The sequence below is a fragment of the Bacillus sp. FDAARGOS_527 genome (genome assembly GCF_003812125.1).
GTDB classification, from domain to species: domain Bacteria; phylum Bacillota; class Bacilli; order Bacillales; family Bacillaceae_G; genus Bacillus_A; species Bacillus_A paranthracis.
Genome location: NZ_CP033795.1, coordinates 4,067,844 through 4,125,514 on the forward strand (window position 1 = coordinate 4,067,844; position 57,671 = coordinate 4,125,514).

Genomic DNA, 57,671 nt, shown 5'->3' on the forward strand with positions numbered 1-57,671 from the left:
TATGAACATTACTGAAACAGTTGAAATTGTCGGCCGTTTCAAACGTATATAAAAAAGGTCAATACATGAAAGGGCATCACATATTATATGTGATGCCCTTTGTTATTCAACTCACGCACCTTTTAGCATAATACAATCACTACGTTTATTACTACAAATCGGAGGATAGCATTCCATATACAATACTATCTGTCCATTCATCTTTATTCCAGAAATCTTGTATGAAATGTGCTTCCTTTCTCATGCCTATTCGTTCACACAATTTTTGTGAAGCTGTATTTCGTGCATCAAGATTAGCTTGTATACGGTGTACATTACATTCATGAAATAATTTAAATACCAAACGACTTACTGCTTCTGTTGCCAAACCTCTTCCAGTTACTTCATTTGAAAAACTATAACCAATCTCGACAGTGTCTTTCATATTTGTGTACCATACGGATAAATCACCAACTACTTTCGTTTTGTATATAACCGCCAAACTTAATACTGATTCTTTAGTAAGCACATTGTTTTCTAGCTTCTTATTAAATCTTTCCTGCATGTCTTCATAAGTCCACTTATTATGTAATAGGAACTTACATGTATCCTCACTATTATAAATAGCAAATACATCCTGTAAATCAGTACTTTTAAAAGGTCTAATTATTAATCTTTCTGTTGTGAACTCCAAGTTAGCTCTCCTCCCTTACATTACATGCATGCCATAAAACATTTTTTATCATATTTAAGTCTACTTAGATCTCACTTTGATTACATATTTCATCAAAATAAATGAAACTCCTTCTTCTACTAAACCGCACCGTTAATGGTATTTCCTTGCGTTTTTTATTTTTTACACTTATTACAAAATCAGATAATTCTATTATTATGTCTCTAAATATGTTATAATGAAAACAGACGCACAAAAAAAGAGTATATAGACTTGGAAGTTTCTCATATTTTACAAACAAAAAGAAACGAGCAGTCAGGTATATTTCAGACACCATACACGTAACGGTTTAAATAACCGATCATCTTAGTTACTCTTCAATGATCTTTTTATAAAAAGATACGTACAATTAAAACTCACTTCAATATACTATACCTACCTTTTTGACTTCCAAATCATCTTATTACATAAGGAGATGAACATATGAATCAATATATACGATATACAATAGCTGTCCTGTTTGCTATTATCGGCGGAACAATCTGCTTCTGGACAAACACTCAGCTTGGAGAGAATATCATTTTTAATGGAATCGAAACACTTGTAAGCGCTTCAATTTTAGGTGGATACATTTTCTTCCTCTTTAATCCAGAAGAAAATGCGCAAAAAACAATGTTATTAACAATGATCGGAATCGTTGGTGGATGTATTTCCTACTCAATGACTAACTATACATTACCACTTCAATTAAGCTCAGCTTTCTTCCACGGTCTATGGACTTGGTTCATTGCATTCTGCCTAGCAGATGTATTCAACCTATTACAAGACAACGAAGAAGAAAACGGTCGCCAAATTGAAAGTAACTCGTAAGCTGGAAGATATTCTTCCAGCTTTTTTTATGTTGGTTTGCATACCCTGATTGGTATTTACCGGATTATATCAGCGATTTTTCAAATATATCGACGATTTCTCCACTTATATCAGCGATTTTTTCATTATATCGACGGTTCGACACAAGATATCGACTTACCGACATTCTTCGACAATCAAGACGATCAACATACCCTATCCCCCAAGCAATTTACTGCCGAACTCTACGATTAAAAAGATAATTAATAGAATCGCGAGTATTTTTAATGCTACATATGCCACTTTAAAAACAGCATAAATGAGCAAGACGATCAAAATAATCGTTAAAATTTCCATCTAGAATTCCTCCAAGTTTTGCTCTTCTTATCTTATCTTATTTTACTCGCCCCACACTTTTTATGGAACGGCATAAGACGACATAGAAAAAAGAGGATACCTCACCCATCGTAAGATACCCTCTTCTTTAGCTGCTCAAACCATTCTCTTTCTAATTGTAAATATCCCATTTCACTCTTCTCGGCGCTCTTCAATTCTTTATCCGCTTTCCTCATATAAACGTTGGAAGCTTCCATATCGCCCTCTACATATTTCACAATTCCTTGTGTACGATAATACCCATGTAAGTCTATTTTTGTAATAGCCTTCCCATGTTCTTTCGCTTCTTGCAGAGAAAGACTATCCATCTGATAAAGAGCTTTATATAAAAGATACCAACTATGAAAACTACTAACGAAAAATTTATTTTCTTTCGTTACAGGTTGTCGAACAATTGGTTCTATATATGGTATCGCTCTTTCCATTCCTTCTTGATCGGCTCTGGTATAAAAAACGAGCATAAGCCCACTCATTATATCTCTTATACTTTTATCTTCCTTTAATTTTTCCTCACTAAGTTCTATTAATCTCTTATCCCAAACTTTCGGCCTCTTATAACTAAATAACTCACTCGATACTTGAATGTTATATAAATGCTGCCTCGCTTTTTCATCATCTTTAATTAAAATGAGAAATTGCATACCATCACTCAAAAACGTTCCTTTTATCGGTACGATTGTAGCTGCAAAAATGACAAAGTGTAAAACAGAAAAATATAAAAGATATTGATAGTAACTCACCATGTATATGTAACCAGAAGTAATACCAAATAGTAAACTCACAATCGGTCCACCTAAAGTGAGCCACGCCCATTTTTTCGAAAGATTTGGTGTCTCTATGGAAGGAGGCACTAACATCGCCACGCCTCCAAAGTACATCCACAATTCATTTTCTCGAATGCGTACTTTCCCCTTCTCTTTTTGAAAAGTAATCGGCCCTACTGTCATAAATTTAAAATGTAAACCACCTATTAAACCAAACACTACATGTCCTAGCTCATGAATAGCTAACACCAATAAAAAAATTCCAAATAATGCCCATATATCCAACATTATTTCTAATTTCTCAGTTCGGATTACTCCGTATAAAATGGACAAAACTAACGCCGCCGTCATAGAACCAGCTGGCCTTTTTAAAATATCCACCTTTTTCTCCCCTTAATAAATCATTTTTCTCTGCATTTCGTACATGAACTTTCCGAGATGCAATATCCAAATAAATGAGATTAAGCCAATTAATACAAAGTCGATATCACTAGCCGCCGTATATATAACGGCAGCCCACCATACATATGCCAATATTGTATTCGTAAATTCATACGCTTTATATCCAGCCTCATGCACAATGTGCTTTAATCCTTCATCTGCGTTTTTCGTCCACATTTTCATAGATTCCATATATGTTACACCTTGTTCAGGATATAGCTTGTTATAACGATTTTTTGTTATGAGCCCACTAATCACTACAATAGTTAAACAAACAATAGAAGCTACTAAATTCCACACTGCAAATGAAACATTTGTATCCTGCAACAGTGCACGTCTACATGCAATAACTGCATATACAAACCATGCCTGCGTAACTATATCACCTACACGTAAATATATACTTATAATGCCTAATTTTCTGCCTTGTACACTCTCTTCTTCATCGCGTGCCTCCGCTAACATACGTGTATTCTTCCAAGTATAGTACATCATTAAGATTCCAAAAATAGTACATATACCTATAAATGTATTAGATGATAACTTTCTCGGTTCATCCGAGAGTAAATCTAAAGCTATATAAGATGTTAAAAAGCCACCCATCATACTTAATGCCATTTTCCCCACAAAATCAAATTGTTTTTTTCGTTTACTCTTCATCATCCTCTTCCCCCTCCACTAACGTAAATATTTCCTCCACCGGTACATTGAAAATTTGTGCGATTTTTAACGACAATACGATAGATGGTGCATAATCCCCGCGCTCAATTAAACTAATCGTTTGCCGCGATGATCCAATCGCTTTCCCTAAATCCCCTTGTGATAAACGATGCTTTGCTCGTAATTCTCTCACCCGATTTTGAAGCTTCATATCTTCCCTCTTTTTCATTTATTTAATTAAAATTGTAAATAATATCCTTATTTTTGTCAATTATAATTGTCATTTTGACGTTAATAATTGACAAGGTAATCTATAAATTTTTAAACAGGTAAACAAAAACTTATTAAAATAAAAAAGGCAGTGCTTCTGCACTGCCTTCCTAAATTCTGACATAGAATGGATTCCATATTAACTTGCGTTTTGTAATAATGCTCGTTTTAACTGTTTACGGAAACGAACTCCTAACGTAATTGCTACAATCGCAATCACTCCAAAAATAATTTTACCGATATGACCTTCTAGCGCTCCAAAAATATCCTGTAAATTGCCACCTAGCCAGTAACCACCGATTAAGAAGAATGATACCCAAAATAGAGCACCTGAGTAAATTGTAATTGCAAAACGGCGGAACGGTAAGTTAATAATTCCCGCAAAGTATCCTGTAAAGTGACGTACACCAGGAATAAAGAAACCGATAAAAATCAAGAAGTATCCATACTTATCAAACCACATTCTTGTTAAGTCGATTTTTCTTTGTGTTAAAAATACGTATTTCCCATACTTTTGAACAAAGGGCATTCCTAATTTATTTCCTAAAAAGTATTGGATCGTCATTCCTACACTTGTCCCAATGAAGGATAGGATAATTAAAATCGGTAAACTTAAATCACCCTTATGTGCTAAAAATCCCGCATATGCTAACGTTGGCTCTCCCGGAAACGGAAGTGCAATATATTCTAACAGCAAGCCGACAAGTACAACATAGTACCCGTATTGCTGAAATAATTCATGAATCCATTCCATGTCATCTCTCCTTTCAATCACGTGCAACTTCTTACTAATATTGTATAAAAAAATTGTCGAAATAACTATCACAATAGCTTACATTTTTATTACATTTTTGTAAGGCTCTCACTAAACTTTTACGTTCTTTATTTACTTTCATTTTCAGACAACTTAACAAGTATATAACGTGAGAAACCAAGGCCTTAATATGCATTTTTTATCCATTTTTTAACACTTAAAAATCGTTATATTTTGTTCTTAATAAAAAACCACTACAAACTCATACGAACTTCATATTAGCTTCATATACGTATTGTAAGATTATATCGGAATTTGTTTAAAAATTTAACTAATATATGACTAAACATTAATTTGAATAAATATTAATCGCTTTTCGAAATTGAAAAAAGGGTGAATACGAAATGGAAGCTTATAAGATGCACGATTTTATTAATACAAATGTTGAATCTCACCAAAATGAAACCGTTTTTAATTTACACATATGTGAAACAAATGAATTTGACGTAAGTTTAACAAAGTCTACAACACTGTCTTTTATCGTTTCAAAAAAGAACATTAAGATTGTTACGAAAAAATGGATTAATTCAAATCAAGAAAGCATGATTGGCAAAAGCTACATCATTCCAACGAAAGCTTTTCACTACTTCTTACCAATTATTTCTGAAACGGAAGATGAATTAAATATTCAAGTTCAAAGTTTTGGACTACATGGCGAACTTTTATTAAATGAAAGATTAGTTATTGATAAAAACAACAAACACAATGCCAAAATTACTACTTTCTTTGAAACATTAGATGAAAATGTAAATAAAGTATTACGAGGATTGCAAATTCATTGTATGTAAGACTATTACAATAGTAAAAAGGAGAATATAATGAAAAAACTATTATTAGGCGCACTATTATCATTAGGATTTTTAACTATTCCATTCACAAATGCTGAGGCAGCTGCAACGAAAGATCAACTGATTGTAAACACACAGTTAAATAAAATGGATTATTATCAAAACGGAAAATTCATAAAGAGTTTTACTGTCGCTACTGGAAAAGCAGCTACTCCTACACCTAAAGGTACTTTCCAAATCGTAAATAAAATTAAAAATCGTCCTTATTACACAGGCAAAATTAAAGGCGGCGATCCACGTAATCCGCTTGGTGACCGTTGGCTCGGACTAAACATGGCAGGAACTTACGGAACAACTTATGCGATTCATGGTACGAACAATAATCAGGCAATTGGTAAGTGGACAACACTAGGTTGTATTCGTATGTATAACAATGATATACACTGGTTATTTGAGCGTATTCCCCAGCAAGCTACTGTCACTGTAAAATAACCTCAAAGCGCGATTTACGTGTAGCCAAGAATTTTATGTCTTGGCTTATTTTATTTCTTCATTTACAGTAGCAAAACAACTGTATTTACATATATAATAGGAATAGATTGTGTTAGGTAACATCCAAACATTGATAAACATGGATATTAAAATTATACAGTTATAATATTTTATAAATTTTATAATACATACTATAATAGAATTACTGTAATTCTTAAATATTCAGTTTCACTAAACAACTCCCCTTGCTACTTTCATGATTATTTTATGGCAGGGGCTTATTATATGTATAAACAATCTGAGTCATCGAAAAAATGATGAATTCGAATATTGCAGTTAAAAGCGTTATTTAGGAGGTGTTACTATGACGCATATACTGGTGATTGAAGACAACCCAGATATACAAGAACTAATTCGTGAATTTCTAATGGCACAAAACTTTACTGTTGATGTCGTTGGTGCTGGGACAGAAGGTATACTTCTTTTCCAAAAAAATTCATACGATCTTGTCCTCCTTGATGTGATGTTACCAGATATAGATGGCTATAGTATTTGTAAAATTATGCGAGGACAATCTGATGTACCAATCATTATGTTAACAGGCTTACATAATGAAGAAAGTGAAATTAAAGGATTTGAATTAGGTATTGATGACTATATTACGAAACCGTTCCATTACACCGTATTTATTAAACGTGTAGAAGCTGTATTAAGAAGGGCAGCAACGAAGGAAGCCGAAGCTGCGACTATACTACAATTCCATGAATTGATGTTAAATTCTACAGCATACGCCGCTTATGTTCATGGTAATCAAATTGAATTGACAACAAAAGAATTTGAAATTATTTATACTTTACTGCAAAATCGAGGAAAAGTATTATCAAGAAGTGATTTGTTGAATAAGGTATGGGGCTATGAACATTATGGTGATGTAAGAGTTATAGATACACATATTAAAAACTTACGAAAAAAATTAGGAATTCCTTATATTAAAACGGTGAAAGGCATTGGCTACAAAATCGAATCGTAGCAAAGACAACATCACCAAAAATATTTTCATCAAAACCTTATTATTTTGTATTCTTTTATCACTTTGTCTTTATCAAGTTATTTACTTCTTAGCTTCAAACTACGATAAAGAACGTTTTGCGAAAGAAAATGGAACGCATACTACAGAACAAGCGGATTCAGATAAACAAAACGATCAAAGTAAAACGAATCAAAATAAAGCTGTATCACAGGGGGACATGTTTAATTTCCAATCTGCTATTATAGATTATAATTCTCTCTCTACAGCTATCAATCACCTTTTGCAGCCTAGCCAAACTGCAAAAGCAAAAGAACATACTCAAAATATTTCGGGGAAAAATAGCGCTTCTGCTCCACTTACAGAAACGGAAAAGCAAGTCGCTACTAATGATGCCTTACATAAACAAAATGCAGCAAGTAAAGCAAATGATGCACAAGATAATCCAAAATTAACAGATGTACTGCAGCAATTAGCTCCACATATTGGCGCAACAATGCTTGCACTCTCTCTGCTCGGATCTTTAATTTATGCAAAACTAATTGCTAAACCTTTTCAATATATGAGTGATGCTTTAAAAGATATTATGAATCTTGATTTCTCAGATAAAAAGCTACTCAACAAAAATGCAGATCAAACAGATTTTAATTTACAAGTAGCTGCTTCACAAATACCAAATATAGTGAAGAATTTACATGCAAGCAATCAAGATTTAAGAAATGAACTCAAAAAGGAACAACAATTAGAACAATCTCGTAAAGAATTTATGTCTATGGTTTCCCATGAATTAAAAACACCAATCGCAGCCGTTATGGGACAACTAGATGGCATGATTCACGGAATTGGAGCTTATAAAGATAGAGATAAATATTTAAAACGTTCCTATGAAATGATGCAAGACATTAACATATTAACGGAAAAAATGTCGGAATTATCCAAAATACAAAACCCTCAATTTAAACCTGATTTAAAAGTTATCTCATTAACTAATATTATTGAGGATGTTATGAAGAAAGTAGATTATTTCGTATCTGTAAAGCAGTTAAATGTTCAATCTAACATTAAACAAGATGTACAAGTTTTAGCTGATCCTAAATTTATTCAAACTGCCATTTTTAACATTATTTCAAATGCAATTCATTATACAATTGACCATCAGCATGTATATATAAAGCTTTATGAAAAGCCAAACGGTTACGCATTAGAAGTATTAAATACAGGTTCACAAATAGATGAGGATAAACTTGCTCATTTATTTGAGCCATTCTATCGCGCAAACCCTGACAAACACGGCTTAGTACAAGGTAGTGGTCTTGGGTTATACATTGTAAAACAAATACTAGATAAACATCAATTTCCTTATGGTATACAAAACACGCCTCAAGGTGTAAAATGTTCTATTGTATTCCCAAAAGCAATGTAAAAACCTACTACAATTTCATATCCCAAATTCATACTTCGTATGAGTGGCGGAATTTTGTAGAGTATATGACTCTGTTTCGTTCGCCCGTTATCCTTATTTGGATAGCGGGCGTTTTTTATTATGTAAAAGGAGGATTTTCATGGAGAAATTTAAGTATTCATTACTCGTTTTATTCGGAGCTTGTAGCTACGGCGTACTTTCAACTATTTTCAAACTCGGATTCATTAATGGATTTTCAGCACATCAACTATTAGGAGGACAATATATCTTCGGATGGATTGGTCTTCTCCTGCTTGTTCTTTTCGTTTCACGTCATAAAGTAACAAAAAAGCAATTCTTTTCCTTACTAACAGTTGGTACAACGATGAGTATGACCGGTATCTTCTACGCTATTTCTGTAGAAGAACTACCAGCATCTATCGCTGTCGTCCTACTTTTCCAGTTCACATGGATTGGTGTCGTTATTGAAGCAATTGCAAACCGAACATTTCCAAGCCGTGAGAAAGTTATATCTATCATTATTTTATTTGCTGGAACATTGTTTGCAGGCGGTGTCTTTGAAGGTCTCGGACAAAACTTTTCCACGAAAGGTATGATCTTTGGTCTATTAGCCGCTGTTTCCTTTTCATTCTATGTTTTTGCAAGCGGGCGTGTCGCTACAGAAGTTCCACCTTATACGAAAAGTTTTCTTATGACAACAAGCGCTACGCTTATCGTATGCCTATTCTTCCCACCAACCTTTTTAACAGATGGTGCCCTGCAAGCTGGCCTATGGAAATATGCTTTCTTCCTCGGTTTGTTCGGTGTTGTCGTACCTGTCATTTGTTTTTCAATTGGCGTACCGAAAGTAGGAACAGGACTTGGTACAATACTAGGTGCAGCTGAATTACCAACAGCCATTATCGCTTCTATTACACTTGTACATGAAGTCGTAACGTTTATGCAGTGGATTGGGATTATCGTTATATTACTTGGGATTTTCACTCCTCAACTTCTTACAGCTAGGAAAGAAAAAAAACGTAATCGCGTGTATAGTGCTTAAAAATATTAAATTGCTTATAAATGGAAATAAAGTTACAATGTGGTATAATTTCAAATCTATTTGGAGGTATAAATGACTATTTTAAGCGTAGCCTTTTTTGCCATTATGTGTATCTTCTTCCTAATAAGATATATGAAAGAAAAGAAATTTTACGATGTGCTCGTCATTCCTATTTGCATATATTCTGGAGCAGTCAAAACCCCTTTGGTGGAGTACTTAAACTTTAATACCACATTCAAAATAACATATGATATTGCAGCTATTATTCTCGTAATCCTTGCTGTGCTGTTCTTCTTAAAGGATAAGAAGGAGAATCCTACTGCATAACAAAAGACCTTTCATTTACTTGAAAGGTCTTTTTCTCTATCTCACTTTACCGCTCCATATAATTTCTCTACCTCATGCTCAATTTGTTTCACATCAATCCGTTCAAATAGTGGCTGCACGCTATCAATTCTACTTGGCAACGTATGTTGAGGCTCCCAATTTCGGTTCACAATCGATAATGTGTTTCTAATTCTTTCACTTGAAAATGGTAAAAACGGTTCAAGAAGATTTACAAAATTAGCGATGAGATACACACAATTATAAATCGTTTCTTCGCATGAAACTGGATTATCCTCCCTTTGTTTCCAAGGCTGCTTCTCATCAAAGTATTTATTTGCAAAACGTACTGCATCAAATATTGATTCTAGCGCTACCTTAAATTTAGTTTGCTCAATCGCCTCTCCTACATGTTTATATAATCCTTCTACTTTATCTTTCAGCTCTACATCAATACTTCCCTTCGGCACGATACCACCATAATACTTTTCAATAAATTTTAATGTCCGGTTTACAAAGTTTCCGTATGCCCCTAACAATTCACTATTATGACTGTAAAGAAATTCCCGCCATGAAAAGTCAGTGTCACGATTTTCTGGTGCGTTGACGGTTAAAAAGTAACGAATAGAATCTGGATCATAGCGTTCTAATATGTCAGGCACCCATACCGCCCAGTTTTTACTTGTAGATAATTTTCTTTTTTCCACTGTTAAATATTCATTTGAAACGATATGACGAGGAATTGCCCCTTCTCCTATTCCAAGCAATACCGCTGGCCAAATGACGGAATGAAACGGAATATTATCCTTTCCGTGTACATAATATGTTTTCGCTTCGCTATCCCAAAACTCTTGATCATCTTCCCCTGTTTTTTCAGCCCAATGTTTACTCGCTGAATAATAGCCTGTCACTGCTTCAATCCACACGTAAATTTTCTTATCTTCATACCCTTCTACTGGAATTGGTACCCCGATTGGTAAATCTCGTGAAACCGCCCTATCTTGTAACCCTTCCTTTACATATCTTTCTGTTAGCTGAATCGCATTGTCGCGCCATGTTCCTGTTTGTTTGACGTTTTCTACAGCCGTTTTGATTTGCTCCTGAAATGTATGCAATGCAAAATAGAAATGCTCTGTTTCCTGTACGGATGGTGTACTACCACATAACTTACATTTCTTTTCTAACAAATCGAGTGGATCTAAAATAGCTGAACACGCATCGCATTGATCTCCTCTTGCTGCTTCATGGCAATGCGGACATATCCCTTCTACATAACGATCAGGTAAAAATTGTGTACACGTTTCGCAATATGCTTGTTCCACTGTTTTTTTATAAATATGTCCCTCTTCTAATAAACGTAAAAAAACATTTTGAACCGTTTCATGATGGTGCTCACTATCTGTACGTGTATAGCAATCATACGTAAAACCAAGGCTACGAAAACATCGCTCAAACTCTTCATGATACTGATCAGCAATGTCCTTCGCCGTCACACCTTCTTGTTTTGCCCGAATTGCAATTGGTGTTCCATTACAATCACTTCCCGAAACATACAACACATTCTCACCTTTTGCCCGGTAATAACGTGCTAAAATATCACCAGGTAACAAACTCGCAATATGTCCAAGATGTAACGAACCATTTGCATACGGCCAAGCGCCCCCAATAAAAATACTCATCTTACATTCCTCCTTTAAAATATAAAAAGCCCCGCCCTTATCTAAAAAAAGATAAGGGCGGGGCTGTATAAACAGTCGCGGTACCACCTTATTTCGCCAATTACTCACATAATTAGCCTTAACAAGTACGGAGCTATATGCTCTTATACTGTGGTTTTGATAACGAGTACCAACTCTCGTCGCCGCCTACTATTATCATTTGATAAGTTCAGGACGAAGCTCAAAGGCCATTGTTCAAATGAATATTCTTGCTTCTTCTCAGCTACCGAAGCTCTCTGGAAAGAATGTGTTCATCCTACTTTTCCTTTTCAACGCTTTTGTATATAACACGTATTTTACGACTTAATAACAGAAAAATCAAACTTTAACTCAAGAAAAACAGGAAATCTCATCTTCCCGCCGAATACCTATACGTTCACAAAAGGAGTGATATGATTGAATCAAAAACAACTAAGCACACGTAATGAAAAAAGCTGGAATGCAGCTGCTTATGAAGCTTGGACGAATCGTCACGGGGCACCAGCTGATTATGCGAAAAAAATCATAGAAGACCCTATGCGTGAGGTAGATCACTATTTACCTTACATACAATCTCCGAAAGGAAAACGTATTATTAATTTACTTGGATCAAAAGGGAATAAAGCTGTTGCTCTCGCTCTTTTAGGAGCTGACGTAACAGTTGTTGATATTTCAGCAAGTAATGCAAAATATGCAAATGAACTTGCGGAAGCAGCAGATGTCTCTATCGAGTATGTCGTTTCTGATGTATTACATGTACAGCTCTCACAATCATTTGATATCGTATTGCTGGAACTTGGTGTACTCCATTACTTTTTAGATTTAAAACCGCTCTTTCAAAAAATTGCTACTTTACTTAAAGAAGATGGAATGCTGATCCTTCGTGACTATCATCCTGTTTACACGAAATTATTAGGAGTCGACCACCCATCATTTCAGGCCAATGGAAATTATTTTGATAAAGAATTAATTGAAGAGGATGTTGCTTATAGCATTCTTCTTACAGAAGTGCAGAAAGAATCGTTACCTAAAACAACCATCCGTCGCTGGACGTTAGGAGAAATCATTACAACACTTGCCGAAGAACATTTTAAAATTGAAAAACTAGTTGAAGAACACGGGTCACATCAAAGATGGGTCTTCCCTTCTACTGCATCGGAAGGAATGGAAGAGCGTGTGCCAGGTCTCTATACATTAATTGCGACAGCATGCAAAAAAGGATCCCTTCACGGATAGGATCCTTTTTGCATGCTCACGCATATAAGTTGAGGTTGGAGATTACCATAATTCTGTAGAATAGGACACAAGATATTTCAACATTTCGTCTCTGACTTACGTCGTCAAAAAGGGGTATGACCAACATAACGAAGAGTAATGTCTTTAGTTGATACTGATAATCGTTATCAACTAATTAGAAGTATACATGATGTTATTTCAAATTACAATAGCATTTCTTATTTTTATTTATGAATTTTTTGATATGCAAATGTATACATTTTAAGAACATTTACTCATATGAATCTGCCATATTCCATTATCTGCTATAATTTTTATTGAACAGATTAATAACTTCATAATGATGTTTTTATTAATTCTGCTCTAAATATTTATAAATTATAATAAACAGTTTTTAAAAGGCAGGGGTAACGATGAAATATGTTAGTATTCGAAAAAAACTACTGTTCACACTCTTAAGCATTTCTTCTTTATTTAGCATTGCTCTTATTGTTATTCTTTCATTCGCTATGAGCCAAGCGAGCGAAATTGAAACGTTAAAAAATGATGTTTCCAAAAGAGCAACCATTTTAAAAGAACGTGGCGATTGGTTCCAAGCACAAGTTGCTGGTTTACAAGAATATTTACTGTCACATGATCAAAAAGGATTGGATAAATTCAACCGAGAAGGAAAAAAACTAGCTGATACGAGAGAAAAAGTAACCAGTGATAAAAAACTTTCGGAAGAAATGAAAGAAGCCATTTTAATGGGCGGAAAATGGCGAAGCGTCATAGATAATGAAGTCCTCCCTCTCGCTCGCGAAGGAAAATGGGACGAAGCATCTAAAATCGCTTTAGCTCAAACTGATTACGTAAACGACCTTTTAGGTCGTTTTACGAAATATGCAAATGAAGAAAATGATAAACGTGACGCATTAATTGCTGACGTAGAATCTTCTTCATCCCTTATTCAATATATTATTTTCTTCTCACTTATTACATGTACAGTAACATCTATTTTATTAGCATGGTGGTTCTCTGGTAAGCTCGTTAAACCGATACGACAAATTGATGAGAAATTAAAAGAATTAGCTTCGCAAGATGGTGATTTAACTGCTAGATTGCATGTAACGAGTAAAGATGAAATCGGTGATATCGCCAATTCCTTTAATCAAATGCTCGCTAATTTACAACGTATAATAAAACAAGTGCAACAAACATCAACAAGTGTAAAAGAAGCATCTGAAAATGTGTTTATCGAAACAACTGCTTCTATGGAAAATACCGCCAAAACTGAAGAGACTATGAATGCTCTTGAGCATAATATTCGTTCACAAGTTTCCAGCATCGAAGAAAGTTCAACTGCAATGGACGATATGGCAACGAGTGTTCAACGTATTGCAGAATCCGCCTCTTCTGTTGCTAGCCTAGCTGTTACTACTTCAGAAAAAGCTGATAGTGGGAATAAAGTCATTGAGAAATCTATTACACAAATGCATACCATTAATGAAGCTGTGAACGCTACATCACAAGTAGTAGAACGACTCATTACACATACAAATCATATTGATACTGCACTTCAATCTATTTCTAATATCGCGGAACAAACGAATTTACTCGCTTTAAATGCTTCCATTGAAGCGGCTCGTGCTGGTGAACATGGAAAAGGCTTCGCTGTTGTTGCCGATGAAGTACGAAAGCTTGCTGAACAATCTCAGCTAGCAGCAACTGATATTAACCATTTACTTCATCAAATTCAAGCAGATACAAAAATAGCAAATGAAATGATGACGCAAGGTCAATCAGAGGCTTCTGAAGGCATTACAGTCATTCGTACTGCTGGATCTTCATTCTCAGAAATTGTTAACCACATTAACAAAGTTTCTACACAAATGCAGGAGGTGTCTGCAACTGCTGAAGAAATGGCCGCAAGTTCTGAAGAAATGAACGCAGCTTTAAATAACATCGCTTCTATTTCAAATGAAGTTGCCGCCGAAACATCACAAACAGCAACTTCAGCTGGTGACCAAGTAAACAAAATGAGTGTCGTTGCTAAAAAAGCATCTGAAATGAAAACGACTGTGCAAGAACTTGAAGTTCTCGTTTCTCATTTCAAAACAAACATTTAAAGCGAAACTTTCATTTATATTTTTAGAAGTTCCAAACTATTAAAAAGAGGGATTTACAATCTCTCTTTTTTCACTTTAAAATATCTCTTTCTATCTCTCATTCCGTCTGCTATAATTCCTAAAGGAAAGAAGAAAGCTTTATTCCAGACGGAGTAAAGCTTTCTTTCAATTTTTTACATTAATTAATTCTAATACTATGATTTCACAAAGGAGGATTTTATTATATGAGTTTTATTAGCATTCGAAAAAAACTAATGTTCATGATGGGAACGATTTGCGCTTTATTTGGAATCGCCTTAGCTTTTATTTTATTTTTTGCCATTGATCAATCTCGTCAAGCTGAAGCATTACAAAAAGAAATTTCTCCTCTAGCAACACAATTAAAAGAGCGCGGGGATGCTTATCAAGTACAGCTCTCTGCTTTAAGAGGTTATTTATTACAACATGATCAAGTTGAATTTGACAAATTTAACGAAATGAGTAAACTTCTTGAAGATAAGAAGGATGAGCTTCTTTCAAATCCTAATCTTTCTCAATCTGTGAAAAGCACAATGGAATCAGGATTGGCTTGGAGAAAATTTATTGAAGAAAAAGTTTTCCCTCTTGCAAAAGAACAAAAGTGGGAAGAGGCCCTGCAAGTAGCTTATGCAGAAAATGGTACTGTTTATAAAGTAATTGGTGACTTCACAAATTACAGTAATGAACAAGCTAAGTTACGTGATCAATCTATTAAAAAAATTGATCAATCTTCACTACAAATTGAATATGTTGTTTTCTTATCACTTGTTATTTGTATTATTGTAGCTATGATTCTTGCATGGTGGTTCTCTGGTAAACTTGTAAAACCAATTCAACAAATTGATAGTAAACTAAAAGAATTATCATCTCAAGAAGGTGACTTAACAGCCCGCCTACAAGTAAACAGTAATGATGAAATTGGTACGATCGCAACATCATTTAATAAAATGTTAGAAAACCTACAACATATCATTAATCGTGTTCAAAAAACATCTGTAGAAGTACAAAACGCTTCTGAAAACATGCTAGAAAAGACGAATATATCACGCGAGGCAACAATAAAAGTTCAAAGCACAATGTCCAACTTAAATGAGAGTATTCAATCACAAGCCGCTAGCATGGAAGAAAGCTCAACTGCAATGGACGATATGGCAGTAAGTGTTCAGCGCATTGCTGAATCTGCCACATCTGTAACTGAACTTGCTGTAGCTACATCTGAACAAGCTAACGATGGAAATACTGTTATTCAAAAATCCGTTTCACAAATGACAACAATACACGACGCTGTAAATGCTACGTCAGAGGTGGTCGAACGTCTAATCACCCACACGAAATATATTGATACAGCTGTACAATCTATTTCTAATATCGCGGAACAAACAAACTTACTTGCTTTAAATGCATCTATCGAAGCAGCTCGTGCTGGCGAACAAGGAAAAGGTTTCGCTGTCGTAGCTGACGAAGTTAGAAAACTTGCTGAACAATCTAAAACTGCTGCAACAGATATTAACCAATTACTACATCAAATTCAACAAGACACTGAAACTGCGAGTTCTATGATGTCACAAGGGCGTTCTGAAGCATTTGAAGGCATTCATGTCATTCGTGAAGCTGGCAATTCTTTCACAACAATTGTGGAGCAAGTAAATAAAGTATCTACTCAAATGCAAGACATCTCAGCAACTGCTGAAGAAATGGCTGCAAGTGCTGAAGAAATGAACGCTTCACTGAATAACATCGCTTCTATTTCGACTGAAGTATCTAGTGAAACAGCGGCAACAGCACAATCTGCTGAGAAAAAAGTCGTTACGATGAATGAGATGACACAAACAGCTAAACAAATGAAACAAACAGTTGAAGAATTAGATCAACTCGTATCACATTTTAAAACTGAATAGCCATTCCAAAGATATTCCTCTTCCAAGAGGAATATTTTTTTGAGCTCATTTCCTGCACTTTATACATATATCCGTTATAATGAGAATCGATATCATTAATATGTAGGGGGTGCTACACATGTCACAACAAGCATTTGAAGAAAAGTTATATGCAAACTTAGAAGCTGTTATTGACCCTGAACTCGGTGTTGATATTATTAATCTTGGATTAGTTTATGACGTTACAGCAGATGAAAATAATAATGCTGTCATTACGATGACTATGACTTCTATCGGTTGTCCAATGGCTGGGCAAATTGTATCAGACGTAAAAAAAGTATTATCAACGAACGTACCTGAAGTCAATGAAATAGAAGTAAATGTCGTATGGAATCCGCCCTGGTCTAAAGAACGTATGTCACGTATGGCGAAAATCGCATTAGGTATTCGCGACTAAATACAGAAAGACCTGACATCTTAGTCAGGTCTTTTTCTCTTATTATTTTACGCCTACTGCATCGTAAGCTTTCGTTACAGCTTGTACAGCTTTAGAGTTTTTACCATATAAATCTTCAGCTGACTGAAGTGCTGCTTGGCGCATCATCTTAAAGTCAGAGTTTGCAGTTAAATATTTCGTAAGAGCACGGTAATAAATTTTCTCTGTCGCTTCACGGCCTACCCCTGTTACTTTCACGCCGTAATGATCTCCACCTTCAGATACTAAGTATGCAGCTTTATTGTTAATACTGCTGTTAATATGAACGCCGCCATTATCAGCTGTTCCAGTGTAGCGCTTATTGTAATGATCTGGGTAACCTTCACCTGGTTTTAATGGATTTGGAATAGATGCTGGATCTTTCAGAGAACGAAGTGCATCACCAGGTTTTCCAGGTGTATAAATGTCAGCACCTAAATCCCAGCTCTTCTTCTCAACCATGACACCCATAATATCAGATAACGATTCATTTAACGCACCTGACTCATTTTTATAAACAAGATTTGCTGTATGCTCAGTTACAGCATGCGTTAATTCGTGACCGATAACATCTAGTCCAGCAGATAATGGAATGAATGTTTTTCCATCGCCATCACCATACATCATTTGTACACCATTCCAAGCTGCGTTATTCCAAGCTGTACCTACGTGAACAGTCGAAATAAGCTTCGCGCCTTTATCATCGAAAGAGTTACGATTAAATGTCTTTTTGTAGTAATCATATACTTTTCCTGCATTTACATGCGCATCAACTGCAGCTTTATCTTCGAAGAACTTAGATTTACTTTCAACTTCTTCTCCTGTATATCCAAGCCATTGTGAGAATAAATTAAACAAGTTTTCATTCATATTTTCTGCATCAAATGTATGAATACCTTGTCCTCGTTTACCATCAAACAAGTTGAATTGTCCTGTTTTCGTATCTTGCGCAATTTCAAATGATTGTCTAGCACCTAATACGCCGTAACCAAATCCAGTAATGTTATCTACAGCATTATATTTCTCAATCACATTTCCATTTGTCGCATCAACAAAGTAATGCCAATACCCTGGAGCTGGCTTTGAAATCGACGCTTTCACTAAATATGCAAGATAGTAATTTCCATCTTTTTCATACACAAATAAATCTTTTTTCACACCGTCATAACTTTTTACTTTACCAACTTCTTTTTCAATATCTGCCTTTGCAATTGTTTCTGCTTGTTCTGCACTAATACTTGCAGCTGCAGGAATATTTTTATCCTCTAAATTCGGAATAACTTGTCCGAAGAATGCTTTTACATTATTTTCTTTATCTAGTGTAACAGTTTGATCTGAACCATACACAGGGATGTTATTATGTTTCTCAACTAGCTTCACGTGTGTTGTACCGGATTCAGCATCTTTTTCTTCCCCAACGACATTAAAGTGTTTATCAATATTTCCTGCTAATTTGAACATATCTTTCTTACTCTCTAAATATTGAAAGACCGTCTCTTTTTTATCTAATCCTTCCGGTGCTTTCCATTCTTCACCTATGTATGCAGGCGTTTTAAATTCTTGATGGTATTGAATTTTTTGTTCTTCCGCTTTCGTTGTCGTTGCTCCAAATGTTCCAAATCCCCCGGCGATAACAGTTAACGCTAATGCTGATGAAATGACTTTCTTTTTCACTATAACATTCCCCATTCCCATAAAGATTTTTGACACTTTTATACAATTCTTGTTTTTCAAGTGGATACCTTTCCCTAAAATTTGAGAAAGTTTTTTCTGACAATTCCACTCAAAAAAAGAGGACATCCTATCGGACGTCCTCTTTTTTATAAACATTTTATTGCTTTTTCAATTCAATTGCTAAATAGTGTGATTGCTCTTTCGCTTCAATATGAATATCTTCTTCAATCGCTTCTGCTGCATCACGCATAACAAGTGTCTCACCATTGATTACACTACTACCTTCAATTTGTACAACATACAATTGACGGCCTTCTTTCACTGGAAAATGAATTTCTTTTCCTGCTTCTAACGATAAAGAATATAAATTCGCATCTTGATGAATTTGAATTGGTGCCCCGCCTTCTAATGGAGATACCATATGGAACCATTCGTTTTCACGCTTGCTCCAATCAAATTTAAACTCACCATAGTTTGGCTTATGATCCTCACGGTCTGGTAAAATCCAAATTTGTAATAAACGTAGTGTTTCATTTCCTAAATTATGCTCACTATGAAATACACCTGTGCCAGCACTCATATATTGAACATGTCCTCGCTCAATTGTTCCGCGGTTCCCCATGCTATCTTCATGTGTTAAAGCACCGTCTACAACGTACGAAATGATTTCCATATCGCGGTGTGGATGCATATCAAAACCAGTTTGCGGTGCTACTAAGTCATCATTAATTACACGTAATGCACCAAAGTTCATGTTATTAGGATTATAGTAATTGGCAAAGGAAAAATGAAAATGTGTATTTAACCAACCGTGATTTGCTCTTCCCATATTTTTATGATCAACTTTTCTAAACATACCGTTCACCTCATATTATCTCGAATTCAAGATTTATTTTAAAATTTTTCTCACTGTAACTTTTTTAGTAATTGTAATAATTGATGTTGTTCTTCTACATTTAAATTTTGAAACTGCTCCGCTTGGAATGTTTCTTGAGGCGGGACGATTTCTTCATATAAAGCTCTTCCCTTTTCTGTTAATGAAATATATTTTGTAGTACCTTCTTGTTCACGACGAATCCACTCAAGCTGCTCCATTTTATTTAAAAGCTGCGTAATATTTCCCTTCGTAACAAATAGCTTATTTCCAAGCTCTTGCTGCGTCAAACGATCATGCCCTCCAACTTGAGCTAGTACATCAAACTGAGCGGCAGATACATTCCATTCTTTCAAATGCTGATTCGTCTCACGAATACTTTTGTTATAAAAACGTGATAAACGAAACCATAGGAGTAAACCTAGTCTATCTTCTGTTTTCATTTCATCACCTCGCTCGTTTCATACCATTAGTTTAGAACTAAACTTTATAAAAGTCAATTACTTATTTTTAGTAAGAAGCAAAGAAAGCACAGCGTCATTTCTCCACTATGCTTTACATTAACTTTCTATTTTTATATTCATCTAACTTCCTCTCCGTGAACTTTCTCGCATCTTTCTCAATCCATCTATCTTCGTACAATTCACTTCCAACATGCAATACTTCGCTCTTATGCTGCATTGCATGACGAAATTCATGCAGTAGTGTTTTAAGGACTTGCTCATACTCTTCCCACATACAAACAAAAATTAATTGTTTTTCTTTATGATAAAAACCACCTACCGGGAATAAAAATTCCTCTTCTTCTTCTCCTAATGATAAAAGGACATGATTCGCATCACACGTATCACAAAAAATAACCGGTGTTTTACATACTTCAATCAGTGAAAATAAATCGTCTCTAAGCCTTTTGACATCCCAAGGAAGCTCCGAATCCAACACATACCAATTCTCCACCTGTTGATATACATTTTGAAACTGGAGTTCCATTTCTCTTTATTCCCCTTTCCAAGCATCCTTTTTCTATATGTATGCCACAATATGGTAAATATTAAACGTATTCTTTCATCCTTGAAAAAATGCCAATCAAAAAGGAATCTATATCGACATAGATTCCTTTTCCGTAATCACTTTTTCATACATATCTTTTACTTTTATTTTTTTAATTTAGTTAGTCTTCGTATCCCACTTAAAGACTTTATTTAAAAATTTATATACATTCTTTGACTCTTTCGTCAGAAGTGGACCTAAGATAGATAGTATAAGCACGTATAGTGCTGAAAATGGCTTCAAGACTGACATTAAACCACCAGCGATACCGATATTGGCCATAATGATGGAGAATTCTCCTCTTGAAACGATTGTTAATCCAATATTTGTTGATGCTTTATGAGATAATCCAGCTTGTCTCCCAGCAATCATCCCTGCTATAAAGTTTCCGATGATTGTAAGAAGGACAGCACCTAACGTTAACCATATCGCTCCGCCCAGTGAGAACGGATCAATGCTTAATCCGAAACTGAAGAAGAAAATAGCTCCGAAAAAGTCTCTAAATGGAACAACGAGATGTTCAATTCTGTCACTATGCTCTGTCTCAGAGAAAACTAACCCTAAAAGAAGTGCTCCAATTGCTTCAGCAACATGAATTGTTTCCGAGAAACCTGCAATAAAGAATAATGAGGCAAATACTACAATAATGAAAATTTCATCCGAACTAATATTGAGCAATTTATTTAATAACGGCGTCGCCTTTCTAGCTACAATAAAGAATAGAAGCATATATCCTAAAGCAATTCCAATTGAAGTAAGGGCACCTAAGAATGAAGCGTGATCCCCTAGAACTAATCCAGAAACGACTGATAAATATACAGCCAGGAATATATCTTCGAACATGATAATTCCTAAAATTAATTCGGTCTCATTATTACCAGTTCTTCTTAAATCCACTAACACCTTTGCAACGATAGCGCTAGAAGAAATCGTAATAATACCCGCAATAATTAAGATTTCTAGTAAAGGGAAGCCCATTATAAATCCGTATAATAAGCCAAGTGAAAAGTTAATTAAAATATAGATCGTTCCGCCAATTGCAATAGAACGTCCAGATTTAATTAGTTTTTTCATTGAAAATTCTAGTCCTAGATAGAACAGAAGAAACAGAACGCCAATCCGTCCAAGGAACGAAATTACATTTGCACTTTCAATAAATTTGAAATCGATCACACCTATTGTCGGCGCATGTGGTCCCACTAGCATCCCAAGAACAATTAGAAATGGAATAACTGAGAATTTAAACTTTCCAGCAATTACTGCCGCAATTGCAACTAATACTAACGCTGTACCAACTTCAAAAATTAACGTATCCATCTAGTCAGTCCCCCTATTCGAAAGTAACTCATTAATAATTTTTTTAATTTCTTCTCTCTCGCCTGAAACTACAAGCATATCGCCTTCCTCAATTACTGTTTCTGGTCCTGGATTAAATAGCTTTTTCATATTCTTTTTCATAACTGCAATAATCGTTACGCTATATGTTTTTCTTATTTCCAGATCGCCGATTGTTTTTCCGATTGCTGGCGCTTCCTTCTCCACTTTAAACCACTCAATCGCCAACCCTTCAAAAACCATTTCAACATTTTCTAATGCTCTAGGCTTATATACCATTCCGCCTAATATGGCTGCAATTTGTCTTGCCTCTGAGTCGCGTAATGAAATACTTGAGATACTTTCTTCATGGTCTGAATCAAAATGATACATTTCTCTACGTCCGTCATCATGAATTACAATTACCATCTTTTCATTACCTTTCGTAACGATTTGAAATTTATAGCCAATACCCGGAAGTTCACTTTCTCTAATATTCATATTTAGCTCCTCCACAATGTTTTTTATTTGAATTTTCTGTTTTTCTGTCTTTTATTCAACCAATCAACTTTAGAAATTCTAACCATTCAGGATACCTGTGACTTGGAAATCTTTTATTGTAATAATAAGTGGCTCCTAAAAAGATACTTAAAGATGTAACGATAAAAAATATATTACTTCTCATTTTCAAACTTTTAAGGCTTACTTTCCATAAAGTTTCTTCTTTCAAATTATCCCCTCTTTCTTGCGTTACATTTAGTTTTTTAAAATGTAAATAATTCTAAAAATATTACGATGTAACATAATCATAACATAAAATGAGTTTAAGTAACATGATTTTTTAGAAAAATTGATTCTCGTATATTTTTTGCATATAATTTTCTTATTACGGAAAAAAGGAAGTGTATTATATGGTTGATATCTTTAGCAGATTCCTTGAGGTAACGAATAATATTTTATGGTCATATATTCTTATTGCAATGCTAATCGGCTTCGGTCTTTATTTCTCTTTTAAATTAAAATTTGTCCAAATTACTCATTTCGGTGAGATGGTCGGATTAATTAGTAAAGGATTTAATCGAAAAGAAAAAAAGAAAGATAGCATCTCACCGTTCCAAGCATTTTGCTTAAGTGCAGCTGCACGTATCGGTATCGGAAACTTAGCTGGTGTAGCATTAGCTATCTCAATGGGCGGACCTGGCGCAGTATTTTGGATGTGGTTTATCGCTATCCTTGGAGCAGCTACTAGTTTCGTAGAATGTACGCTCGCGCAAATTTATAAAGTAAAAGATGGAAGCAGATTCCGTGGTGGCCCAGCATATTATATGGAAAAAGGATTAAACAAACGCTGGATGGGTGTTTGGTTCTCACTTCTTATTACAGTTGCGTACGGATTAATTTTCAACTCTGTACAAGCAAACACAGTAACAATAGCATTTGAAAATGCTTTTGGACTAGAGCGAACGATCGTAGGAGCTCTATTAGCTTTATTAGTTGCAGTTATTATTTTCGGTGGTATTAAGAGCATTTCACGTATTACGGAAATGATTGTTCCTCCAATGGCAATCATTTATATTGGTGTGGCTATTTTTGTTGTTATTAACAACTTTACTATGTTACCAAGCATTTTTATGGAAATATTTAATGGTGCATTCGGTTTAGACCAAGCCATCGCTGGTGGTATTGGAGCAGCAATTAAGTTCGGAATTCAGCGCGGTCTATTCGCAACAGAAGCAGGTATGGGTAGCTCCCCTAACGCAGCCGCAACATCAGATGTATCTCACCCTGTAAAACAAGGACTTGTTCAAGCATTAGGTGTTTTCGTAGACACGTTCTTAGTATGTACATCAACAGCATTTATCGTATTATGTTCGGGCCTTTACAAAGGAACAAACTTACAAGGTATCGAATTAACACAAAATGCATTAAGTTCACAAATCGGACCATGGGCAAGCACTTTCTTAGCAATTATTATTTTCCTATTCGCGTTCAGTTCTTTACTAGGAAACTACTATTATGGTGAAACAAACATCGCATTTATTAAAGAAAGCAAAACATGGTTAATGATTTATCGCGTTGCCGTTGTCGGAATGGTATTCTTCGGATCAATCGCTGCCCTTCAAACAGTTTGGAGCTTAGCTGATTTATTCATGGGACTAATGGTATTGACAAACTTAATTGCCATCTCATTCCTAAGCAAATTCGCCTACGCAGCATTAGTAGACTATATGAAGCAAAAGAAACAAGGAAAAGATCCTGTTTTCGTTGCAAGCTCTATCCCTGGCTTACAAAATACAGAGTGCTGGGATGGACAGGATGTAGAAGAGAATAAAAAAGCTGTATAACAGCTAAACGGTGAAGCGGCTCGTTCAGAATCGCAGGACACTTCAAGCTCTCGACCTTGAAGCGCTTTTTGCTTCGAGCGAGAGAGCGAAATGACCAGAGATTCTAGCCGCTGGAGCTGGATAGATTAAAAGCGGAAGCGGCTCGTTCAGAATCGCAGGACACTTCAAGCTCTCGACCTTGAAGCGCTTTTTGCTTCGAGTGAGAGAGCGAAATGACCGGAGATTCTAGCCGCTGGAGCTGGATAGATTAAAAGCGGAGGTGACTTGCTCAGAACAGGAGGGCATTGGAGCTCCTGACAAAGAGACGTTCTTTGTCTCACAGGAAGGCGCGAAATGACCGACTGTTCTAGTCACCGGAGCTGGATATCATTTAAAGCGGAAGCGGCTCGTTCAGAACAAGAGCTATATATCAAACAAAATCCCTATTACTCTACAGTAATAGGGATTTTTATTTACACAGTTCATAATTTGTTCAAATTAATTCCAGCAAAAGGGTTGATTTATACGAATTACTAGATTATAATAATTATAAATTAGTAATTGATATCACATAACAACTCAAAAGGAGATTGATCATAATGAACAAACAAGTAATCGAAGTATTAAACAAACAAGTAGCAGACTGGAGCGTTTTATTCACAAAACTACACAACTTCCATTGGTACGTAAAAGGACCTCAATTCTTCACATTACATGAGAAATTCGAAGAACTTTACACAGAATCAGCTACTCACATCGATGAAATTGCAGAACGTATTTTAGCAATTGGTGGCAAACCAGTAGCAACAATGAAAGAATACCTAGAAATATCTTCTATTCAAGAAGCAGCATACGGAGAAACTGCAGAAGGGATGGTCGAAGCAATCATGAAAGACTACGAAATGATGCTAGTCGAACTGAAAAAAGGCATGGAAATCGCTCAAAACTCTGACGATGAAATGACATCTGACCTACTACTAGGAATCTACACAGAACTAGAAAAACACGCTTGGATGCTACGTGCGTTCTTGAATCAATAATAGACTTTAAAGCGGAGGTGACTTGCTCAGAACAGGAGGGCATTGGAGCTCCTGACGAAGAGGCGTTTTTTGCCTCACAGGAAGGCGCGAAATGACCGACTGTTCTAGTCACCGGAGCTGGATATCATTTAAAGCGGAAGCGGCTCGTTCAGAACAGGAGGGTGTTGGAACTCCTGATTACGAGGCGCTTTTTGCCTCGAATGAAGGAGTGAAACAACCGACTGTTCTAGCCGCTGGAGCTGGATATTACTTAAAAGCGGAAGCGGCTCGTTCAGAGTCGCTTTTTTCTATGGAATGGTCGCGCGTGCTGGTACATGAAATTTATATCAACGATTTTCCCTATATATCGATGATTTTTCAAATATATCAACGATTTTTTCATTATATCGACGATTCGACATAGGATATCGACTTACCGACAAATCACGACAATATTAGCACCTCCCTATCCCTACTTTCATCAATATATTACAATCTCTTTTATGCTAAAATATAGGTAACACCCTTTAGTAAAATAGATCCAAAAAGCTTTTCCATATTCATCATTTACTACTTAAATGGCGGGAGTGGTTCAGTTGAAAGACTACTTAATTAGAGCATTTTTTGCATTAATAACAGTTGGGATTGTCTTACTTATAGCTAATATTTTCAACATACGTATCGAGGTGAAAGACTACGCTTTCCTCGTTGTAGTAGCAATTAGTGGCGGCTGGGGTGGCTGGTACTTGTATAAAAAACAAAGTAATCAAAATGATAAAGGCATTCCAAAGTAATACGGAATGCCTCCTTTTTATTTCCGTCTATAATAAATAATAAAATTCAAACCGCTAATACAAACTATCCCAATAAACATATCAAACGACACCGAATCTCCACCTAAATTATACTCATCCACAATAAAGCCAGACATAAACAACGTTATCGCGGAAACACCAACACACAATATCGAAATAAACCAAAGCGAAAACTCATTAATCAGCTCTTTCTTCTGTATTGAAACAATTAGCATAACAAGAATAGATGCTGCTAAAATACTTTTAAAAACAGGACGTAAATACACAAACTCCTCCATCTATTTCTCCTTTTTCAAAAACATTATATCTCAAAATTAACATATTTAACCAAATTAAAAACACATGCCTTTTCAAGATAAAATGACATGTGTTTCCAAAAATCTCTATAAAATTGTATTATGATAGTTGCTTCCACTTCGTTCCTAAAACAGGACGCTCGTAATTTTGTATTTTATGAATTAATTTATCGGCCGTCTCAGCTGAAACGATTAACTCTTTATTTGATGGATTCATAAATCCTTCTTCTGCTGCACGTTCAACCATTTGCAGAATTGGTCCGTAGAAGCCTTTTATGTTCAATAAACCAACTGGCTTATTATGTATACCAATTTGTGACCAACATACTGCTTCAAATAGCTCTTCAAACGTTCCATATCCGCCTGGTAGTGCAATAAAAGCATCCGCAAGCTCTGCCATTTTCGCTTTACGTTCATGCATCGTTTCTACTTCAATTAATTCTGTTAACCCTGTATGAACGATCTCTCCTCGGAATAGACCGCGCGGCATAACACCTGTTACACGGCCACCTAAGCGAAGAACTTCGTTTGCTACTTCTCCCATTAATCCAACGCAAGAACCACCATATACAAGCTCATAGTCGTTCTCAACAAACATTTTCCCTAACGCTATTGCCTGCTCTTTAAATTCTGGTCTCTCCCCTAAGTTGGAACCTGCAAACACACAAATCTTTCTCATCCTTACACCCCGAAACTATATATTGTTATGATACAATGAACATTGTACAACATATTGAGGGGATGAGAAAGAAATGGATATCGTTGCATTTCAAAGATGGGTTGAGGAATTTTATGAAAAACGAAGCTGGTCACAGTATAATGCCTTTATTCGCTTAAATTTCTTAACCGAGGAAGTTGGGGAAGTTTCACGAGTCGTTCGCGCTATTGAAATCGGCCGCGATCGCCCTGATGAAGATGCGAAAACAGAAGAAGAGCTAAAACAAGAACTAAAGGAAGAACTTGGTGATGTACTATCTAATCTTATTATTCTTTCGCAAAAATATGATTTAGACTTACAAGACATTATGGACGCACACGTAACAAAGCTTTCGAAAAGGTTCGAGACATCTAAATGAGAATATTATCAATTATGGTATAATATTCTTGTCACAATACTAAGGGGGATTTTATGTTATCTAAAAAATTGCACGACGCACTAAACGATCAAATGAACTTTGAGTTTTACTCTGCCCACGCTTATATGGCAATGGCTGCTTACTGTACAGCCGAAAGCTATGATGGATTCGCTAACTTTTTCCTTGTACAAGCTGAAGAAGAACGTTTCCACGCAATGAAGCTTTACAACTACATTAATGACCGCGGTGAGCGCGCTATTATTACTGGATTTGATAATCCAAATAACGAATATGACTCTGTACTGAACGCTTTTGAAGTGGCACTTGAGCACGAGCGTGAAGTAACAAAACGTATTTACAACCTATCTGATATCGCTTGGGATGAGCGTGAACACGCAACAATTACATTCTTAAAATGGTTCGTCGATGAGCAAGTAGAAGAAGAATCTTCATTCGATAGCATCATCCAAAAATTAAAACGTATTACAAGCGATTCAAACGCACTATTTATGCTAGATGCTGAATTAGAGAAACGTACATTTACAGCTCCAGCTGAGTAATATTTCAATCACCTTAATGAATGGATTAAGGTGATTTTTTAATTTGTTCTTTTCTAAGCTCAATAACCTTAGCCACATCCTTCTTATAAAGCCCTGCAACCTTTTCAACAAAATCACTCTCAGTAAACGTCCCATCCCCCACCCCTACTATACTTAAATATCCATGTATAAATTTCAAAAACGCCCTAGCATCTTCTCCAGTTAATTGATCAATGTTCTCTATAATCTCATCAAATCCCCCTAAACTACCTCGTTCTTTCAACCTAATTCCCCCTCTCTGTATTATTTATCATACCAAAACAAAAAAGCCGTTCATCCCTCTAAGCGAGAGATAAACGACTTCTTTACTATTTATTAAAGCATAACCCCAACGATAATCGCTGATAATATACTTACTAACGTTGCACCGTATACAAGTTTTAGTCCGAATGATGATACAACGTTTGCTTGTTTACCATCGATACTCTTCGTTGCCCCTGCGATAATTCCGATTGATGAGAAATTCGCAAATGATACAAGGAAGATAGATAAAATACCTACTGTACGAGCTGATAAATCGCCAGCTACTTTACCAAGGTCAAGCATTGCAACGAATTCATTTGTTACTAATTTCGTTGCCATAATTTGTCCTGCTGTTAACATCTCTGATGTTGGAATACCCATTACAAATGCTAATGGTGAGAATACATATCCTAAAATGCTTTGGAATGTGATTCCGAAAATTGAATCGAATACACCGTTAATTGCTGTAATTAATGCTACGAAACCGATTAACATCGCCGCTACTGTTACAGCGATAGAGAAACCAAGCATAATATATTCGCCTAACATTTCAAAGAATGTTTGTTTCTTATCTTCTTGCAACTCTAAAATATCGTCTTCTTCTTTTACTTCATATGGATTAATGATATGAACGATAATGAATCCACTGAATAAGTTTAGTACAAGTGCTGTTACTACATATTTTGGATCAATCATTTTCATGTAAGAACCGACGATTGACATCGATACTGTTGACATGGAAGATGCACAAAGTGTGTATAAACGATTTTTCGGTAATTTGCTTAATTGATCTTTTACTGTAATGAATACTTCACCTTGACCAACAATTGCAGCTGCTACTGCATTATATGATTCTAGTTTTCCTAAGCCGTTAATTTTACTTAATAGGAAACCGACTGCACGAATGATAATCGGTAAAATTTTAATATGTTGTAAGATCCCAATTAGTACTGCTAAGAAAATAATTGGTAATAATACTGTTAAGAAGAATGGTGCTTGTCCATCATTTGCTAGACCACCAAATACGAAATTAACCCCTGCTTCCGCAAATTTTAAAATAGCCCCAAATCCATCTGCAATCCCTTTTACTAATACAAATCCGACCTTTGTATTTAGTAAGAAATACGCAAGTACCAATTGAATGACAAGCATAAGTGCAATTGGTTTATATTTAATCTTTTTACGATCTGAACTGATAAGGAACCCTAGTACAAATACTACAAGTAAACCGACTAGAAACATTACGAACTTCATATGTGAATCCTCCACTTCTCCCACGAGTTATTGGTCGTATAACGTATAACGAATGACGTCTGACCATTGATGTTAAAAAAATTTAAAACCCCTAAATACTATTCAACTGTTATCTAAAATCAGTAAGCGTTTACATAAATTGCAATTTATTAAAGGTAGCCTCTTCTCTCCTACCATACTTGAAAGTCTGAAATTGATACCACCTACAAATCAAATTGTAAGCGTTATCTAGGTGAAATGCAATATAAATTTTAAAAGATTTTTATATGTTAATATATTCCTAATTAATTGGTTTTTTCATGCAAATTTACCATAAAAAATAGCCCTAGCTATGAGCTAGGGCCATCTTTTTCTATAACATAACACCAACGATAATCGCTGATAGAATACTTACTAATGTCGCACCGTACACAAGGCGTAGACCGAATGATGATACTACATTTGATTGGTTCTCATCGATACCTTTCGTTGCACCTGCGATAATTCCGATTGATGAGAAGTTCGCAAATGATACAAGGAATACAGAAAGGATACCAACTGTACGAGCTGATAAATCACCAGCTACTTTTCCAAGATCAAGCATCGCAACAAATTCGTTTGATACTAATTTCGTTGCCATAATTTGTCCCGCTGTTACCATCTCTGCTTGCGGGATACCCATTACGAATGCTAATGGGGAGAAAATATATCCTAAAATCGCTTGGAATGTAATACCGAACATTGAATCAAACAAGCTATTGATTGCTGTAATTAATGCTACGAAACCAAGTAACATCGCTGCTACTGTTATCGCGATTGTGAAACCGAGCATAATATATTCACTTAACATTTCAAAGAATGATTGTTTTTTCTTATTTTCTAATTTCAGTGTATCTTCTTCTTCTGTAATATCGTACGGGTTAATAATATGAATAATAATGAAACCACTAAATAAATTTAATACAAGTGCTGTTACTACATATTTTGGTTCGATCATTTTCATGTAAGAACCGACGATTGACATTGATACTGTCGACATGGAAGATGCACATAATGTATATAAACGATGTTTTGGGATTTTACTTAATTGATCTTTTACTGTAATAAATACTTCCGCTTGCCTAACAATAGCAGCTGCTACTGCGTTATATGATTCTAATTTTCCTAGACCATTTACTTTACTTAACAACGTACCAATAGCACGAATAAATATCGGTAAAATTTTAAAGTGTTGCAGAATTCCAATTAAAACGGCAAAGAATACGATTGGTAATAACGCTGTTAAGAAGAATGAAACCTCTCCTTTATTAACAAGGCCACCAAATACGAAAACGATTCCAGCTTCTGCATATCCAAGAAGCGCGCCAAATCCATCTGAAATTCCTTTTACTAAAATATAACCAACTTGTGTATTTAATAAGAAATAAGATAATGCTAGCTGAATAATAAGCATAATTGCGATTGGTTTATACTTAATCTTCTTTCGATCGGAGCTTATAAGAAAACCGAGTACAAATACAACGAGTAATCCTACAAGAAACATAACAAACTTCATTAATAAAATCCTCCATTTAACTCTTCATTAACGTTGAACGTCTGACCACTCAAAACAAGAAATAATCCGAACTTTCCATTTCTCCTCCAAAACCTTCAATCGTATAGGAAAAATCATAAAACCTCTTGTTTCAAAGGCATTTTCCATTCTAACATAAATCACATCTCATATCCGCACTTTTCTTAAAAAAATTACATTTTATTATGAAACATCAATTAATGTTCGTCTTTTACTTCTAACAAATAACTAACTAAAACAAAAAAATGAGCATCAAGTTTCACTTGATGCCCATTCCATTATACCGCTTTTTCTTTATCTGCTACTTGCTCTTCCCAGCACTCTGTATTTTTCAAACCTGGAATTGAATTCGCATAGAAGACTGGATCTTTTCCTTGTTTCTTTTGCTTTACGTAATCTGATAACGCTGCAAAAGCATACTTAGAAAGGAATACGATTGCAACTAAGTTAATAACAGCCATAATACCCATGAATAGATCTGCTAAATCCCAAACGATTTGAATTGTTGCTACAGAACCTAACATAACCATACCAAGTACAGCAATGCGGTACGCTGTTAATAACACTTTACTTCCATTTAAGAATTCAATATTCGTTTCACCATAGTAGTAGTTACCTACTAATGAACTAAATGCAAACAAGAAGATTGCAACTGCTACAAATATAGAAGCCCACGGTCCGATATGTTGACTTAACGCTTGCTGCGTTAATTGAATACCATTTAAATCAGCTGCATTATGCACATCTGATAAAAGAATGATAAATGCTGTACAACTACAAATTAATAATGTATCTGTAAATACCCCTAAAGTTTGAATGAAACCTTGTTTAACTGGGTGCGTTACGTTTGCAGTCGCTGCTGCGTTCGGCGCACTCCCCATACCTGCTTCATTTGAGAATAATCCGCGTTTTACCCCTAATAAAATCGCAGCTCCTAATCCTCCGCCTACTACTTCTTTAATTCCGAAAGCATGTAAGAAAATTTCTTTAAATACATATGGAATTGCCGTAATGTTTGTTACAACAACGAATAATGCCACTGCTACATAAATGATTGCCATTACTGGAACGATCATTTCAACCGCGCGAGCAATTCGTTTTACTCCGCCGAAAATAATAACTGCAAGTAGACCAGCCATTACAAGACCTACTAATCTACTATCTGTTTTGAATGCCCCATCAAAAGCAGCTGCTACAGTATTAGATTGTACAGCGTTAAAAATTAATCCGAAACTTACTGTTATTAATACAGAGAAAATAGCTCCAAGCCAGCGTTTATTTAAACCCTTTTCCATATAATACGCTGGGCCACCACGGAACGTATTCCCATCTTTTACTTTATAAATTTGCGCTAATGTGCTCTCTACAAATGCAGAAGCACCCCCAATTACCGCGATTAACCACATCCAAAATACTGCGCCTGGTCCACCTGCTGAAATTGCGATAGCTACACCAGCTAAGTTACCAGTACCTACACGAGAAGCTGTACTCATACAAAATGCTTGGAATGATGATACACCACTCTTCTCTTTTTGCGCTTTCCTCGTTTTCGAGCTTGCCCCATCCCCAAGCAATCGAATCATTTCACCGAAGTAACGAACTTGGACAAATTTCACACGGAATGAAAAGTAGAGTCCTAACCCAATTAACATCGCAATAATGATATATGACCAAAGGACATTATTCACATCCCCAATTACCTTAGCTAAAAAATCCATAATTGCATTGCCCCCTCTTCCTAACAATAAGAAAATTATATTCTAAAAACTCTTAGTAATCAAGAACTTTATGTCAGGTTTTCTAACATAAGAAAGTTAACTTACTTAACATATGTGTTTTTTACGCAAAATTATAACTAGTACGCGCATGTATCCAATACTAAATCACTCATCCTATGCGACCAGCCCTACCTTTAAGACAGTACGTTCCCTACAAATAATATGAGAAATGAACAAACAAAAATTATATTAATAATTACCTCTCACCCTTTTCATCCTTTACTACAACAAAAAAAGGCGAGCATCGAATTCAACTCGATGCTCGCCTTTTCATTTACACTGCTTTTTCTTTATCCGTTACCGCTGACTTATCCCAACACTCTGTATTCGTTAAACCAGGAATAGAATCTGCACGGAAGACTGGATCTTTTCCTTGTTTCTTTTGCCTTACATAGTCTGCCAATGCCGCATACGCAAATCGGCCAAGAAGTGTAATCGCAATTAAATTTGTGATTACCATTAGACCCATAAATAAGTCTGCCATATTCCATACAACTTGAAGCGTCGCAACAGAACCGAATAATACCATTCCCACTACCGCAATACGGTAAATTGTTAACCAAGTTTTACTTTGTTTAATGAATTCAATATTCGTTTCACCATAATAGTAGTTTCCTAAAAGTGAACTAAACGCAAATAAGAAAATAATAATCGCTAAGAAGCTACTTGCCCATGGGCCAATTTGTGAACTTAATGCATTTTGTGTTAGTTCAATACCTTCTAAATTCGTTGCTTTATATGCACCAGAACATAGTACGATAAACGCTGTTGATGTACATACTAAGAATGTATCTACTAATACGCCAATTGTTTGAATAAAACCTTGCTTTGCCGGATGCGTTACATCAGCTGTTGCTGCCGCATTCGGAGCACTACCCATACCTGCTTCGTTCGCAAATAATCCGCGCTGAATACCATATTTCATCGCAGCACCGATACCGCCACCTACAGCTGAATCTAAACCGAATGCACCTTTAAAGATTTCTGTAAACACATCTGGTATTAAATAGAAGTTTTTAATGACAACGAAAATAGCTACCGCAATATAAATAAGCGCCATTGGCGGAACAATCATTTCCGACATACGTGCAATACTTTTTACACCACCAAAAATAATAACCGCAACTAATGCAGCTAATACAACCCCAACAATATAACGCTCAATACCAAAAGCATTTTTAAATGCTAATGTAACTGTATTTGCTTGTACTGAGTTAAAAATTAAACCGTAACTAATTGTAATAAGGATAGAGAACCAAATTCCCATCCAACGTTTATTTAAACCTTTTTCCATATAATAAGCAGGACCACCACGGAAGCCACTGCCATCTTTCACTTTATAAATTTGGGCAAGCGTACTTTCTACAAAACTTGAAGACGCTCCGATAATCGCAATCACCCACATCCAAAATACTGCACCAGGTCCTCCCATAGATATAGCTAATGCTACACCAGCTAAGTTACCGATACCAATACGACCTGCTGAACTCATACAAAACGCTTGGAAAGAAGATACACTACCTTTTTTACGCGTCTTTCCAGTTAATCCATCACTCATTAATCGAACCATTTCCCCTAAATGAGTGATTTGTACGAATTTCAATTTAATAGAAAAATAAAGACCTAAACCAATTAACATTGCAATAAGAATATATGACCAAAGAATTGTATTTGTTGATGAAATAAATTGCTCTAAAATATTCATACAATTAACCCCTCCTTTTCTCCATAAAACGAATTATATTTAAAAAACATTCAAAAATCAACATTTTTCGACAATTTGCAATTTCCAAATATTAGCCAGGCTCGCAGTAAAAATATCTTTATGACTACCCTCCCTCTAACTGTGCATACTAAAACAAAAAATAATTCACAAACAACCCTATTGACAAAAACACTAACCTGTAACTATAATGATTACAACAGGTTGTAACAAACCTAATTACAACAAATTCATTTACTTTCAGATATACACTTTAACAAAACACACTTTGGAGGGATTTATCATGAAAATCGGAATTATCGGAGCAACTGGTAAAGCAGGAAGTCGTATTTTAAAAGAAGCATTGGATCGCGGACATGAAGTAACTGCAATCGTAAGAAACGCTGCAAAAATTACAGAAGAAAATGTAAAAGTTTTAGAGAAAGATGTATTCTCTCTTACATCTAACGACCTACAAGCATTCGATGTAGTTGTAAATGCATTCGGTGCTCCAGCAGGCGAAGAACACCTTCACGTAGATGCAGGAAACGTACTTATTGAAGCTATGAAAGGTGCACCAAATACAAAATTACTTGTAGTTGGCGGCGCTGGAAGCTTATTTGTAGACGAAGAGAAAACAACACGTGTATTTGATACGCCAGGTTTCCCAAAAGAATACCTTGCAACAGCTCAAAACCAAGGTAAAAACTTAGAAATTCTGCAACAAACTAACGATATTACTTGGACATTCATCAGCCCTTCTGCACTATTCGCATTAGGAAAACGCACTGGTTCTTACCAAGCTGGTAAAGACAACCTCCTTGTGAACGCAAAAGGTGATAGCTACGTAAGTTACGAAGACTTCGCAGTAGCAGCACTTGATGAAATCGAAAATCCAAAACACGTAAACGAACGCTTCACAGTTGTTTCTGAAGCTGAATAATAAAAAAAGCTCGTAAAACATAGTGTTTTACGAGCTTTTTCTTATTATTGCACTTGCTCTAATCCATTTTGAGTAATCTTAAAGGATATTTCTTGCCCCTTCATCGCATCCTCTTTTTTAACTAACTCATTCTTTTTGTACCAATTCAAACGACTCGGTTCCGCATGGTATACTTTCAGCACATCTCCATACTCAAATGCCGTTCCATTTACTTGCCCAGCAAAATTCTTTGAAGTCTCTTGTCCTTCTGCCGTTACATGCTTTTTCTTATTTCCATTTTGATCATAAATCGTAAGGCCTATATACTGCTCATTTACAAAGCGATAATGAATCTCCTCATTTGTAAATGTTGCATGTAATTTCTTTTCAGCGTGGTTTAACGTAACAATTGAACGTGTAACATCGGACACACCTTGATAGACTAGACTATCCCCATATGTCACTTCTACAGGAACTTCCGTCACCTTCTTATTTCCAAATCGATCTTTCGTTTCTACTTTCACTTTTTGCTGACCAATTTTTGTCGTATCTATTTCCCCTACAAAACCTACTACTTCTCCACCCTGTACTTCAACAAAGTTCTTCGCGTCTAGCGTTTCGCTATTTGTTCCGATTACTACTTGCTGCGGATTTGCTTTTACTGTTTGCTCACCGTCTAATCTTTCAAATCCATTTTCAGTTATTTTGAAGACTAATTCCTTTATCTCTTTACTTTTTCCTTCGCCCACATATACATCTTTTTGATACCAATGTAAACGAGAAGATTCCGCATGATATACTTTCACTACATCTCCATACTCAAATGCAATTCCATTTACTTCCTTAGCAAATTCTTGCGTATTCTCTAAACCTTTTACTGCTATATTTTTCTTCACTCTTCCTTCTTTATCGTACAATGTGAATTCAAAATACTTTTCATCTTTAAAGTAATCATGAATTAGGTTCTTTGTATCTGTCGCACTCAGTTTTTTCGTATCATGATGCAAAGTTACAATTGATTTCAAGTCACCATCTCTATAGCTCAGTCCATATACAAGTAGGCTATCTCCATATGTTACTGTTAGAGGAACTTCTGTCACTTTCTTATTTCCAAATCGATCTTTCGTTTCTACTTTTACTTTTTGTTCACCGATTTTTGTTGTATTTGGTTTTTCTACAAATCCAACTACTTCTCCATCTTTTACTTCAACAAAGTTTTTTGCATTTATTTTCTCTACATCTGTTCCGATTACTACCTTCTGTGGTACTGCTTTTACCTCTTGTAAAGTTTCCATTCTTTCAAAGCCTTTTTCAGTTACCTTGAAGAATAATTCTTTTTCTACTTTCGCCTTACCTTGGCCAGCAAGGCTATTATTTTGATACCATTTCAAGCGGTCCGGTTCTGCATGGAATACTTTTACTACATCACCATATTCAAACTGCATTCCACTCACTTGCTCCGCAAATTTCTTTGAAGTTTCTTGCCCTTCCGCTGTTACACGCTTTTTTGTGTTCCCATTTTGATCATATAGCGTAATCCCCATATACTCTTCATTTACATAACGATAATGAACAGGATTACCTGTAAACGTTGCGTGCAGTTCCTTTTTATCATGTTGCAATGTTACAACCGAACGTATTGCATTATCATTAGCATGAAATACTAAACTATCTCCATAAATTACTTCAAGCGGCACTTCTGTTATCTTCTTATTTCCAAAAGCATCCTTCGTCTCTATTTTTACTTTTTGTTCTCCAATTTTTGATGTATTTGGTTTTTCTACAAAACCAACCACTTCTCCATCTTTTACTTGTACGAATTCTTTCGGATCTAGTTTGTCTACATCCATTCCGACTACTACTTTTTGCAGTTTCGCCGTCACTTCTTGTAAACTATCTTTTAATTCGAACCCTTGCTCAGTTATTTGGAATAATTTCTCTTTTTTATTTTTAACTTTTCCTTGATCTACAAGTTCGTTATTTTTAAACCACTTCAAACGGCTTGGTTCTGCGTGGAATACTTTTATTACATCACCATATTCAAAATCCAATTCATTTAGTTCCATCGCAAATCTTTTTCCCGTTTCTTGTCCTTCTGCTGATACACGTTTCTTTTCAATCCCATTTCGATCATATAGCGTTAAGCCCATATATTCTTCTTTTTCAAAACGGTAATGTATTTCATTATTAGTAAAGTTTACATTTAATTTCTTCTTATTGTGGTGAAGTGTCACTGTCGACATTACATCATCTGAAAGTCCTTGAAAAACTATACTGTCATCATAAAATCCGTTAACTTGGACAGGAATTGAATTTTTATTTCCTTTCTCATCCCCAATTTCTACCAACACTTCCTGTTTCCCATTCTCTAATTTAGGCCATACAATCTTTCCTGTTACTTTTACATTCTCACCTAAATTTCGAACAAGCTTACTTGCTTCATTCTCGTCAGAATCTGTACCAACTAAAAGATTTTGTACTTCATTAGCAGGTTCACCATATGGAACCTTATACAGTTCAACTTGCTTCTCACGAATATCATTACTATCTGTAGCTTTCCAGATTTCCTTTTCTAATTTAGGTAACTTTGATTTTTCTATTTTCTCTCTAATATCATCATTTGGTGTTAATCCCCACTCCTCAAAGAAAGGAATTAAATTTTGCCCTGCCACTTTTGATGTCATATAAATAAATAGCTGCTTTTTCTCTTCATCAGAATGAGGCATTTCACTCTGAGGTAACAAACGATAAGCTTGATGTAACCTAGGATAAAAATGTTCTCCATACACTACATTTAATTGCCAAAACATTGTAAGAGGATTAATGTCATCAATGAATCTTTCTGCTTTAGGCTTCTCTAAATACTCAAATGAGTTTTTATAGTGCTCATCCATTTCTAATTGATTCCCTAACGCCTTTTGAACAGCTAATGAGTAAATATTTACTGTTACTTCCCTTACTTTAGACCACTTCCACGGTTCTTGCTGATGTAAATGACCAACTTCATGCCACGGTCCCCATCCATCCTTCTCAAGTACCTCTATATCTAAAACTCTATTCATTGCAGTTGGAATATATCCTGTATGATAATGTTTCGCAAACATAAAGTCCCCTTTAGCAGGCTTCCGTTTTTCAACAAACTGAACATAATGAGTTGGAGATTTTGCAACCCCAACACTGTCCTCAGATAATCCTGCCACTGCGTTTTCTAAACGGATAATCTTATCATGCAATTTCATTAAATCTGTTGGATCCGTATTCTTCATATATTTCTGCACAGAATCGTAAGTAGTAGTAATTAAGCTTCTCTCACCTTTTAATTCAACTGCATAAGGATCCTTATATTTTTTTAACATTTCATCCCAATCTTTTTTCGTATGCTTACCTAAAATAAATAAAGGAAAGTGACTACCACCATTTGTAACGGAAGCTGTTACTTCTCCTTCGTTATTCATATTATAAAAATATAAAATACCGCCTCTTGAAGATGAAATAACATTTTTTCCTGGTTTTAAATCAAACTCCTCTGGGTCCTTTTCATCATAAGATCTCGTTCCAATAAAAGCTTGGATAGACTGCGTTCCTTTTATGTCAATTGTAATCTCTTCATTTGGCTCTGCATAAATTCCAGTCGGTTCATTAGCGGAAAGTTTCCAAGTAACTCTTAAACGATTATTTTCTTCTTCTACGCTACCTTTCCCCGGCAACTGAAATACCCTTTGCTCAAACTTATTCTCTTGAACCTCTTCTAAATTCCCACCCTTATTCTCTTCCAAAGGCGCCGCATATCCTTTTGATGCTTCGAAAGCTACTGGTGATAATAATGTAGATATACATATACCTGCTACCAATACCCTACTCTTTTTCTTCTTCGACATAATCTGTGTCCCCTGTTCCTTTATTTAGAAAAACCATCCTATATATTTATTTAATGAAAAATCCTATTATTTTTATAAAAACATTTAATAAATAGACGAACACCTCGCGCACCTGTATCTATTACTACCGCATTTCCCTCCATGTATTCGCTTTCTTACATTTGTAAAATTTTTATGTAATATGCCCTCCTCACTTCTCTCTATTTGTGATGAGTTCTCTTTGTACATAAAAAGAGAATAGTAAAAGATACACTTTAGTATTGTCATCTATACATCTAAAAATAAAAATAGTAATAAAACCTTACATTTTCTTTATATTTGACCATCTATAGGTAGTTTTTCCAACTGAATTGTACACGCTTTACACTTTGTTTGATAGACTTTTCAATTAGAATAATGTTACAATTTTGTGAATTTAATCTGTTAATCTTAACGTTTGGATTTTATTATATTTTGTTATTTCCAAATAGCTTTTAAAGTACAAACACAGTGTTTTATTTAGTTAATAATTATCTTAATATAATTTAAAATTTCATATATAAAAAGCATTGGTTAACACCAATGCTTTCATCCTTATCTTTTATATTGATTCGGTTTATGCGGTTCGTTTGGAGTATGTGGTTTATTATTATCATGACCATTTCCTTTTTTCCAGCTCACTGATAACTCCGGACTTGTTTCTTCTTCACTGCGCTCAAGTAATACGACTGCATTTTGAATTGTCGGTGTGCCTTTATGCGCAATGCCTTGTAGTTTCGTTAATTTTCCTATTACTTTAAAGCTAAATCCACCAGCTGGTGTTTGTTTCGGAACTAAAATGCGGAACTTTTCTCCTACATTAAATTCTGTTTTTGCTTCGCCTTTTTCATTTACAAATTTGGCTCCCGTTGGTGCACCTGTTGCTTGCACTTTGTACGTTCCGCTTTTTGCATTTGTGTCTACTGTATATAAGCCTGTTTCAAAGAAATCATTTTTTAATACTGCTTCTTGTTCTTCTGTAGGAGTTACACTCATCGTAATTTCTTGTAACTCATCACTAGCACTTGCTTTTGCAACGATATCTTTCGTTACCTTTTCTACATTTTTATTGCGGAAATCTAAATCATTAATATCGATTTGCTTTAACGCATTCCATACTGCAAGCTGCGTTGCATAATGTGCTTCTCTCCAATCAGAAACACCTAATTCTTGTGGACTCTTTTGTGGATATCCATTTAATAATACACGGTATACGTTAATATCCACTTTCCCCATTTCCGGTAAATCTTGACCGCTTGGAGATTTCAAATCTACATTTAAGCAAAAAGCAATTTTGCCATCTGCCGTTTTAATAAGCTCTGTTCGGATTGGTTTCTTCTTGGACTTACTATAACTCCAATCCATTTGATACTTTGTATGGTCCATCACTTCTGCGAATGCTTTTTGAAGTGGGAATAACACAAATAAAACACTTAAAAACATAGCTAAAAGTTTGAACGATTGCTTTATATTCATGTTTACAGCCCCTTAATAACAAACTTAATACTAAGTAGTATTTATTTAGAAACTGTTTTTATGCACAAAAAAAGAGCGCTTTTACGCACTCTTTTTTCTTACCTTAATCTTAGAAATCGAAGTTATCAGGATCTGGACCAACGCGGTGATTTTGATTTAACGCATCGATTTTTTCCATATCTTCTTTCGTTAATTCAAAGTTAAATACATCAGCGTTTGCAATAATGCGGTGTTCTTTCGTTGATTTTGGAATTGTAATTACTCCATTTTGAAGATCCCAACGTAAAATAACTTGCGCTGTTGTTTTACCGTGTTTCTCAGCAATCTCTTGTAATGTTTCGTTATCTAATAATTGACCTTGCATTAATGGTGACCATGCTTCCATTTGAATACCTTGTTCTTTACAGAAAGCTTGTACTTCTTTTTGTGTTAAACGAGGGTGGTATTCTACTTGGTTAATCATTGGCTTGATTTCTGCATCTTTCATTACATCTTGTAAGTGATGTACTTGGAAGTTACTTACACCAATTGCACGTACGCGCTTTTCTTTATAAAGTGTTTCTAACGCTCTCCATGTATCTTTATATTTTCCTTCTACAGGCCAGTGAACAAGATACAGATCTAAATAATCTAGTTCTAATTTTTTTAAGCTCTCTTCATATGCAGCAATTGTTTCTTCATATCCTTGATCTGCGTTCCATACTTTTGAAGTGATGAATAAATCTTCTCTTGAAATACCAGTTGCTTCGATACCTGCACGGATTCCTTCACCTACAGCTTTTTCATTTCCGTAAATTGCAGCTGTATCGATGCTGCGGTATCCTGCTTTAATCGCTGATTTTACAGCTTCTACAAGTTCTGGTCCTTCTTCTACTTTAAATACACCTAAACCGAACCAAGGCATTTCTACACCGTTATTTAATACTGCTTTACTTTGTAAGTTTTTCATTTTATTTTCTCTCCTTTTATTTTACTTGATCTCTTTTTTCTAATGTCATGCTCCACGCTGTTAAAATCACAGCGGCTACTACCATAAGGCCACCTACCCAAGCAGTATGGATTAATCCTAAAGAATTCGTTACAAGGCCACCTATATAAGAACCTAAAGCGATCCCTCCGTTAAATGCGGCAATATTAATTGCTGAAGCAACATCCACCGCACTCGGAACAAAGCGCTCTGCCAATATAACTACATATACTTGTAGCCCCGGAACATTCATAAATGCGAATAGTCCCATGAAAATAATTGTGATTAATCCAGCTACTTTAAATGGCGCTGTAAATGTTAAAACAAATAGTATAATCGCTTGAATCAAGAACATGTAAAATAGCGCTCGAATCGGATTATGATTCGATAATTTTCCGCCGACCATATTCCCTATCGCAATTGCAATGCCATACACTAATAAAATGATCGTAACTGTACTCGCTTCAAATCCTGTTACTTCTTGTAATAGGGGTGATAAATACGTAAATGTTACGAATGTACCGCCGTATCCAAGTGCAGTAATAATGAAAACAAGTAACAGTCTTCCATTTTTAATTAATTTGAATTGATCACGAAACGATACAGGTACACCATTTTTTAAATTAGATGGGACGAGTATACTGTTTGCGATAAAAGCAATAATTCCAATTACGACAATCGCCATAAATGACGCTCTCCAGCCAAATTGTTGACCGATAAACGTTCCAATTGGTACACCTGTAATAGTCGCAACTGTTAATCCAGTAAACATAATCGCAATGGCGCTAGCACGTTTATTCTCTGGGACGATTGCGGCCGCAATTGTAGATCCTATCGACATAAACACACCATGTGCAAACGCAGATACAATCCTTGCGATAATTAATATAGTGAAACTTGTTGCTACTGCCGCGATCCCATTACCAATAATGAAAATAACCATAATCCACATTAATAATGTCTTTCTCGACATACTAGCCGTTAGCGCTGTTAAAACAGGAGCTCCTACTGCTGCACCTAATGCATATAGAGAAACAGTTAAACCAGCTGTTGTAACAGAAACATGTAAATCCTCTGAAATAGATGGTAATAAACCGACACTAATAAACTCGGTCGTACCAATCCCGAACGCACTAATTGCTAGTGCTAATAAAGCAAACATACTTCTTCGATTCGTCTGAACTTCCGAAGATGGTACTGTATATGAACTCAATTGAATTCCTCCTTATTACAAGAAATCCAATCATAATAGTGCGATAAAAAGGCCCTTTTATCTTCAAAAAAAAATATTTAATCTCTACAAATGCTATTATGAATGGTTTCATTCTTTTTTTGAAGAACGCACTTTAAAGTACGATAGGCACCAAAAAGTAACATAGTCACTTTTCAGTACCGTACTACTCATTTGCCTCTTACATGTGCTATTATGAAACATATTTAACATGATAAAAAGTACGTACTTTAAAGTGCTATAGGTACTAAAAAGTAACATTTGTATGATTTAACTTATTTTACTCACAATGGGAGGGTTTCATATGAAGCAATACAATATTCCTGTAGAGGCAACTTTAGAAGTTATCGGCGGCAAATGGAAAGTTGTTATCCTTTGTCACTTAACGAAAGGTACAAAGAGAACGAGTGAATTAAAACGCTCAATGCCTGGTATTACACAAAAAATGTTAACACAACAATTACGTGAATTAGAAGACGACGGCGTTATTCAAAGAAAAGTATACAACCAAGTCCCACCAAAAGTAGAATATTCTCTTACTGATTACGGTTGGTCTTTAGAATCCATTCTTGATTCTCTTTGTTCTTGGGGCGAATGCCATCTTGAAAAAGAAGGTAAGACATCGATGCTAATTGCGGAAGGTGAATAATAGGAAAAAGGAAAAAACGAACATGAATTTGTTCATTTTTTCCTTTTTTTCTTATTATATATGTACATTTCTAACTGAAACAAAATATTTTATACGCTTTCATACCTTGTCAGTACTACGTTATACGCTCGATATGAAATAATTAGGAATCATTTTTATGTTAACATAGGTGTATATAGTATATAATATAGGATATATATTATATACACTTTCCGGTAACGGAGCTTTTCCATTATGCGGACAAGCCATATATCGGACAGTTCATAAATAATAAGTAAGACGTTATGGTTTTAGATTTATGTTTGCAGCTTACTTGCTGTCATAAATTTAAAGGCATTTTATTGTGTTTTGTGAAACTTTGTATAAAGTTTCGTAACCGTTTACTATCTTACTTATCAAAAATAAGAGTATTGCTATCGTAAAGGAGAATTGGAGATGCCAGAAACTATGACTCAAACAAAGCCAGAACAAGAAACTGTACAAATTTCTGCTAGCCAAGGACAACTTGATGTACTTGATCAGTTGTTAAAACCTGAGGTACAAGAATCATTAACAACACTAGTAGAACAGCTTCCAAAATTAACTGAGCTTGTTAACATTTTAACTAAGTCTTATGACTTCGCTCAAACTGTTGCTACTGATGAAGTATTAAAAAGCGACACTGTTGGTGCAATCACAGAGCTTGTAGAACCTGTAAAAGATACAGTGAAAAGCATGGCTGCAACTGCAATCGAAGCGAAAGATCGTGCTGACGAAAGCAACGAAGTTATCGGCCTATTCGGTCTTTTAAAATTACTAAAAGATCCACAAGCACAAAAAATGTTCCGCTTTGTGAACGCATATCTTCAAATTAGTGCAGAACGTAACAATAAATAAGTTAACTTATAACAACAATTAGTAAAGACGGGGGATATCATACTATGTCAAAACAAATTGTCATCTTAGGCGCTGGTTATGGCGGTCTTCTTGCCGCTTTAAACGTACGTAAATATTACAGCAAATCAGAAGCACAAGTTACAGTGATTAACCAATACCCAACACACCAAATTATCACTGAACTACACCGCCTTGCAGCTGGTAACGTGTCTGAGCAAGCAGTTGCAATGCCACTTACAAAGCTTTTCAAAGGTAAAGATATCGATCTAAAAATCGCAACAGTTGAGTCATTCTCAGTTGATAGCAAAGAAATCAAATTAGCTGGCGGCACTACTTTATCTTACGATGCACTTGTAGTTGCTTTAGGAAGTAAAACTGCTTACTTCGGTATTCCAGGACTAGAAGAAAACAGCATGGTATTAAAATCTGCTGCTGATGCAAACAAAATCTACAAACACGTTGAAGACCGTATTCGTGAATACGCGAAAACGAAAAACGAAGCTGATGCTACAATCGTAATCGGTGGTGGCGGATTAACTGGCGTTGAGCTAGTTGGTGAGCTTGCTGACATTATGCCTAAACTTGCAAAAAGCCACGGCGTAAATCCAAAAGAAGTGAAACTTCTTCTTGTTGAAGCAGGTCCAAAAATCCTTCCAGTATTACCAGACCACTTAATCGAACGTGCAACTACTAGCCTAGAAGCACGCGGCGTTACATTCTTAACTGGTCTTCCTGTAACAAACGTTGCTGGCAATGAAATTGACTTAAAAGACGGTCAAAAACTTGTTGCTAACACATTCGTTTGGACGGGCGGCGTTCAAGGTAACCCACTAATCGGTGAATCAGGTCTTGAAGTAAACCGTGGTCGTGCAACAGTTGATGCATACCTACAATCTACTTCTCACAAAAACGTATTCGTTGCTGGAGACAGCGCTGTTGTCTTCGCTCCAGACGGACGTCCATACCCACCAACTGCACAAATCGCTTGGCAAATGGGTGAGTTAATTGGATACAACTTATACGCAGCACTAGAAGGCAAAGCATTCGAAGAGTTCGCACCTGTAAATTCTGGAACACTTGCTAGTCTAGGACGTAAAGATGCGGTTGCTACAATCGGAGCAAGCAATACTCCACTTAAAGGCTTACCAGCATCATTAATGAAAGAAGCAAGTAACGTTCGTTACTTATCACACATTAAAGGTCTATTCAGCTTAGCTTACTAATCTGAATATAAGCCCGAATCATGCACTGCATGGTTCGGGCTATTTTTATCCATAATTTTCTCTAACTTATTTATTCGGCAAAAAAATTATATACCCTTTAAATTTATCTAAATATACTGACTTTTTATAATGAAAGCTGTCCCGTTCGGAACAGCTCTTATTGTCGCTTTTTGTCGGTAAATCGATATATCGGAGAAATCGCTGATATATTTCGAAAATCGCCGATATGTTTCGAGTTACGGTCGATATATTCAAAAAATCGCCGATATAATTTTTAAACCTTCTTCATTATCCTAACTTCACAAGGCTGTAGTTCTTCTTCCCTTTACGAATAATAATAAATCGTCCATCAAATGAATTCTCTACCGTAACATCCGTACCTACATCCGTTACTTTTTCGCCATTCATAGAGATAGCTCCATTATTAATATCTTCACGTGCTTGTCGTCTAGATGGTTCAATTCCTAAATCAACTAGCCATTCTACGATGTTTTTCGTCTCTTTTGAAGACTGGAATGTTGGCATTTCTTTAAAGCCTTGCTCAATTTCATCAGCTGTTAACGATTTAATATCTCCGCTAAATAACGCTCCTGTAATTTTCACAGCTTGCAGCAATGCTTCTTCTCCATGAACAAATTTCGTCATTTCTTCCGCTAATACTTTTTGCGCTTCACGTTTATGAGGCTCTGTTTCTACCTTCACTGCCAATTCATCGATGCGCTCTTTCGTTAAGAATGTAAAGTATTTCAAGTATTTAACTACATCGCGGTCATCTGTATTCACCCAGAACTGGTAAAATTCAAATGGTGTTGTTTTTTCAGGATCAAGCCAAACTGCACCACCTGCTGATTTACCAAACTTCGTACCATCTGATTTCAATAATAACGGAATCGTCAATCCAAATACTTTTGCTTCGTGCCCTTCTAACTTACGAATTAAATCTAAACCACTCGTAATATTTCCCCATTGATCACTACCGCCAATTTGCAGTTGAACATCCTCTTTCGTGTATAAATGATGGAAGTCCATCGCTTGTAAGATTTGGTACGTAAATTCTGTGAAAGAAATTCCTGTATCTAAACGACTTGCTACGATATCCTTTGCTAACATACTATTAATGCTAAAGTTTTTCCCGTAATCACGTAAAAACTCAATAATATTTATTTCATGTGTCCAGTCGTAGTTATTTACCATCTTTACTTCGCTATTTCCGCCAAAATCAAATAGCTTTTTCATTTGAGCTGTTAACGCATCTACATTATGCTGCACTACTTCTAACGTTTGAAGTTGGCGTTCTGATTGACGTCCACTTGGATCACCAATTGTTCCTGTTGCTCCGCCAATTAAAATAACTGGATGATGACCAGCTAATTGAAATCTTTTCATCATCATAAACGGAATCAAATGTCCGATATGCATACTATCGCCAGTTGGATCAACTCCGCAGTATAGCGAAATCTTTTTCTCTTCTACTAGCTTACGTAAACCTTCTTCGTCAGTCTGTTGATTAATGGCGCCGCGCCATTCTAATTCATCAATAATGTTCATCTTTTGTCATCCCCTTTATTTTTAAAAACAAAAAATCCCTATGTCTATGACATAGGGACGATGATTCACCGTGTTACCACCCAGTTTGTATAAATAGCATAGCTACTCATACCACTCTTAGCAATAATATCGATTGCCAATCCGCTTAGCATTACCTAAGATACTCCAGAGTGTAATTCGCAAATTTGTTTGTGCTAGGTTCCAGCATCCCCTAGCTCTCTCGTTAACAGTGACAAACTGCTACTGGGCTCTTTCAACGTATGTTATTTGTTAAATTATTAGCCATTATATTGAATTGCAAACGAATTGTCAACAATACCCAAATATTATTTTAAAATAATTCGCAGTTTCATACGTATATATTATTCTTTATCTTCTCCAATAATCCTTACTTCGCGCTCTAACTTCACGCCAAATTTCTCTTCAACTGTTTTTTGTACGAAGTGAATTAAATCGATGTAATCTTGTGCTGTTCCGTTATCAACATTCACCATAAATCCAGCATGTTTTAGAGAAACTTCCACTCCGCCAATTCGCTTACCTTGTAATCCTGATTCTTGAATCAATTTACCAGCAAAGTTATTTGGTGGGCGTTTAAATACGCTACCACATGAAGGATATTCTAGAGGTTGTTTTGACTCACGTTTAAACGTTAAATCATCCATTTTTGCTTTAATTTCTTCATATACACCTTCTTCAAGTTCAAATCTCGCTTCAAGAATAATGTAATGGTTGTTCGCAAATACACTCTTACGATATCCAAATTCAAATGCTTCTTTCGTCAAAGTACGTAGCTCTCCATCACCTGTCATTACGACAGCTTCTGTTAATACATACGAAATTTCACCGCCGTATGCACCTGCATTCATATATAATGCTCCGCCAACTGAACCTGGAATACCACAAGCGAACTCAAGACCCGTTAAGTTATGGTCTAACGCAATACGTGATACGTCAATAATTGCTGCACCGCACTGTGCTACAATTGTCGTTCCTGTTACAGTAACACCTGTAATATGAATTAAACTTACTGTAATCCCGCGAATTCCACCGTCTTTAATAATGACATTCGAACCGTTCCCTAAAAACGTAACTGGAATATTATATTTGTTAGCATATTTAATAACTTTTTGAATTTCATCATAATTTGTTGGCGCAACGAACACATCTGCTTTTCCACCAACTTTAATATGCGTATGATTCTTTAACATTTCATCTTGTTTCACATGACCTTCAGGCAATACCGTACTTAAATATTCATAAACCTCTTGCATATTCATTTTACGATTCCTCTATTTCTATATTCTTTTTATCCCGTTATACGGGCCCATAATATCCCCACATACATGAACAAACCTAAAGTGGTGGATACAGTGTACCCAAAATCAATTCGAGACACCTATTAACCTCTTAATTTATAAGAGGTGCCACTCATATTAAAATATATATTGCATAATAAAGCAACCCAAATGGGCTACTAAACTTGACATGTCATCAGAAAGACAACAATTTGTAAAATATATTACTTTTTCAAAACACTATCCTTCAGTATCTTACTATACCATACGAAAATAAAGTGGTATTTTTTTGTAATTTTTACTTTGTTTATGACATATAAGAAAATCGATTGAAAGCGGGAGATAAGACTCTCATGAAGATACTAAGTGAGATACAGGAATCAAAGGATTTAACGAAGGAATTTTAAGATGAAGTGGCAGTTGTGAAAGAGAAGAAAAAGCCGTGTTAGAAGTTTTGGTAAGGTTTGTATATAAACTACAAAAAGGTAGAAAAGTATACTTTTCTACCTTTTTGATTAGTGGAATAAAGATAAACCAATTTTTAAACAATGTTATTAGTTTTTAACCACTTTTCAAAAATTAATCTAGATTGTTCTTCAGTAGCATCTTTGTCATCTATTGTAAATATTTTTAAACCGCATCCAGTAAAATATTCACCTAATTTATGTTTGCTAGCAAATTCATATAAAAAACCCGCTTCATACTCTTCAATAAATACATCCCAAATAGGTTTGTTTATTTTTTTATATGCAGTGACTTCTAAATCATAACCATCTTCATAATAGCCTATATGCATATGCTGGTGTGTTTCATAGTTACACATAATGTGAAATAACCTCCTCTTTACCAAATAATATGATGATCATTTAAATTTGGTGGAACATGATAATGTAAATATGGTCCTTTATGATATACCGGGCCATAATCTAACCTAAATATAACTTGTTTCGTAGCTTTAGATCTTACTTGAATAATTTTTGTTCCAGATGGTCCTTCAAGGATATATTTACTTGGTGCGTTTAATGCTTTTTGTACATATGGTCTTGCTATCTTCCAACCTTTATCGGCAGCTGTTCTGCCTACTTTTGAAGTTAAAACCCTTAATGCTCCGATAACAAGAGCTGGTAATATTTCTTGTTTAACTATTAATTCACCTGTAAGAGGATTTTTTTCAATAACATATTCAACTCTTGGTTTACTTAGTTCTCCTTCTAATTGTAAAAATACAGGATCAGTTACTAAAAAATCATATTCATTCTCAAATTTTTCAAAATCGAAGTTAGAAACATCGACATTAGATAAATCAATGCCACCATCTTCTTCAGGAACATATTCTTCGACAATCGTATCATCATTTAATTCAACAGTTGCATCAACAAATGATGGCAATGCAAAACTAAACATTAACACGAAAGAAAGTATCCCAGCTATAATTCTCATCTACCGTTCTCCTCTCAAATCTTATAATAATGAGAAATAGCTAAAATTTACATTTCCTATTATTTCTCACTATTAAAGAATAAAATAAACAAAATTTTCTAACAAGACTGAAAATAAAAGTCCGAATTTGTTATTATTAATTTGTATAAAATAATAACTTAATAAGATTAAAAATAAATTAACTAAAAATCTCTTCCTCTATACTATAAAGCTAATAAAGCATCTCCCTAAAGATACAATGCTGTATCTTTAGGGAGATGTTAGTGCAAACCATTCTAAGACATACCAATCAATTTTACCAATCCACCTTTACCCCATTGGAGATGGGATATAGTAATTTTTAAATCGTTGTAAGGTTAGATTTAAGCCTTTCACCATATCATTTAGTTGTAAATATAGTGTATTTCTTGGCTCTGTATACTCCTAAATACTCTCCCATTTCTATAAACAGAAAAATTACTTTATCACAGGGCTCAATCGTAGGATTTCTCCACCAGCTGACTGGACACGCCATAAAAAAGAGCACATCCCACAGAATGTGCTCTTTCCAAACTCTTTATATTACTTTTCGTTCTCTTCTTTTTCCTTATCAAACCATAACAGCTCATCGTTATCCACTTCACCATTATAATTGATTAAGATTTCTTCTCCCGCTTTTATATCTTTATAAGCATAGAAGTTAAATGTATGATTCTCAAAGACAATATCATACGTCGCATTCGGTGTATATGAATGATTGAATAACATGCCGTATCCTAAAAGGATTGCCGTATGATTAATCCCATACTCAAATGCGTAGTCAGCAAGTAATGTTTTCTCAATGTGTTCATGCTGTTCATTCGGATAAGAGATAACTGGCGCTGCGTGTATCAACTCACCTTTTTTAATATCACGAGTTGCAAATACACCTCTATTAAATTCTCCATCACTAAGTTCAGAAGTCTTAACTTCGATCATATACGTCACCTATTTAATTCTTTCTTTGAAGTATTTTAATTCCGCTATTAGCTGAATTTCATCTTCTTAAGCTTGGCAGAAAACGAGCAGAAAAGCAATTAAAATCCGAGCAAGTCTTCGTTTAAATGAAAAAAGGGCACAAACGTTGTGCCCTTTTTAAGTGATATTACTTTTCTAAAATATCTTCTAACAATTTCACTTGCTCGCTAACAGTATGTAATGTCTTCACAGATGTATCATTTCGATGTTTTTCTTCTTCCACACTTGCTAACACTTCTTCTGTAGCCGCAGAAGTTTGCTGGATTACATTGGAAGCATGTGTAACATCCTTTACGATATTCGTCGTTTTAACTTGGAAACTTTCTTGATGACCAACGATTCCTCTCATTACATCATTAATTTCATCAATAAACTTCCCTAAATCCGTTACATTTGTTAAAACACTTACTAGCATTTCATTACATTCTTCTTGTACTCTTTCTGATTTCTCTACCCGTAGTTCTACCTTACTTGCTTGATTACTAAACTCCTTCAAAATCCCTTGAATTCTTCCCGCAGAACGATTCGATTCCTCAGCAAGCTTTAATACTTCATTCGCTACAATCGCAAATCCTTTTCCATGCTCACCTGCTCTTGCGGCTTCAATATTTGCATTTAAAGCTAGTAAACTCGTCTGACTTGAAATATTCGTTATTACATCTACAATCTCATTAATTTGCTTCGACTGCATCATTAAATCTCTAAATATAACTCCTGATTGTGAAACAACATCATTTAAACTTTTCATATTTGCTTCAAAGTTTCTTAAAGTATGTACACTACCCTTTGAAATTTCTAAGCTTTCATCAATACGAATCGATGCATTTCTTACTTGAGAAATGATTTGTTCAATATTTCCCTCCATATCATTCAATACTTCTACCGAACGATGCATCATCTCTGATTGTGATTGCGTACCAACTGCTACCTCTTCAAAAGCGAAATTAATTTCACTCATTGACTCCATCGATGTATTCATATTTTGTCTTAAATAATTGAAATTACGATCTAGTTTTACAACCGTTTCCTCAATAAGTCTTTGCGTTTCTTCTAATTCCTGAGCTTTTCTCATTACTTCTTGCTTCTCATCACTTAAACGAGCTAGCAAGTTAGAACCAATTTTCGTGACGCCCCACATAGCGATTGTTACGATTGCTAACAAGCTTGCGAAGTTTGCAGCTTCAGATGCAGCTGTATAAGCAAAAAATTGCTCTGGCCAATAACTACAAAGAATAAATGTGATTACAACTGCCACTCCGCCTAGAATTACAACGAGACGTTCACTTAAATAAATAAGTGAAACGGCTAGTGTAAAATAGACCATTTGAAATACAGCTGGGCTTTCATTAAAAGCTTGTACCATAATGAAAGACATCATAAGCAACATAAATGTCATGATATATTTATACATCGTTTCCATGCTTTTTATAAAAGTAAGAAGTGTTCCAAATACAACGACAGAAATGCCACAAACCCAAAACACGATTGCTCTCTCTGTAAAAATATATCCGTAATACCCAATTGCGATGATTCCAAGGAAGAAACTACAAATCGTAATAAACAGCAATAAATGATTTTTCTGTGATTCTTTCTCAAGGTTAGAAAAACAAGTTTTCTTTAACCATTCCATATATAGTCCCACCTTCTGCACTTAATTACTTCAGCTTAAATACCGCACTCACTGGGTTATGATCACTATTTTCAAACTTTAAATCTTTTCCTTGCACATTTACAATCTCAACATTCGGTGAAACGATAAAGCCATCAATAATCGTGACGAAGTTTTCACCTTCTACATATTTCTTCACATCGTCTCTCACCGTCATAACAGAAGGATCTACCGCCCATTTAAAGCCACCATCAGTAAAGTCCTTCGGTAACTCTACTAGCCACTCAGGACGCTCCTTCACAAACTTTGGATCACTTAATTGAACATCAGAAACTAATTGATTCCAATCTCCGCCCATTATTACGTAATCACCATTTTTATAATGCTTGTTCATATATTCTTTTAAAAACTCTACTTGCTGTTTTCTAATTTTCCCGCCTTCATCGTACGCAGACAAATGTAAGTTTACGAGTCTAACATGCTTTCCATTATTAACAGGGATTGTATGTTCAACAATCGCCCGATCTAAATCAAATAAACGCTTCGGCCAAGGCTCCATTCCAGGAAGCTGGAATCTCTTCGCTTCTTGAACAGTGTATTTAGAAAACGTACTTAACCCAGCCTCCGCATATCCCATTGGATTTGTTATTGGCACTGGAACCCATTTCGTATCGTAGTTCTTGCCAAATGACGAAACATAATCAGGTAATCCTTTTTTCAAAAATTCATGTTCATTCACATCAAATGATCGAAGTGATTTTATATCAACTTCTTGTAGTAGCGCAAAATCACTATTCTCATTTTGTAAAAACGAAAGCATATTCTTTAGGTTAACTTCCGTTTGCTCTTTACTACTTGAACCAGATCCCTTTCCCCCATCCATAAAGAAATCTTGCTCCTTATCTAATCCAGCATATCCAATATTAAATGTTGTAACTTTAAATTCATTTCCTGTCGCTAATACGCGCTCTTTATTATTTTCCACCTTCAAACTTACACTATCCGCAGGCTGTTCTTTAGTAAGTGTCATATACCCTAAAAAACCACCTACAACTCCCAATCCTACTAAAATACATATAAGTACTATTTTTAACAATTTCTTCAAATAAACGCCCCTTTTCTAAAACACACAACTTAATTTTCCTTATTTTCAGTTAACTAAAACCGAATGACAGACATAACAAATATTTTATCATATCAAAAACCTTATATCACTATATTTAGTTTATAAACAATAACTCTTGCTCTTACATTATCAAAAATACAAAATCCCCTAACTCCTTCACTGGAAATCAAGCGCAATGTTTAGTACACTATATGTAATAATCATAGGCGATGGAGTTCGCCATAAACGCTGCTTAGCTAATGACTCCTACCAGTATAACTACTGGTAGGAGTCTATTTTTTTGAGCAAGCTATTTAAAGAGGTGAGAAAATTGATTTATATTATCGTCGGCATTTCCGGTATATTAGGGGCCCTTTCTCGTTATTATTTAGGTCTTACGATTCATGAATCTTGGCATTATACATTTCCACTAGCTACATTACTGATTAACTTAGTCGGCTGCTTCTTATTAGCGTGGCTGACTACGTATATCGCTAAGCTCAACATCTTATCTTCAGATGTAATCACAGGCATCGGGACAGGATTCATTGGTTCTTTTACGACGTTTTCAACATTTAGTGTAGAAACTATTCAATTGATCAATCATTCCGAGTGGAGCATAGCCTTCTTATATGTATCATGCAGCATACTTGGTGGCCTCATTATGTCTGGACTTGGCTATACACTAGGTAATTTCTTACTTAAGAAACATCTTACGGAAGGTGATCACTTATGATAGAAGCTTTATTAGTCGCAACAGGAGGATTTTTCGGTGCAATTACGCGATTTGCAATTAGCAATTGGTTTAAAAAAAGAAATAAAACTTCCTTTCCAATTGCTACATTTCTCATTAATATAACAGGAGCGTTTTTACTCGGATATATAATTGGCAACGGAGTCACTACAGGTTGGCAATTATTATTAGGTACTGGATTTATGGGTGCCTTCACGACATTCTCGACGTTTAAACTAGAATCTGTTCAGCTTCTCAATCGTAAAAGCTTTAGCACATTCCTTTTATATTTAAGCGCTACTTACATAGTTGGTATCCTCTTCGCATTCCTTGGAATGCAGCTAGGCGGAATATAAAAAAGAAAGCGACTCTTATCAGTCGCTTTCTTTCATAAGAAATAAGTCCCACCATATGGAATGGAAAAGAAACTAGCTGGATACACATCATAATTCACACTTTGCATCGGAAATTGTGAGTATGGCATATACTGTCCTTGCATCATTTGTGCCAAATATGCTTGTTGCTGCATTTGAATCACTTGATTCACAGCATGAATGGTTCCCTGTGCCCCGGCAAGCGTAATAGCTGCCCCCACTTGTCTACCACTATAAAAATAATGATTCATCATTATTCAACTCACTTATTATTTTTCTTCCATATCGTATGTTTCTATTTCATGAGGAGTGTTTCATTCCGATTAATGGATCCCTCACTAATTAAACCTCATTTTATCTATTATTTTTTTTCAGCTTTGAAGTAATAAATCCAAATAGTAATACACCAATACCACTAAGGAACAATACATAACTTATCGGTACTAAGAAAAAGAAAGGTTCTTCAAGGAACCCATTCGCTCCTACTTTACTGTTTGAAGCATGTATCGTTAAAGAAATAATCGCTAAAATCATGAAAGAAATAGCTACTACGTATGTATTTTTCATTTCACATTCTCCTCTATTCATATAATTACCCTTAGATTGTTAACATCATATTACCCAAAACAACATTAACAGTCAATAATTATTTATTGTTTTACAATAAATAATTATTGACTGTTATAAACAAAAAGGTTTGCGAAGTATCTGAAATTGCCTCACAAACCTTTTCAAACATCAATATTTACACTTCAAATCTCTTACTTACTACAACATAAATCGCACACAACAGCACAAATATTCCAGCACAAATTAACAAAATTTCTACACTAAACATATCAGCCAATGGGCCAAATATTATCATTCCTAAAGGAAGCGCGCATGAATTAGCGATTTGTACAACACTAAACATCCGCCCATGCATAGAAGGTTCTACTTTTTCCTGTAATAACACGGTAACTGGTGTATTGAAGCACGGCATTGTTATACCAATTAAAAAATTAAATAGTAAATACATAATAAATATTGGTGCAATCCCTAATCCAATCATAAGCAGTCCATATAACGCACAAGCTAGCGCTGTTGTATGCATACGATTACGAAAGCCACCCCACGCCGCAATTAATACGCCACCAGCTGCTGCCCCCGCACTAAAAGTCATCTCGCTAGCAGTAAGTCTCCACATTTCTGCACCGAAAGAACGAGTTACCATTAAAGGTGTTAAAAAGGCAGCTGGACTTATTAAGATCATGACAATGATTAATAAAACAAGTAGCCTTTTAATAAATACATTTTCTTTTAAATAAACAAAACCTTCTTTTATACCTTGCAGATTAGATTTTTGCTTACTCCCTACATTCACATGTCCTTCTACTTGGATGATAAACATAATACTAATTCCGATCATAGCTGTCATAACATCAATAAAAAATGTCGCTTCAATGCTAGCAATGGAAAGAATTGCAGCACTTGCTGCTGGAGAAAGAAACATAATTAAAGATGTAATACTGCTATTGATCCCATTTACTTTCATAAGAAAATCTTTTGAAACGATTTGTGGGATTAACGCATTCACAGCTGGCGTTTGTACCCCTGTCCCAGCAGAACGAATGAGTAGCACTATAAAAAGTAACCAAATACTTTTATATCCTGTTAAAAATAAAATTGCTAAAACTAATGTAGCAATTGCTATAACCCCATCCGATAACATAATCATCTTTTTACGGTCGTAACGATCAATCCAAACACCCGCAAATAAAGAAATCGCAATTTGTGGTAAGAAACCACAAACGGTTGAAATGGTCAACATTACCCCTGACGATGTTGTAAGGGTGATATACCATATAATTGCGTACTGCACGAGAGATGAACCGAACAACGAAATAGTTTGAGCAGTCAAAAATAATATAATTTTCGTTTTCCAATTATTTTCACTCATATGCTTCACACCCCCTTAACTAATCCCTTCTCTATATTAAAAATACTATCTGCCCAATCAAGATAAAAACTTGCTTCGTGAGATACAAGTATAATGCTCCCCTTAAACTGTATTAATGCCTTTTGCAAAGCTTCCTTCGCTTCTGCATCTAAATGATTTGTCGGCTCATCTAAAATTAAGAAGTTACAAGGTGATAGTAATAATCCACACAGTTTCACCTTCGATTGTTCACCACCACTTAACGTACGAATTTCTTGCGAAACGTGCGTATCCTTCACTCCACACGCAGCTAAATGATGGCGTATTTCCTTCATATTCAGTTTAGGAAACTGTTCTGAAATAATTTGAAGCGGCGTTAAAGAATCATTGCTCCAATTTAAATCTTGCTCATAATATCCAATCTTTATTTGCTCTGAAAATTGAAATTCTCCAGAAATACTAACAATATTCCCAACGATTGTTTTTA

60 protein-coding genes, 1 riboswitch and 2 other annotated features (2 of these 63 cut by a window edge) are annotated in these 57,671 nt (G+C 35.3%); of the genes, 25 read left to right on the forward strand and 35 right to left on the reverse strand.

Annotated elements, in window-relative coordinates:
- Nucleotides 1-52 carry the 3' end of a YitT family protein gene (locus EGX95_RS23930; RefSeq protein WP_000530034.1) on the forward strand. It extends 842 nt beyond the left edge of the window, so only the last 52 of its 894 coding nucleotides appear in the window; the start codon falls outside the window, past its left edge; the stop codon is at nt 50-52.
- Between the two features lie 99 nt (nt 53-151).
- Here the strand turns inward: EGX95_RS23930 and EGX95_RS23935 are convergent, their stop codons facing one another.
- Nucleotides 152-673: a GNAT family N-acetyltransferase gene (locus tag EGX95_RS23935; protein ID WP_000397312.1), complete on the reverse strand. Its 522-nt coding sequence runs from the start codon at nt 671-673 to the stop codon at nt 152-154.
- A 462-nt stretch (nt 674-1,135) separates the two neighbouring features.
- Between EGX95_RS23935 and EGX95_RS23945 the strand changes: the two genes are divergently transcribed.
- Entirely contained in the window at nt 1,136-1,522 is a 387-nt protein-coding gene (locus EGX95_RS23945) for a DUF3938 domain-containing protein (RefSeq protein WP_001077770.1), read from the forward strand.
- Nucleotides 1,523-1,717: 195 nt separating this feature from the next.
- On the opposite strand, the gene EGX95_RS23950 is transcribed toward EGX95_RS23945, so the two are convergent.
- The 5 genes from EGX95_RS23950 to EGX95_RS23970 all read right to left on the reverse strand — a co-directional run bounded on the left by EGX95_RS23950 (nt 1,718) and on the right by EGX95_RS23970 (nt 4,786).
- Nucleotides 1,718-1,858, reverse strand: a complete 141-nt coding sequence (locus tag EGX95_RS23950) for a DUF3985 family protein (protein ID WP_000404782.1) — start codon at nt 1,856-1,858, stop codon at nt 1,718-1,720.
- 101 nt (nt 1,859-1,959) lie between these two features.
- Nucleotides 1,960-3,012, reverse strand: coding sequence for a M50 family metallopeptidase (locus tag EGX95_RS23955; protein ID WP_014298038.1), 1,053 nt, complete (start codon nt 3,010-3,012; stop codon nt 1,960-1,962).
- A 42-nt stretch (nt 3,013-3,054) separates the two neighbouring features.
- Complete coding sequence (locus EGX95_RS23960) at nt 3,055-3,762, reverse strand: DUF3169 family protein (protein WP_000837709.1); 708 nt, start codon at nt 3,760-3,762, stop codon at nt 3,055-3,057.
- Entirely contained in the window at nt 3,752-3,973 is a 222-nt protein-coding gene (locus EGX95_RS23965) for a helix-turn-helix transcriptional regulator (RefSeq protein ID WP_000776168.1), read from the reverse strand. Before EGX95_RS23965 ends, EGX95_RS23960 begins: the two co-directional genes overlap by 11 nt.
- Before the next feature lie 198 nt (nt 3,974-4,171).
- Nucleotides 4,172-4,786, reverse strand: coding sequence for a DedA family protein (locus EGX95_RS23970; protein ID WP_000454760.1), 615 nt, complete (start codon nt 4,784-4,786; stop codon nt 4,172-4,174).
- A 404-nt stretch (nt 4,787-5,190) separates the two neighbouring features.
- Between EGX95_RS23970 and EGX95_RS23975 the strand changes: the two genes are divergently transcribed.
- From EGX95_RS23975 to EGX95_RS24000, 6 genes are all read left to right on the forward strand, one after another.
- A complete protein-coding gene (locus tag EGX95_RS23975) occupies nt 5,191-5,634 on the forward strand; it encodes a DUF3978 domain-containing protein (RefSeq protein WP_000388756.1) in 444 nt (147 codons plus the stop codon).
- A 30-nt stretch (nt 5,635-5,664) separates the two neighbouring features.
- Nucleotides 5,665-6,126, forward strand: a complete 462-nt coding sequence (locus tag EGX95_RS23980; RefSeq protein WP_000734935.1) for a L,D-transpeptidase — start codon at nt 5,665-5,667, stop codon at nt 6,124-6,126.
- 364 nt (nt 6,127-6,490) lie between these two features.
- Nucleotides 6,491-7,156 carry a response regulator transcription factor gene (locus EGX95_RS23985; RefSeq protein WP_000148833.1) on the forward strand — a complete coding sequence of 222 codons (666 nt, stop codon included), beginning with the start codon at nt 6,491-6,493 and terminating at the stop codon, nt 7,154-7,156.
- Nucleotides 7,134-8,576, forward strand: coding sequence for a sensor histidine kinase (locus EGX95_RS23990; protein WP_000201974.1), 1,443 nt, complete (start codon nt 7,134-7,136; stop codon nt 8,574-8,576). The genes EGX95_RS23985 and EGX95_RS23990 overlap by 23 nt, the downstream gene beginning before the upstream one ends.
- Nucleotides 8,577-8,715: 139 nt before the next feature.
- The gene (locus EGX95_RS23995; RefSeq protein ID WP_000410507.1) at nt 8,716-9,618 is read left to right on the forward strand and encodes an EamA family transporter; all 903 of its coding nucleotides are present in this window, start codon (nt 8,716-8,718) and stop codon (nt 9,616-9,618) included.
- Nucleotides 9,619-9,690: 72 nt separating this feature from the next.
- Nucleotides 9,691-9,945, forward strand: coding sequence for a hypothetical protein (locus EGX95_RS24000; RefSeq protein WP_000154156.1), 255 nt, complete (start codon nt 9,691-9,693; stop codon nt 9,943-9,945).
- Between the two features lie 41 nt (nt 9,946-9,986).
- Here EGX95_RS24000 and metG read toward each other — a convergent pair whose 3' ends face one another.
- Nucleotides 9,987-11,621 carry a methionine--tRNA ligase gene (gene metG / locus EGX95_RS24005; RefSeq protein WP_000021549.1) on the reverse strand — a complete coding sequence of 545 codons (1,635 nt, stop codon included), beginning with the start codon at nt 11,619-11,621 and terminating at the stop codon, nt 9,987-9,989.
- Nucleotides 11,622-11,671: 50 nt separating this feature from the next.
- Nucleotides 11,672-11,942, reverse strand: a binding site (T-box leader).
- 114 nt (nt 11,943-12,056) lie between these two features.
- Between metG and EGX95_RS24010 the strand changes: the two genes are divergently transcribed.
- The 4 genes from EGX95_RS24010 to EGX95_RS24025 all read left to right on the forward strand — a co-directional run bounded on the left by EGX95_RS24010 (nt 12,057) and on the right by EGX95_RS24025 (nt 17,335).
- Nucleotides 12,057-12,875: a class I SAM-dependent methyltransferase gene (locus tag EGX95_RS24010; RefSeq protein WP_001072271.1), complete on the forward strand. Its 819-nt coding sequence runs from the start codon at nt 12,057-12,059 to the stop codon at nt 12,873-12,875.
- A gap of 413 nt (nt 12,876-13,288) precedes the next feature.
- On the forward strand, nt 13,289-14,983 hold the full coding sequence (locus EGX95_RS24015; RefSeq protein WP_000878467.1) for a methyl-accepting chemotaxis protein: 1,695 nt from the start codon (nt 13,289-13,291) through the stop codon (nt 14,981-14,983).
- 224 nt (nt 14,984-15,207) lie between these two features.
- A complete protein-coding gene (locus EGX95_RS24020) occupies nt 15,208-16,899 on the forward strand; it encodes a methyl-accepting chemotaxis protein (protein WP_000008427.1) in 1,692 nt (563 codons plus the stop codon).
- A gap of 118 nt (nt 16,900-17,017) precedes the next feature.
- Nucleotides 17,018-17,335: a metal-sulfur cluster assembly factor gene (locus EGX95_RS24025; protein ID WP_000082521.1), complete on the forward strand. Its 318-nt coding sequence runs from the start codon at nt 17,018-17,020 to the stop codon at nt 17,333-17,335.
- A gap of 42 nt (nt 17,336-17,377) precedes the next feature.
- On the opposite strand, the gene nprB is transcribed toward EGX95_RS24025, so the two are convergent.
- The 6 genes from nprB to EGX95_RS24060 all read right to left on the reverse strand — a co-directional run bounded on the left by nprB (nt 17,378) and on the right by EGX95_RS24060 (nt 22,766).
- Nucleotides 17,378-19,027, reverse strand: coding sequence for a neutral protease NprB (gene nprB / locus EGX95_RS24030; RefSeq protein ID WP_014298040.1), 1,650 nt, complete (start codon nt 19,025-19,027; stop codon nt 17,378-17,380).
- 157 nt (nt 19,028-19,184) lie between these two features.
- Nucleotides 19,185-19,883: a pirin family protein gene (locus EGX95_RS24035; RefSeq protein ID WP_000488944.1), complete on the reverse strand. Its 699-nt coding sequence runs from the start codon at nt 19,881-19,883 to the stop codon at nt 19,185-19,187.
- Between the two features lie 50 nt (nt 19,884-19,933).
- The gene (locus EGX95_RS24040; protein WP_000845457.1) at nt 19,934-20,344 is read right to left on the reverse strand and encodes a MarR family winged helix-turn-helix transcriptional regulator; all 411 of its coding nucleotides are present in this window, start codon (nt 20,342-20,344) and stop codon (nt 19,934-19,936) included.
- A 112-nt stretch (nt 20,345-20,456) separates the two neighbouring features.
- Nucleotides 20,457-20,891: a DUF3920 family protein gene (locus EGX95_RS24045; RefSeq protein ID WP_000422824.1), complete on the reverse strand. Its 435-nt coding sequence runs from the start codon at nt 20,889-20,891 to the stop codon at nt 20,457-20,459.
- A 177-nt stretch (nt 20,892-21,068) separates the two neighbouring features.
- Nucleotides 21,069-22,268, reverse strand: coding sequence for a cation:proton antiporter (locus EGX95_RS24055; RefSeq protein ID WP_000380208.1), 1,200 nt, complete (start codon nt 22,266-22,268; stop codon nt 21,069-21,071).
- On the reverse strand, nt 22,269-22,766 hold the full coding sequence (locus tag EGX95_RS24060) for a cation:proton antiporter regulatory subunit (protein WP_001026062.1): 498 nt from the start codon (nt 22,764-22,766) through the stop codon (nt 22,269-22,271). It lies immediately after the preceding gene.
- 410 nt (nt 22,767-23,176) lie between these two features.
- On the opposite strand from EGX95_RS24060, the gene EGX95_RS24065 reads away from it, so the two are divergent.
- The 4 genes from EGX95_RS24065 to EGX95_RS24090 all read left to right on the forward strand — a co-directional run bounded on the left by EGX95_RS24065 (nt 23,177) and on the right by EGX95_RS24090 (nt 26,402).
- On the forward strand, nt 23,177-24,610 hold the full coding sequence (locus EGX95_RS24065; RefSeq protein ID WP_000227570.1) for an alanine/glycine:cation symporter family protein: 1,434 nt from the start codon (nt 23,177-23,179) through the stop codon (nt 24,608-24,610).
- A 578-nt stretch (nt 24,611-25,188) separates the two neighbouring features.
- Complete coding sequence (locus EGX95_RS24080) at nt 25,189-25,629, forward strand: Dps family protein (protein ID WP_001041890.1); 441 nt, start codon at nt 25,189-25,191, stop codon at nt 25,627-25,629.
- 91 nt (nt 25,630-25,720) lie between these two features.
- Entirely contained in the window at nt 25,721-26,032 is a 312-nt protein-coding gene (locus EGX95_RS24085; RefSeq protein ID WP_002092629.1) for a hypothetical protein, read from the forward strand.
- A 172-nt stretch (nt 26,033-26,204) separates the two neighbouring features.
- On the forward strand, nt 26,205-26,402 hold the full coding sequence (locus EGX95_RS24090; protein WP_000656324.1) for a hypothetical protein: 198 nt from the start codon (nt 26,205-26,207) through the stop codon (nt 26,400-26,402).
- A gap of 17 nt (nt 26,403-26,419) precedes the next feature.
- Here the strand turns inward: EGX95_RS24090 and EGX95_RS24095 are convergent, their stop codons facing one another.
- Entirely contained in the window at nt 26,420-26,701 is a 282-nt protein-coding gene (locus EGX95_RS24095; protein WP_000390914.1) for a hypothetical protein, read from the reverse strand.
- 118 nt (nt 26,702-26,819) lie between these two features.
- On the reverse strand, nt 26,820-27,383 hold the full coding sequence (locus EGX95_RS24100) for an LOG family protein (RefSeq protein WP_002029040.1): 564 nt from the start codon (nt 27,381-27,383) through the stop codon (nt 26,820-26,822).
- 88 nt (nt 27,384-27,471) lie between these two features.
- Between EGX95_RS24100 and EGX95_RS24105 the strand changes: the two genes are divergently transcribed.
- Both EGX95_RS24105 and EGX95_RS24110 read left to right on the forward strand, forming a co-directional pair.
- Complete coding sequence (locus EGX95_RS24105; protein ID WP_000355748.1) at nt 27,472-27,795, forward strand: MazG nucleotide pyrophosphohydrolase domain-containing protein; 324 nt, start codon at nt 27,472-27,474, stop codon at nt 27,793-27,795.
- A gap of 53 nt (nt 27,796-27,848) precedes the next feature.
- The gene (locus EGX95_RS24110) at nt 27,849-28,355 is read left to right on the forward strand and encodes a ferritin (RefSeq protein WP_000949391.1); all 507 of its coding nucleotides are present in this window, start codon (nt 27,849-27,851) and stop codon (nt 28,353-28,355) included.
- A gap of 25 nt (nt 28,356-28,380) precedes the next feature.
- On the opposite strand, the gene EGX95_RS24115 is transcribed toward EGX95_RS24110, so the two are convergent.
- The 5 genes from EGX95_RS24115 to EGX95_RS24135 all read right to left on the reverse strand — a co-directional run bounded on the left by EGX95_RS24115 (nt 28,381) and on the right by EGX95_RS24135 (nt 34,926).
- A complete protein-coding gene (locus tag EGX95_RS24115) occupies nt 28,381-28,617 on the reverse strand; it encodes a hypothetical protein (RefSeq protein WP_000664384.1) in 237 nt (78 codons plus the stop codon).
- 92 nt (nt 28,618-28,709) lie between these two features.
- Complete coding sequence (locus EGX95_RS24120) at nt 28,710-29,891, reverse strand: NupC/NupG family nucleoside CNT transporter (RefSeq protein ID WP_000673868.1); 1,182 nt, start codon at nt 29,889-29,891, stop codon at nt 28,710-28,712.
- A 352-nt stretch (nt 29,892-30,243) separates the two neighbouring features.
- Nucleotides 30,244-31,425, reverse strand: a complete 1,182-nt coding sequence (locus EGX95_RS24125; protein WP_123805759.1) for a NupC/NupG family nucleoside CNT transporter — start codon at nt 31,423-31,425, stop codon at nt 30,244-30,246.
- A gap of 296 nt (nt 31,426-31,721) precedes the next feature.
- The gene (locus tag EGX95_RS24130) at nt 31,722-33,161 is read right to left on the reverse strand and encodes an alanine/glycine:cation symporter family protein (protein WP_000346401.1); all 1,440 of its coding nucleotides are present in this window, start codon (nt 33,159-33,161) and stop codon (nt 31,722-31,724) included.
- A gap of 334 nt (nt 33,162-33,495) precedes the next feature.
- Nucleotides 33,496-34,926: an alanine/glycine:cation symporter family protein gene (locus EGX95_RS24135; protein WP_063246721.1), complete on the reverse strand. Its 1,431-nt coding sequence runs from the start codon at nt 34,924-34,926 to the stop codon at nt 33,496-33,498.
- 301 nt (nt 34,927-35,227) lie between these two features.
- Between EGX95_RS24135 and EGX95_RS24140 the strand changes: the two genes are divergently transcribed.
- The gene (locus tag EGX95_RS24140) at nt 35,228-35,866 is read left to right on the forward strand and encodes an NAD(P)-dependent oxidoreductase (RefSeq protein ID WP_000689891.1); all 639 of its coding nucleotides are present in this window, start codon (nt 35,228-35,230) and stop codon (nt 35,864-35,866) included.
- Nucleotides 35,867-35,910: 44 nt separating this feature from the next.
- Here the strand turns inward: EGX95_RS24140 and EGX95_RS24145 are convergent, their stop codons facing one another.
- The 4 genes from EGX95_RS24145 to EGX95_RS24160 all read right to left on the reverse strand — a co-directional run bounded on the left by EGX95_RS24145 (nt 35,911) and on the right by EGX95_RS24160 (nt 43,346).
- Nucleotides 35,911-39,723: a putative mucin/carbohydrate-binding domain-containing protein gene (locus EGX95_RS24145; protein WP_000038262.1), complete on the reverse strand. Its 3,813-nt coding sequence runs from the start codon at nt 39,721-39,723 to the stop codon at nt 35,911-35,913.
- Between the two features lie 573 nt (nt 39,724-40,296).
- On the reverse strand, nt 40,297-41,217 hold the full coding sequence (locus EGX95_RS24150) for a thioester domain-containing protein (protein ID WP_001022538.1): 921 nt from the start codon (nt 41,215-41,217) through the stop codon (nt 40,297-40,299).
- Nucleotides 41,218-41,326: 109 nt separating this feature from the next.
- Nucleotides 41,327-42,166 carry an aldo/keto reductase gene (locus EGX95_RS24155; protein ID WP_000793537.1) on the reverse strand — a complete coding sequence of 280 codons (840 nt, stop codon included), beginning with the start codon at nt 42,164-42,166 and terminating at the stop codon, nt 41,327-41,329.
- Between the two features lie 16 nt (nt 42,167-42,182).
- Nucleotides 42,183-43,346, reverse strand: coding sequence for an MFS transporter (locus tag EGX95_RS24160; RefSeq protein WP_002028815.1), 1,164 nt, complete (start codon nt 43,344-43,346; stop codon nt 42,183-42,185).
- A gap of 373 nt (nt 43,347-43,719) precedes the next feature.
- On the opposite strand from EGX95_RS24160, the gene EGX95_RS24165 reads away from it, so the two are divergent.
- From EGX95_RS24165 to EGX95_RS24175, 3 genes are all read left to right on the forward strand, one after another.
- A complete protein-coding gene (locus EGX95_RS24165) occupies nt 43,720-44,064 on the forward strand; it encodes a winged helix-turn-helix transcriptional regulator (protein ID WP_000816344.1) in 345 nt (114 codons plus the stop codon).
- Between the two features lie 435 nt (nt 44,065-44,499).
- Entirely contained in the window at nt 44,500-44,940 is a 441-nt protein-coding gene (locus EGX95_RS24170; RefSeq protein ID WP_001115309.1) for a DUF1641 domain-containing protein, read from the forward strand.
- Nucleotides 44,941-44,984: 44 nt separating this feature from the next.
- Nucleotides 44,985-46,163, forward strand: a complete 1,179-nt coding sequence (locus EGX95_RS24175) for an NAD(P)/FAD-dependent oxidoreductase (protein ID WP_000043204.1) — start codon at nt 44,985-44,987, stop codon at nt 46,161-46,163.
- A 288-nt stretch (nt 46,164-46,451) separates the two neighbouring features.
- Here EGX95_RS24175 and tyrS read toward each other — a convergent pair whose 3' ends face one another.
- On the reverse strand, nt 46,452-47,711 hold the full coding sequence (tyrS, locus tag EGX95_RS24180; RefSeq protein ID WP_001021078.1) for a tyrosine--tRNA ligase: 1,260 nt from the start codon (nt 47,709-47,711) through the stop codon (nt 46,452-46,454).
- 50 nt (nt 47,712-47,761) lie between these two features.
- Nucleotides 47,762-47,977, reverse strand: a binding site (T-box leader).
- A 96-nt stretch (nt 47,978-48,073) separates the two neighbouring features.
- Nucleotides 48,074-48,991, reverse strand: a complete 918-nt coding sequence (murB, locus tag EGX95_RS24185) for a UDP-N-acetylmuramate dehydrogenase (protein WP_001057094.1) — start codon at nt 48,989-48,991, stop codon at nt 48,074-48,076.
- Between the two features lie 347 nt (nt 48,992-49,338).
- Between murB and EGX95_RS24190 the strand changes: the two genes are divergently transcribed.
- Complete coding sequence (locus tag EGX95_RS24190; RefSeq protein ID WP_113712207.1) at nt 49,339-49,416, forward strand: DUF3967 domain-containing protein; 78 nt, start codon at nt 49,339-49,341, stop codon at nt 49,414-49,416.
- 134 nt (nt 49,417-49,550) lie between these two features.
- Here the strand turns inward: EGX95_RS24190 and EGX95_RS24195 are convergent, their stop codons facing one another.
- The 5 genes from EGX95_RS24195 to EGX95_RS24215 all read right to left on the reverse strand — a co-directional run bounded on the left by EGX95_RS24195 (nt 49,551) and on the right by EGX95_RS24215 (nt 54,159).
- Complete coding sequence (locus EGX95_RS24195) at nt 49,551-49,832, reverse strand: DUF3986 family protein (RefSeq protein ID WP_000336245.1); 282 nt, start codon at nt 49,830-49,832, stop codon at nt 49,551-49,553.
- A gap of 20 nt (nt 49,833-49,852) precedes the next feature.
- A complete protein-coding gene (locus tag EGX95_RS24200) occupies nt 49,853-50,449 on the reverse strand; it encodes a hypothetical protein (protein WP_001219915.1) in 597 nt (198 codons plus the stop codon).
- 561 nt (nt 50,450-51,010) lie between these two features.
- Nucleotides 51,011-51,406: an SET domain-containing protein gene (locus tag EGX95_RS24205; protein WP_000573649.1), complete on the reverse strand. Its 396-nt coding sequence runs from the start codon at nt 51,404-51,406 to the stop codon at nt 51,011-51,013.
- A gap of 166 nt (nt 51,407-51,572) precedes the next feature.
- Nucleotides 51,573-53,075 (reverse strand): DUF4077 domain-containing protein, encoded by a 1,503-nt coding sequence (locus tag EGX95_RS24210; protein WP_123805761.1) that lies wholly within the window; start codon nt 53,073-53,075, stop codon nt 51,573-51,575.
- A gap of 25 nt (nt 53,076-53,100) precedes the next feature.
- Nucleotides 53,101-54,159: an endonuclease/exonuclease/phosphatase family protein gene (locus tag EGX95_RS24215; RefSeq protein WP_000734841.1), complete on the reverse strand. Its 1,059-nt coding sequence runs from the start codon at nt 54,157-54,159 to the stop codon at nt 53,101-53,103.
- A 217-nt stretch (nt 54,160-54,376) separates the two neighbouring features.
- A riboswitch (Fluoride riboswitch) is annotated at nt 54,377-54,436 on the forward strand.
- A gap of 54 nt (nt 54,437-54,490) precedes the next feature.
- Between EGX95_RS24215 and crcB (EGX95_RS24220) the strand changes: the two genes are divergently transcribed.
- Nucleotides 54,491-54,895, forward strand: coding sequence for a fluoride efflux transporter CrcB (gene crcB / locus EGX95_RS24220; protein ID WP_000639342.1), 405 nt, complete (start codon nt 54,491-54,493; stop codon nt 54,893-54,895).
- Complete coding sequence (gene crcB, locus EGX95_RS24225; RefSeq protein WP_000568597.1) at nt 54,892-55,248, forward strand: fluoride efflux transporter CrcB; 357 nt, start codon at nt 54,892-54,894, stop codon at nt 55,246-55,248. The genes crcB (EGX95_RS24220) and crcB (EGX95_RS24225) overlap by 4 nt, the downstream gene beginning before the upstream one ends.
- Nucleotides 55,249-55,280: 32 nt before the next feature.
- On the opposite strand, the gene EGX95_RS24230 is transcribed toward crcB (EGX95_RS24225), so the two are convergent.
- The 4 genes from EGX95_RS24230 to EGX95_RS24245 form a co-directional block, all read right to left on the reverse strand.
- Nucleotides 55,281-55,520: a DUF3947 family protein gene (locus EGX95_RS24230; protein WP_000980970.1), complete on the reverse strand. Its 240-nt coding sequence runs from the start codon at nt 55,518-55,520 to the stop codon at nt 55,281-55,283.
- A 100-nt stretch (nt 55,521-55,620) separates the two neighbouring features.
- The gene (locus EGX95_RS24235) at nt 55,621-55,854 is read right to left on the reverse strand and encodes a DUF3955 domain-containing protein (RefSeq protein ID WP_002028818.1); all 234 of its coding nucleotides are present in this window, start codon (nt 55,852-55,854) and stop codon (nt 55,621-55,623) included.
- Between the two features lie 157 nt (nt 55,855-56,011).
- The gene (locus EGX95_RS24240) at nt 56,012-57,205 is read right to left on the reverse strand and encodes an MFS transporter (protein ID WP_001293762.1); all 1,194 of its coding nucleotides are present in this window, start codon (nt 57,203-57,205) and stop codon (nt 56,012-56,014) included.
- 5 nt (nt 57,206-57,210) lie between these two features.
- Nucleotides 57,211-57,671, reverse strand: the end of a protein-coding gene (locus tag EGX95_RS24245; protein WP_000054842.1) for an ABC-F family ATP-binding cassette domain-containing protein. Its footprint extends 1,087 nt past the window's final position; only the last 461 of its 1,548 coding nucleotides appear in the window; its start codon lies off the right edge, out of view — the gene reads right to left on this strand; it ends in the stop codon at nt 57,211-57,213.

Excerpts from the sequence above, each read along its gene's own strand:
- EGX95_RS24045 (WP_000422824.1), bottom strand. The coding sequence starts at position 20,891 with ATGGAACTCCAGTTTCAAAATGTATATCAACAGGTGGAGAATTGGTAT.
- EGX95_RS24000 (WP_000154156.1), top strand. The coding sequence starts at position 9,691 with ATGACTATTTTAAGCGTAGCCTTTTTTGCCATTATGTGTATCTTCTTC.
- EGX95_RS24205 (WP_000573649.1), bottom strand. The coding sequence starts at position 51,406 with ATGATCGAAGTTAAGACTTCTGAACTTAGTGATGGAGAATTTAATAGA.
- EGX95_RS24110 (WP_000949391.1), top strand. The coding sequence starts at position 27,849 with ATGTTATCTAAAAAATTGCACGACGCACTAAACGATCAAATGAACTTT.
- EGX95_RS24160 (WP_002028815.1), bottom strand. The coding sequence starts at position 43,346 with ATGTTTGCTTTATTAGCACTAGCAATTAGTGCGTTCGGGATTGGTACG.
- EGX95_RS24200 (WP_001219915.1), bottom strand. The coding sequence starts at position 50,449 with ATGAGAATTATAGCTGGGATACTTTCTTTCGTGTTAATGTTTAGTTTT.
- EGX95_RS24040 (WP_000845457.1), bottom strand. The coding sequence starts at position 20,344 with ATGAAAACAGAAGATAGACTAGGTTTACTCCTATGGTTTCGTTTATCA.
- EGX95_RS24130 (WP_000346401.1), bottom strand. The coding sequence starts at position 33,161 with ATGGATTTTTTAGCTAAGGTAATTGGGGATGTGAATAATGTCCTTTGG.
- metG (WP_000021549.1), bottom strand. The coding sequence starts at position 11,621 with ATGAGTATTTTTATTGGGGGCGCTTGGCCGTATGCAAATGGTTCGTTA.
- EGX95_RS24230 (WP_000980970.1), bottom strand. The coding sequence starts at position 55,520 with ATGATGAATCATTATTTTTATAGTGGTAGACAAGTGGGGGCAGCTATT.
- EGX95_RS24135 (WP_063246721.1), bottom strand. The coding sequence starts at position 34,926 with ATGAATATTTTAGAGCAATTTATTTCATCAACAAATACAATTCTTTGG.
- EGX95_RS24145 (WP_000038262.1), bottom strand. The coding sequence starts at position 39,723 with ATGTCGAAGAAGAAAAAGAGTAGGGTATTGGTAGCAGGTATATGTATA.
- EGX95_RS24240 (WP_001293762.1), bottom strand. The coding sequence starts at position 57,205 with ATGAGTGAAAATAATTGGAAAACGAAAATTATATTATTTTTGACTGCT.
- EGX95_RS23965 (WP_000776168.1), bottom strand. The coding sequence starts at position 3,973 with ATGAAGCTTCAAAATCGGGTGAGAGAATTACGAGCAAAGCATCGTTTA.
- EGX95_RS23955 (WP_014298038.1), bottom strand. The coding sequence starts at position 3,012 with ATGACGGCGGCGTTAGTTTTGTCCATTTTATACGGAGTAATCCGAACT.
- EGX95_RS24025 (WP_000082521.1), top strand. The coding sequence starts at position 17,018 with ATGTCACAACAAGCATTTGAAGAAAAGTTATATGCAAACTTAGAAGCT.
- tyrS (WP_001021078.1), bottom strand. The coding sequence starts at position 47,711 with ATGAACATTATTGATGAATTAGAATGGCGCGGCGCCATTAATCAACAG.
- EGX95_RS24165 (WP_000816344.1), top strand. The coding sequence starts at position 43,720 with ATGAAGCAATACAATATTCCTGTAGAGGCAACTTTAGAAGTTATCGGC.
- crcB (WP_000568597.1), top strand. The coding sequence starts at position 54,892 with ATGATAGAAGCTTTATTAGTCGCAACAGGAGGATTTTTCGGTGCAATT.
- EGX95_RS24195 (WP_000336245.1), bottom strand. The coding sequence starts at position 49,832 with ATGTGTAACTATGAAACACACCAGCATATGCATATAGGCTATTATGAA.
- EGX95_RS24125 (WP_123805759.1), bottom strand. The coding sequence starts at position 31,425 with ATGAAGTTTGTTATGTTTCTTGTAGGATTACTCGTTGTATTTGTACTC.
- EGX95_RS24085 (WP_002092629.1), top strand. The coding sequence starts at position 25,721 with ATGACCGACTGTTCTAGTCACCGGAGCTGGATATCATTTAAAGCGGAA.
- EGX95_RS24035 (WP_000488944.1), bottom strand. The coding sequence starts at position 19,883 with ATGTTTAGAAAAGTTGATCATAAAAATATGGGAAGAGCAAATCACGGT.
- EGX95_RS24020 (WP_000008427.1), top strand. The coding sequence starts at position 15,208 with ATGAGTTTTATTAGCATTCGAAAAAAACTAATGTTCATGATGGGAACG.
- EGX95_RS24235 (WP_002028818.1), bottom strand. The coding sequence starts at position 55,854 with ATGAATAGAGGAGAATGTGAAATGAAAAATACATACGTAGTAGCTATT.
- EGX95_RS24105 (WP_000355748.1), top strand. The coding sequence starts at position 27,472 with ATGGATATCGTTGCATTTCAAAGATGGGTTGAGGAATTTTATGAAAAA.
- EGX95_RS24015 (WP_000878467.1), top strand. The coding sequence starts at position 13,289 with ATGAAATATGTTAGTATTCGAAAAAAACTACTGTTCACACTCTTAAGC.
- EGX95_RS23980 (WP_000734935.1), top strand. The coding sequence starts at position 5,665 with ATGAAAAAACTATTATTAGGCGCACTATTATCATTAGGATTTTTAACT.
- EGX95_RS23995 (WP_000410507.1), top strand. The coding sequence starts at position 8,716 with ATGGAGAAATTTAAGTATTCATTACTCGTTTTATTCGGAGCTTGTAGC.
- EGX95_RS24210 (WP_123805761.1), bottom strand. The coding sequence starts at position 53,075 with ATGGAATGGTTAAAGAAAACTTGTTTTTCTAACCTTGAGAAAGAATCA.
- EGX95_RS24080 (WP_001041890.1), top strand. The coding sequence starts at position 25,189 with ATGAACAAACAAGTAATCGAAGTATTAAACAAACAAGTAGCAGACTGG.
- EGX95_RS24175 (WP_000043204.1), top strand. The coding sequence starts at position 44,985 with ATGTCAAAACAAATTGTCATCTTAGGCGCTGGTTATGGCGGTCTTCTT.
- EGX95_RS24120 (WP_000673868.1), bottom strand. The coding sequence starts at position 29,891 with ATGAAGTTCGTAATGTTTCTAGTCGGTTTACTTGTAGTATTTGTACTA.
- EGX95_RS23985 (WP_000148833.1), top strand. The coding sequence starts at position 6,491 with ATGACGCATATACTGGTGATTGAAGACAACCCAGATATACAAGAACTA.
- EGX95_RS23960 (WP_000837709.1), bottom strand. The coding sequence starts at position 3,762 with ATGAAGAGTAAACGAAAAAAACAATTTGATTTTGTGGGGAAAATGGCA.
- EGX95_RS23975 (WP_000388756.1), top strand. The coding sequence starts at position 5,191 with ATGGAAGCTTATAAGATGCACGATTTTATTAATACAAATGTTGAATCT.
- EGX95_RS24170 (WP_001115309.1), top strand. The coding sequence starts at position 44,500 with ATGCCAGAAACTATGACTCAAACAAAGCCAGAACAAGAAACTGTACAA.
- murB (WP_001057094.1), bottom strand. The coding sequence starts at position 48,991 with ATGAATATGCAAGAGGTTTATGAATATTTAAGTACGGTATTGCCTGAA.
- EGX95_RS23945 (WP_001077770.1), top strand. The coding sequence starts at position 1,136 with ATGAATCAATATATACGATATACAATAGCTGTCCTGTTTGCTATTATC.
- EGX95_RS24155 (WP_000793537.1), bottom strand. The coding sequence starts at position 42,166 with ATGAAAAACTTACAAAGTAAAGCAGTATTAAATAACGGTGTAGAAATG.
- EGX95_RS24060 (WP_001026062.1), bottom strand. The coding sequence starts at position 22,766 with ATGAATATTAGAGAAAGTGAACTTCCGGGTATTGGCTATAAATTTCAA.
- EGX95_RS24065 (WP_000227570.1), top strand. The coding sequence starts at position 23,177 with ATGGTTGATATCTTTAGCAGATTCCTTGAGGTAACGAATAATATTTTA.
- EGX95_RS24140 (WP_000689891.1), top strand. The coding sequence starts at position 35,228 with ATGAAAATCGGAATTATCGGAGCAACTGGTAAAGCAGGAAGTCGTATT.
- EGX95_RS23950 (WP_000404782.1), bottom strand. The coding sequence starts at position 1,858 with ATGGAAATTTTAACGATTATTTTGATCGTCTTGCTCATTTATGCTGTT.
- EGX95_RS24055 (WP_000380208.1), bottom strand. The coding sequence starts at position 22,268 with ATGGATACGTTAATTTTTGAAGTTGGTACAGCGTTAGTATTAGTTGCA.
- EGX95_RS24150 (WP_001022538.1), bottom strand. The coding sequence starts at position 41,217 with ATGAATATAAAGCAATCGTTCAAACTTTTAGCTATGTTTTTAAGTGTT.
- EGX95_RS23970 (WP_000454760.1), bottom strand. The coding sequence starts at position 4,786 with ATGGAATGGATTCATGAATTATTTCAGCAATACGGGTACTATGTTGTA.
- EGX95_RS24095 (WP_000390914.1), bottom strand. The coding sequence starts at position 26,701 with ATGGAGGAGTTTGTGTATTTACGTCCTGTTTTTAAAAGTATTTTAGCA.